Origin of the sequence: Zhongshania antarctica (assembly GCF_014202945.1) — a bacterium.
Lineage (GTDB): Bacteria > Pseudomonadota > Gammaproteobacteria > Pseudomonadales > Spongiibacteraceae > Spongiibacter > Spongiibacter antarcticus.
The window spans coordinates 1-57,671 of the sequence record NZ_JACHHW010000001.1; the positions used below are offsets into that span (position 1 = coordinate 1).

Genomic DNA, 57,671 nt, shown 5'->3' on the forward strand with positions numbered 1-57,671 from the left:
CGCGGTGGCGTTAATTTGCGATGTGTTCGGGGTTAATCGCAGCAGCTATAAGTATTGGGTTAAGCGACCCAATATGCCGAGCTTAAAGCGAATTACGCTGCTCAGCGAGGTTCGGTCTGCGCACAAGGATAGCAATGGCTCGGCCGGTGCGAGAACGATTGCAACCATCGTAACCGACAGGGGTATTCAGCTCAGCCGGTATCGCGCGACGCGCTTAATGAAAGAGCTGGAGCTAGTCAGCTGTCAATTACCGAGTCATCGCTACAGGAAAGCTAACCAGGAGCATATTGCAGTACCTAACAAGCTTGATCGAGAATTTTCAGTTAGCCAGCCGAATCAGGTTTGGTGCGGCGACGTAACCTATATCTGGGCGGGACAGCGCTGGGCTTATCTGGCGGTGGTGATAGATTTATATGCACGCAAGCCAATAGGCTGGGCGATGTCGTTATCACCCGATAGCGTGCTTACCGGCCAGGCATTGAGTATGGCTTTTGAAGCGAGGGGAAAACCCAAAGGAGTTATGTTTCACTCGGATCAAGGTAGTCATTATTCCAGCCGGAAATTTCGGCAACATTTGTGGCGCTATCAAATCGAGCAAAGCATGAGTCGTCGGGGTAACTGCTGGGATAATGCGCCGATGGAGCGATTCTTTCGGAGCTTAAAAACAGAGTGGGTTCCAACGCTGGGTTATCGAAATTTTACCGACGCCCAGCAATCGATTACGGAATACCTTGTTGGTTATTACAGCCAAACAAGACCACATCAACATAACCGTGGTTTAAGCCCAAATGCAGCCGAGGGGCAGTATTGGATTAGCCACTAAACCGTGGCCAGTTTTACTTGACCACTACATTTGAGTATATGCGCCTACAGTAATCGCATTCCATGCTTGGCCGGGGTCTTCAATACTACATTTCGCAGTTGCTTCACGATAATCTATACCGACATCATCACCGCGAACATTTCCTCCACTAATCACAAAAAGCCGCGTACCTTCCGCATCAAATGCGAGATAGTCAATCTCGCTAGACCACGACGTCGGCTGTCCAGTAATACCGTCATGGTCTGCTGTTATCGCAATAGAGACTACCCGATTTAACTTCGCATTTTTTTCTGCTTCTTTAACCGCATAATATGTAAGCGACCCATAAAGCTCTTTTTCATTTACACCGAGAGGAGGAAGTACACGACAAGACTCGAGCTGATACGTAACTGAAATAGCTTCATCTGAAAGTATCGCTTGAGCGATATCACCGTATATTGACAACCCAGCTTGCAAAGTACCGTGAACATTCCCCGAGTCATAATCCGGCCAATCAACATTCCACTTGTAGCAGTCACTTGCTTGCAGGGAGGGAGAAATCAAAGGATGGTTGTAGTCGACACCACTATCGAAAATCAGGATTGAAGCTGTCGGAGTTTCTATATAGCTTGTCTTCTCGAGCAATAAATCTGCCCATTCAGCTTGATCAATAGGCTGCTGGCTTAGTAAAAAGTTTGCAGTATCGACTATTCGACGGAGCTCAACGAGGCATGAAATTAACGCTACAGAACCCTTTAGCTGGTTCGCTGATGCATTAACACATAAAACCGACTGGAACTCGAACTCTAATAAGCCACCACTTACAGTTATATTTTGATTCTTGCAATATTCTTTAAATTCTTCTATCTCTTGACGCTTAAGGCTAATTCGACGCAACCATACTTCCCACCAAATAACCTCATCTTCGCTACCCGGGTAGCGACTAGGGCTGGACGTCCAAAAATCACTCAATTGTGCTAAACGAACCTCAGCAATATTGTCGAATAGAGTGTCATTGGTTTGCCCGCCAGCTTGGCCTATATATCGTTGGAGTTTATTCGTGAAGACCGTACGCTTATCGTCAAATATTAATACAGTTGCCCGCCACTGCTCACCTTCCACTCGAAGATTACAAAGCTTACACTCCCTTGTATCCAACGATTCAATTGCTAGTTCAAATCCCGGAACACTCAATATCTCAATATAAGTACCTGGCGCCTCACTTATATATTCGACTGGCCGTTCTTCAGGAAAAAAGCTATCGATAGAGTTAACTAAGGACGTTCCGTGACTTACTCTCTCGCTAATTGTTCGCTCAAATTTTTTGAAATTCCCGCGCCCGGAGCCCGAGTAACCTAGTTCTATCCGTTTGTTCTCGAGAAAGATGTGCTTGAAATCCATTTCATTCCTTAGCTCATATTACCCTTGACGCCAATGCACCTATGAGTAAATCAATTGTCATCTCGCCTTTTCGATAAAGCACTGCGTCCTTAGCTGCCTCATCACAAGCCTGCCCTAAATCGGCATAACTTAAATTTTCGACGTATTTGTAAGTGTCTCGAATCTTCGATTTACTTAATCGAAATTGTACTAATCTGTTAAGGATAAACCTTGCGGCTTCTTCTTTGCTTGGTTTTTGAAACTCGACAATGTCATCAAATCTACGGAAAAGCGCTTTATCTAAAAGCTCCGGATGATTAGTCGCGCACACTATTAAGCTTTCTGAGTCGTCATCCTCAAAAAACTTTAAAAATGAATTTAGAACCCGTCGAACCTCGCCGACATCATTGCTCGAATCACGGTGTGCGCCAATGGCATCAAACTCATCAAAGAGATAAACCGCACGAGACGTCGATATTTTATCAAAAACCGCTCGCAACTTTGCCGCAGTTTCTCCCAAGTAACGACTAATCAACCCATCAAACTGAAGTGTATACAGAGGCAGGCGTAATTCGGTAGCAAGTACCTTAGCACTTAGCGTTTTACCGGTACCTGGCGGACCAGTGAGTAATATTTTTCTTGTAGGAGAAAGACCATATTTTAACAACTCGGCATATTGACGATGCTCTAGAATAGTTTTCTCGATTTTACTTTGTATCAATGGATTAAGAACAATCTCGGATAACTTAGTATCCGCATGAGTCAAATGCAGAAGCGACCCAAGGTCCACCCTATTTGTATCGTGGCTAGTAGATCTCTTAATTGCGCTGAATTTAGCAAGCCTGGAAGTAGCTGGGGTGTCTTGCTCTTTCTTAGAACGCACTAATGACCGTAATTCTCCGGCAAACTTGGTATGCCCGAGGCGGTCCTCCCTGTCGGCCATTTGTAAGGCAACAGTTAAGAAGCGATTTTCATCACTATCTAAAAAGGACTTTACTAGTGCTTTTATTTGATCAGCGGAAGCCATAATAATCAGTTTAAGTGGATATAATCTCAGTATGTAATATTTCGGCTCACACCGCTATTACTAAGAATAACAGAATGTAGAGTCAGTCATGCACTCTGTCTACACAAGATTAATTATAATAGGATTAATAAATAAAATCATCGTAAGTCATTGATTTTACTGGTGCCCGGGGCCGGACTTGAACCGGCACGACATTGCTGTCGGGAGATTTTAAGTCTCCTGTGTCTACCGATTTCACCACCCGGGCTAAGGGGTTCTGGCGTAAGAGCCAGTAATGATACAAAAACCTAAGAACAACGGCTTTTGGGTAGCGCTAGTGCTTTAAAAGCGTTCGCAGTCTACTGATATGATTCAAAAAAATCAACGGCTTAGGGGCTTTAATTACTGCCTAATTGGTAATTACCGCCTCACGCGCCCGTTGCTGGGCACGATAGCGCAATGACAGCAGTAATGCGGCCAGTAGGCCCGCCATTGTCCATAGTGGGTATTTAAGCCCATAAACCAAAGGGCTAAGCCCCACTCGGGTAATTACCCGCAGTGTCGTTGAGCTGGCAATGGTCTCTGCTATCGGCGGTGAGTATTGATAATAGGTGGCCACCAAGCTACGCCCCCAGCTGTAGGGCAGTAATACGGTGTCGCGAAAATTGCGCAATACTTGTACATCTGGCGCCATATAACTGCCGTAGGCCGCAGTGGCAATAAAACATGCACCGCCGCCACCGCCACCGCCACTTCTGGCTGCCGGTGCCGGTGTTGCTGGGGGCGCTTGGCCCACTGATATGGCAAGGGCGCTTGCCGCTGCCTCCGCATTAATTAAGCCGTCACCACTTACATCGTCGTAGCCATTGGCTGCGCGACGACCATTTACGTCGATGGCAGTATTTTTAACTGCGGCAATCAACTGCGCTGGTGTCGCTGTTGGGTAGGCTTGTTTATAAAGCGCAAAAACGGCAGCGGCATTCGGTGCAGCAGCAGAGGTCCCATAAAAGTTGGGGAAGTTATCTGGCTCGCCATCTTCTGGCGCCACATTGGCAGACGACACCCCCAAAAAGGTGTTGTTGTTGCCGTCAACTGCAGCAAAGCTGGGTACTTCGCGATTTTCTACAAGATAATTGCCGTTTTGATCAAACTGTAAGCGATTGGTGCCGCCCCGCGAGGTAAAGGGTTCTGGGTCGATGCCAATGGTTTCGTAGCCTTCTGGACGAAATTCTGGCGACTCCCACCACGGCACGGCCGCGACTGACGCAACGTTGCGAGCCATTGAGTGCCCCCAAACAGCAACGCCATTATAGGGGTACTCAACATTGCTGGGCTTATCGCCTGTGATCAACATCCGAAACTCTAAGCGAATACCCGCCTTTTGCGGAATGTCGTCTTGGTTGCCATCAAAATGTTCAACTGCAATGTAAAAAACTTCGGTATTTGACCCACTCTCTAAGGTCACAAACTCAAAGGCGTCACCGCTTGGATTGCCGGTTGTTCCCTGCTCATTTTTACCGGCATCCACGTAGTCTGGGCTAGTTTCGTTGAACGCAAGCACGCTCGGGGCGCGCGTCGCGTATAAATCGAGGTCTATTTGTGCGCCGTTGGCGGCACTTACCGACGCATTGGGCTGGTTCCAATTCAGTACAACATAGGTTAATGAATTCGGCGCAAGGGTAAGCGCTAAAAACTGATCACTGCCATTTGGGCGCCAGTTATGCAGGTCATTGCCAGTAGGCGTCGCGCTAACACCGGGCTCATCTATACTGGTATTTGAGTCTTTAAACAGGTATCGGTAAGCCTGATCGGCGTCATTGCCCGCCGCGGTCAAGTAAGGTACCCCCGCCGCCACACAGCGACTGGCGGCCAGTGCGGGTAAATCATCTTGATACACGCTTTCGCTGAGGAACAAAATGTCATCAACGACAATATCTGCCTTGCCCGGACTGCACAGCTGATCTATGGCCTCAGCCAATTCAAAGCGGCTTCTGCCTGCCGTGTGAAATAAAAAGTTGGCGCCCGGCGCAACGTCATAGGCCAGTTCAGCCATGGCAGCGCCTTCGTCGGTACCGCCTTCAACGTCATCGCGAAGCAGGCCAATAGAAGCCGGGAGGTCACCACTACCTTGTGAGCGGCTGCCCTGCAGATTACCGGCAGCGTAGAGTGCAGGCGCGGTATTGTTATCGCGCATGGCGCTGGTCTGGGCAAAGCTGTCTGAAATTATACCAATGGTCTGACCGCTGCCATTTACGCCTAGGGTGTTACTAATAATATCGGAACGCATCGCCCGACCCGCCCGGCTTGTAACCGAGCCAACCCGCAGCACCGAGGGTGTCTCTAAATTAAGCGAGCGGATGTTACTGAGTTCAGCCAGGGCAAGCAGTGCAAGGGCTGAAGATGTTCTCACCGACGCATATTTGCCATTACCGCTTAAGAATAAAAGCTGTATGTCCTGCTCTGCTAAGAACTCCTGCAAACCGGTGTCATTATAAAGATGTAACTCAACAACCATGCTTTTCTGCACGCCGCTGCTGCCGCGCACCAAAGCCTGCTCTTGGCCAATATCGAGTAAAGGCAGACGATTGACGCCAACCGCCCGCTGCAGATGACTGTCCATTTTAGCGAGCGCTGGCGAGGTTTGTGCAAGCTTCTGCTTTATATTGGCTTCTGCAAAAACACCGGTGCTAAGCAGACTAATGCTAAACACCAGTATTGTTGGCCAGCTATTTTTTACGCTCATCGAATGCCTTCAGGGATAATTCCCGCTTAGGTTTGCCAGTGCTCGCTGACACGGCAGTAATTCCTTCAATCGCGACTAATTGTTGTAATTGCACTCGAGTTTTAACCCAAAGCCTAAGACGCTGATTAACCGGATTCATATAGTCTAATGTATAGCCCGTGTTTTTGATATTTGCGACCATAACGTCAACGTTTTTGGACCAATAGCGAATATCTACCAGTAAGCCCAAATCCGGGTCGATATGGATCGCTAGGCCTTCTCCGGTTATACGCCACAGAGACTCATCTAGATTCACCAATGTATCTAAGGGCGCGTGCAAAACCACATTCTGAAGAATGACGGCGTCGCGGCTCTCGCGCTGACGATCCGCCTCTTGATTGGTACAAGCGAACAACAAACCGCCCACTGCAACGAGCACTAAGCACAGGTCTATCGTAGCGGTAACATACTGTTTGAGCGTTAGCATTAGTCCTCTTCCAGTGCCGATAAGCAGCCTGATTTATCAATACCCGCTAGTTTAACGGTTGCGGCCACGGTAATAAGTAAGGGATTCACACAGGCCCAACCACCAAATTGCGCTCTTGACATCGACTATTAACATATATGAAAATTCGCATATGTTAGCCAAGGTCACGCCCGCCATGCCACTACCCCAATTTTTCAAATGCCTTGCGGAGGACACTCGGCTTAAAATATTGCTGCTACTCAAAAGCCATGCCGAACTGTGTGTTTGCGATCTGACACTTGCTCTTGCTAGCAGCCAACCGAAAGTGTCTCGTCATCTTGCCGAGCTTAAAAAGCACGGCTTAGTGAGCGATGAGCGGCGGGGAAAGTGGATTTACTACCGCCTAAACACGGCGCTAGCACCGTGGCAGGTGTCGGTAATCGCGCTGGCATTAAACAATGCACCCGATTTTATTCACCTTGAAAACACGCTATTGAACAGCCATCTTAATGAGCGCTGCTGCTAATTTGCGCACGCCTTCACTCCACCGAGTACGGACATGACCACGCCATTTAAAATTTTGTATATCTGCACCCACAATCGCTGCCGCAGTATTTTATGCGAGGCCATTAGTAACGCAGCGGGCGCAGGTGCAATTGAGGCGCGCAGCGCGGGCAGCCAACCTAGCGGCGAGGTTCACCCTTTGAGCCTGCGATATTTGGACGAGATAGGTATTACAACTACTGAGCTGCGCAGCCAGTCTTGGGACGAGCACCGCCATTTTGCCCCAGATTTAGTCATTACCGTGTGCGACAGCGCTGCCGGCGAAGCCTGCCCGCTGTGGTTGGGCAGCGCCCAAAAAGTGCACTGGGGATTAGCCGACCCATCAAAACTCACGGGCAGCGATAGCGAGATCGCCGCAGGGTTTCACGCTTGCATCGCAGAAATTCAGCGCCGCACCGCCGCGCTTCTCGCCTTAAACCTAGGCGCATTGCCAGCCGATGAGCGGCTCAACGCCCTGCGCACGCTCGGCGCACACTAAACTACTTTTTACCTTTCGGAGTTTTACATGGGATTATTTGAACGTTACCTGAGCGTTTGGGTGGCACTGAGCATTGTGGTCGGCGTTGTGTTGGGACAGGTATTCCCCACCCTCTTCAGCCTTGTTGCTAGCCTCGAAATAGCTCATGTTAATTTAGTGGTAGCAGTGCTTATTTGGGTCATGATTTACCCAATGATGATCCACATTGATTTTGCGGCTATAAAGGACGTTGGCAAAAAGCCAAAAGGCTTAGCCCTTACGCTGGTTGTGAACTGGTTGATAAAGCCCTTCACCATGGCGCTTATCGCCTGGCTATTTTTTGATGTGCTATTTGCCCGCTGGGTCGACCCCCAATCCGCCAGCGAATACATTGCTGGGATGATATTACTTGGGGTAGCACCCTGCACGGCAATGGTCTTTGTTTGGAGCCAACTCTGTAATGGCGACCCAAATTACACCCTGGTCCAAGTTTCAATAAACGATATTATTATGGTGTTTGCCTTTGCGCCGATTTGCGCCCTTTTACTTGGCGTTAACGCTATTACCGTGCCGTGGCAGACTCTGCTGCTGTCGGTGTTTTTATATGTGCTTATCCCGCTTGCGGCTGGTTACCTCACTCGCAAGCTCATTCGTGGCAACGGCATTACCAAGCTCGGCAAGACCCTCAAGCCGTGGTCTATTTGCGGCCTATTAACCACCATCGTGCTGCTCTTTGGTTTTCAGGCAGACGTTATTCTGAGCAAGCCCCATATTATTGTGCTTATCGCCATTCCGCTGCTCATTCAAACCTATGGCATTTTTGCCTTGAGTTTTTTTGCCGCGCAGCGCCTGCGACTGCCCTTTAATATTGCCGCGCCAGCCTGCATGATCGCCACGTCCAACTTCTTTGAGCTAGCCGTAGCCGTGGCTATTTCGCTGTTTGGTTTAAACTCGGGGGCAGCGCTAGCAACGGTGGTTGGCGTATTGGTTGAAGTGCCGGTGATGTTGTCGCTAGTGTATTTTGCAAATCGTAATCAGCATCGGTTTGGATGATACCGCTCGATGCTTGACGGGAGACGTAAAGGCGAGTTGTTTGGAGTGTCGGGCGTCTGAGGCCTGACGTTTAAGGGCCTTCGCTGCGCTCACATGGATCCCTGCCTGCGCAGGGATGACTTGATCTGCGCATGGATGACTTGATCTGCACAGGGATGACTTCATGTGCGACAGGGATGGCTTGATATGCGCAGGGACGACTTGATGTGCGCACGTATGACAAGGTTTAGGGAGACATGGCGAGCTGCACGCACGTATGGCGAGGTGTCGGCAGGTATGACTTAGTTGGCTCGGCGTGAGCGCAAATAAGTGAGAAAAGTTCGTCACACCTGCGGAGGCAGGTGTCTATTCTAGCTACGACGCTAAAGCTAAACGCTCTCAGCCAAACCCGAATGAATTCGCGATGTTCATTGGCTACTCGGGCTCACAATCGGGAACATTAGCACACGCTGCAATAATGCCGCCCATCTAGCGCTCTTAGAATTTTGCAGGCGCGTAACCAGTCACGTCACTAATACCCATTTCCTTACCGAGCGCAGTCAGCGGATGTACCACAACCAGGCCCCGCACCGTTTTTTTGAATTTACCCATATCGGCCTGCTCGGCTTTGGTCAATGCTCGGCTAAACCCAAGGGCCTTGAGTTCTTCGGCCTTGCCCGCATTTTGCGCGCCGCGCATACCTTTAATGCTGGCCACTTTGCGGTTTAGCGTACTGAGCTCTTTTTTAAACTGCAGCACTGACTTTTGATCGTCCCGCAGCTTAGCCGCCTCTAATTTACGGCGATACAGGTCAATCTTGTTATTCAGTAGCTGGATGTCTTGATTCAAATTCATAGTGTAAACCTCGCTCTAGGTACGTATACGCATACCTCTGCGCCAGCTCTCGTTAGCGCTGGCCTATTAATGGGCGGCAGTATAGCAAGAAGTCTCAAGCAGAATTGAGTCTACTAAGCCAGTTCACGAAAATTACCTTATAAAGCTCTGACGAGACCAGCCAAAACGGGGAATAGCGACAGTGGCCGCGCTTGGGCCACTGCTGAGCTTAAATACTAAGCTAAATCGCTCACCTGCTTACTCACAGTTGTTTGCGCAGCGAGTAGATCGTCTGACTGCTCGTTGTCGGATTTCGATTTAGGGAAATATTTTAAGAAATAGGGTCTACGCAGCACCAGAAACGCTGCAGGCACAAAAAATAGAGACAAAATCGTTGTCAGCACGGTGCCACCCGCTAGCACAATCGCAAATGGTGGCCAGAACCCGCCTCCAGATAAAATAAGGGGCAGTAAGCCCACCACCGTTGTTATTGTGGTGGAGCTGATATGTTTGGTACATATCGCTACCGTTTCAACAATTTCAACTCGATTCCCCGACATGGCCAACGGCGAGGCTTTGAGCTCAGTCAAAATAACAATTGCCGCGTTAACCGCTAAGCCCATTAACCCCATTAAGCCGATAATTGCTGTAAAACCGAAAGGGAATTGCGCTAACCAAAGGCTTAACATGCCCATGCCCGCCGACTGAATAGCCACAATAAAGACCAAGGCGGACAACCGAAATGAATCAAAGGCCATTACCACGGTCACGACCAGTAGCACCAGAATAATTCCGACGCTCCCCAACAGCTTACCCACCGTGTTATTGCGCTCTTCTGCTTCGCCGCCAACCTCCAGTTTATAGCCGTCGGGAACCACAAAGCCTTCATTTTCTATGTTCGCTTTTATGCGATTAAGCACCACCGCTGGTAGCACCCCATTTCCGATATACACCTCAACGGTATTCATTCGCATACCGTCCCTGCGCGATATTTTGGCTTGCGCGGGGCGTAAACTAACATCCGCCAAGGCCGACAAGGGACGCGGGCCCGTTGGCAGCGCCAAGGGAAACGACATCAACATATCAACGCTCAGTTGCTTTACTTGTGCGCCGGATACCCGAATTGGAATTTGCTCAGTGCGGTCGAGCAAGCTACTACTCACAACTCCGTCGACACTCGCCGCCAGTAACCGTGACAAATCTTTTAAGCCGACCTTGCTGCGCTGAGCCTCACTTTCATCAATATCTAACCAAACCTTGGGCACGACTTCAGCGAGCGAGTCACGAGTGTGAATAACGTCTTCGGTTTCTAGGGCGATGCGTCTCAGCTGATCACCGAGTCGTTTTAACTGGGCTATATCATTTCCATACAAGCGCAGCTCAACCGGTGCATTCGATGGCGGCCCCTGCGCCAAGCGCTGAACCACAATTTGATAGTCAGGAAACGCCGCGTCTAGCTCGGATTGCAACTCGCCTACCAAGCGATTGGCAGCCTTAAAATCGACCACCGTGATCATCGCTTGCGCGTAGTTGGATGAACCGTCGCGACTGTCTTTTAAATTGTAATAAAACGACGGCCCGTTTTGCCCAACAAACCAATTTAAAGCCCTTACCTCGGGATGCGCATTGATAAGCGTACTGACTTCCTCTGTTGCCTCTAAAGTGCGATGTATGCTGGTGCCCGCGGGAAGAAATAGCTCAAAATTAATCATGTCCCGGTCTGACGGCGGGAAAAACTGTTCTGGTAAAGTGCTTATCAAAAAGAAGCCACACAGCGGCAAGATTGACGCCAACAACATCACTCGGCGAGGTCTTAGCAAGACCCACCCAAGTATGGACCTAAAGTAATTATCTAATTTCGGATGACTCGTGCCACTGCGTTGCTTTTTGTCCAACCACCGACCGGCTATAGGGGCTATGATCAGCAAAGAAATGAGCCAGGAACCGGCTAGCGAAAATATAACTGCATACGCTAACGGACCGATAAATTCGCCAGCGGGGCCTGCCATTAAAACGATGGGCATAAACGTTAAAATAGTCGTTAGTGTTGAGCCCAGCAGCGGTATCCAAAGGTGGCGCAAGGCTTTGGCTGATGCAGCGACGGGCGAATAACCATTACGACGATTACGCATTACCGTATCTACAACCACAATCGCGTTGTCGACCATAATACCCAGCGCGACTATGAGCCCTGTGACCGACATCTGATGGATGGGCAAGTCAAAGAAACGCATACAGGCGAGTGAAAACATCATCGTTAACGGCAATGACACGGCAACAATGACCGCCGACCTCAAGCCCAAGGTGTAAAGTAAAATAATAAAAATGAAGATAAAACCAAGTAAAATATTACTTACCAATTCACTGAGCCGAACATCGTTGTAGCGCTCTTGTACGAATAGCTCTTGCACCCCGACTTCTTCGGGTAATGTTTTCTTAAACTCGGCAACTTCCTGCTGCAGCCTTTCTGTCCAATGATCACCCCGGCGGTCAGACAGCATCCGCGACCCCACTGCCACACCGCGCTGGCCGCCAATTATTGCAAATTCAGACGGTGAGTCTGGCTCGCCGCGATATATTTCTGCAATATCTTGCAGCTGCAATGAGCCACCATTCGCTAGGGTTAACAGCGGCGTGCGGCGAACCCGCTCAAGCTCATCAAAGCCTCCCTCTAGCTCGAGCGACAGACGCTGCGTGGCATTACTCAATTCACCGGCAGCCGTTTTAGCGTCACTATTGCTTAACAAGGCCGCTATTTGCGGTACATCCAGCCCGACCGCAGCCGCCTTGACGACATCAACTTTAACTTGAACCTCTTCCGCTGGGGCGCCATAGAGCTTCACTAAATCCGTTCCGGATAGGCCGCGCAGCCGGCTGGCCAATTCTTCGGCGTAGCGACCAAGGCGCAATTCGTCAACCTCACCTTCGCCCTGCCAAACAAGCGCGCCGATCCACGTAAAGGCGTGGCCGCGCTCAGTATCAACAACCGGTGCTGAGGCGCCCGCTGGCAGCAAGTGTCGCGACTGTTCAATTTTGTCGCGTATTTCTGCCCACAGCACCACATTCTCGTCGCCGTAAATCTCGTCTTTCAGCTGCACTACGACGATCGACACCCCAGAGCTAGAGTGAGATGTGACATGAATAACTTCAGGAATACGGCGAATCACGTCTTCTAATGGCTCAGATACCAGTGTTTCGATCCGCTCCGCACTTGCGCCGGGAAAAGCAGTAATCACCAGCGCATGCCGATTGGTCATCTGCGGGTCTTCCATACGCGGCAAACTGCCAATGGCAGCAAGCCCTGCCACCAAAATAAGGGCAAATGCCAGCGCGACCATCCGCGGGTTGTTAAGGAGATTTTGGCTCATTCGGGTTTACTCCTGGGCCAAAATAACATGCAATTCAGGCGCTAAGCGATGAATGCCACCACTGACAACGCGGTCGCCACTGCGCAGCCCGCCACTTAAATATACTTGGCCTTCATATTGATAAATAACTTGCACCGAGCGCTTTTTTAACTGGAATCGGCCCTCTTCGGTCGGCACTAACTGATAAACGGCCCAGGTCCCACGCACGTCCTCGAGCAATGCCTGCAGCGGCACCCAAAAGCCCGCGACCTGACGTGTCTCGGGCAAAATTAAGTAAGCGGTATTTCCATCGACAGCTGGGGCATCAACCGGCATGCTAACGCGCACGGTGCGTGTTTGCGTGCGCCAATCAAGATTCTGCGAAACCGAAATAAGGTTCGCTTGCCATTCGCCAAAATCACCCATTACGGGTAAGGGTTGACCAACAACGAGGTTGCGACCCAGCTGGTCAGAGATCCCAAAAACGGCTTCACTGCGACTGGATTGCACAATTTGCATCAGTGGCTGCCCGGCAGCAACGAGCACCCCCGCCTCTAATTGCATACCGGCAATTTCTCCAGCAAAGGGTGCAAGGAGCTTGGATTTTTGCAAGCGTAAGGCCACACCCTTAAGTTTGGATTCAACTTGCGCTAACTGCGCAGCCGTCGCTTGGCGATTTGATTCTAGGGCTTCCAGCTGACCTTCCGACACGTACGCTTTGTCGCGCAAAGCCTGCAAGCGAATGAGGTCTTTATCAATTTGCGCAAGACGGGTGCTGACTTCAACCCGCGCCGAATTAAGTTCAGTTTGCTCAATCTTCAAACTGCGGGTGTCTAAGCTTGCAAGCACCTGCCCCGTCTCGACACGCTCGCCGTCTTCAACGCTCACGCTCAATACTTGCCCAGCAAGTTCAAAGCCGATCTCTGCGCGCTGGCTGCCGATGACGCGCCCTGCAAATAGCCGCTGAGCGTCATAGGACGACTGTTCTTGAATAGTAAGGTAATTCACTGGATGCAGTCGTGTTTCAGCTTGCGCCCCCACCAGAAGAAAATTCGCTAAACATAGTAGCGTCGCTGCGATATAAAAGCGTTTCATTGCCAACATTCTCAAGTGGATCCAGATTGGCATGAATATAGATAAATCAAACTGGACTGTCTAGTCTATTTTGTTTAAATTAGCATTACAAAAAGGCAATCACGGATACTGTAACGTGCAAGAAAAACGTGGCCGCTCCAAAAGCGAAGAAAAACGCCAGCAAATCATCCTCTCTGCAGGAATGCTGTTTGTCGAGCACGGCTTTGAAAAAGTCAGTATGGAAGGCATTGCCAAGACAGCTGGGGTTTCCAAACAAACGGTATACAGCCACTTTGGCAACAAGCAGCAGTTATTTACTGCCGCAATCGAGTCCAAATGTGATGAATACGAACTCGTCCCCGAAAAGCAAAGCAGCGCGATGGGCTGCGAGGCTTATCTCAATTATTTCTGCAGCCACCTCGCCTCGCTGCTAAGCAGCCCCGAAGCAATTGATATTTTTCGCGTCTGCGTTCGCGAAGGCGGTAATACCGAAGTTGGCGAACTGTTTTGGGCCGCAGGGCCAGATAAAATCAGGCAGCGCTTGAGTAACTATTTAAGCGAGCAAAACCAGCTAGGTCATTTGCGCATCGACAATATCGACTTCGCCACAAGCCAGCTCATCGCGATGATCCACAGCGAGGCGCAATTTCGCAACTTACTGTGTATTGGCAATTCAAAGTCTGCCACTGAACTACAAAACTATGCGCAGCACTGCGTGCGCATGTTTTTAAAAGCCTACCAAACTTAATTTTGCCGCAGTCTTAGTCCTCGAGCTCTTTGTGGAGCGCTGGCGCCGCACCCGAATCTAACGGCGGCTTAGACCCGTCGGTTTGCGCGGCTAGCGACGAGTTTGCCGTCAATTTAATAACCGCCTTTTGCAACATCATGCTATTGGGGTATACCACTGTAGTGCCGTCATCTCGCCGAATAAGCACGTGAAACAAAGCAATTTCTAAAATTCGGCCGCTAATATCATCGTCTTTATCCACCACTCTAATGCGATCACCGATACCGTAAGGGAAGGCAAAAAAGATAATCACGCCGGCGGTTAAATGACTGAGCATTGACCACTGTGCAATCAAGGCAATGCCAAGCACCGCCAAAAATGACGATATGAAAATAAATACTTGGTGGTAGCCCAAACCCAAGAAAAAACACACGAGCACAAAGCCCAACAGCAAGGTTCCAAAATTCAAACTCTTGCGAACATAGCCCACGCGCAAGGCGGAACGCTGATTTTTCTCAGCAAAATTAATTAACATGGTATTGAGCACGCGGTTCAAATAAAACATGACACCGACGGCAAGTAACACAATCAAAAACTTATTCATTTACTGGTATATCCCGTTGCACTAGTACTGCGTTCTAACCACTTTTGCGGGCGACGCGCACGTTTTAAAGATGTTAAATTCTCTTGGTAGGAAACACTGTCTTGGGGTAAATAACTGCACAGGCTAAATAGCCGCGTTTGCTCTCGCAACCAAGCCGCCCAACAAGCGTGCCCAGCCTCTACCCGCCGAAGGTAATCGTCCGGTGTTTCTCCTGCGCGACGCGGCACTCCCTTTCTCGCCAGCGCGGCGCAGCTAGCAAGGTAATAGCGTGCAGCCAAGTCCTCGCCCGCGCGCTTAGGTAAACGCAAACTAAAGAAAGCCGCCAAGCACAGCGGTATGCCCCCAGCCAACATAATGACTAGCATCAAACGCTGGGGGTTAATATCACCGAGCACCCGCAGGAGAAAATCATTTTGAGTGCCGGAATCATAATTGAGTATCCAGCGCGCCCAAGCATAATTGATATTATCAACAAAATACCGCAAACGCTTAGCCCATTCGTAGTTGCGCAAGGACAATGGCGACTCGCCCAAGTATCCCTCTTGATCCCGCAACATCGCTTCTGCGCCTAAACGAATACGATTGGGGGCCACCGTTGCAGTTGGATCTACCCGCAACCACCCCTGCCCCTCAATATACACTTCTGCCCAGGCGTGGGCGTCGGACTGATTAACCAATAGGTAGCCATCGCGATCATTAAACTCACCACCTTGGTAGCCCACCACTATCCGCGCAGGTACCCCTGCCGCGCGCATTAAGTACACAAAACTGCCCGCAAAATGTTCACAAAAGCCCTGCCGACTATCAAACAAGAACTCATCGACATTACTCTCACCGAGTAAGGGCGGTGTGAGGGTGTAAATAAACGGTGTTTGCTCAAAATACCGAATTGCCGCAGCAACCCGATCTTGAGTGTCTGGCCACTGCGTCTGCCACTGTGCTGCCAGCGCCTCGGCTCGTGGGTTAGCCGCCCGGCCTAAGCTCAAATTTTTACGACTTAACGCCTTATTGTCGACCAAACCTTGGCCCAAGTTGCTGCTCACGGTGTACTGCATGCGGCCCGTTATTGGCCTGGCCGGTAGCCACAAATGCTGATCGCTGTAATAAACATCGTCGCGGCTTACCGCCGCCTGAGGTAGCGTGTATAACCATTTGTGGCTGCCCGGCTCCAAGGTTACGGTGTAATTCAGCTTCGGCTCGGCTAATACCGGCGGGTTCATTTTATTTGACCACAGCGACCAACTGCTGCGAGTCCAACGCCGACCATCAAAATCGTCGAGCACCAGCCCTCGCCAATATAAATCGTGGGAGGCTGGCATGACGCCATTAAACCGCACCCTGAAAGCCAGCGCGCCAGACTGACTTAATTTAGCGATATCGCCAAACTCCAGCGAGTCAGACATGCCCGTGGTCGCCTGCCCGCCCGGCAATGGCATGGTCCACAATGGCCCAATACGGGGGAATATCACAAACAACATCAACATCAATGGCAGGGATTGCAAGGCCATGACACCGACCACACGCAACATCGGCAGGGTCTTTGCCCGTCGGCGCTGCAGTGCTTGCTGGGCCAATAGTAATACTGCGATCTGCAATAGCGCCATAATGAGTGCGCCAATCTGCTGAGAAAACAGGAGACCGCAAGCGACAATGAAATAACTGAGCATTAAAATCAGCCAGTGGTCTCGCGCCGTTTTGAGCTCTAATAATTTAAGCACGACCGCTAACACCAAAATGGTGACCATGGCTTCTAGCGAAAACAATGATGGAAACGAGAAATAAACGCCGCCAAGGGTGCTCAGTGCAATACACGCCTTGATCCAGCGCGCGGGAAAAGACCACGCAGCGCTAACAATGCGCCAATACCAGAGGGCGACAAATGCCCATACAGCAAGTATCCACACGGGCAACACCCCGAGCAGCGGCGCCAAGGTCACCAGTTGCGCCAACAGCAGCCAAATAACTGATTGGCGTTGCGCGACAAAATTAATATTCGCGGCCGTCATTTAAAAGACCGCCAGTTCGCGCAGAACCTTGCTCAGCTGCCCGCTGCCAGAGCCTGACGGCACGCTCAGTTTCGGCAATTTTAAGCCGTAAGCCAGACCTTGTTTGTCGCAGTCTAGCGCCCAGGCACAAAGAGTACTCAAGCGTTCTTCCACACTGAGGCCCTCTAAGCTATCCCAATCTAAAATCAACTCATCGGCCTGAGACTGTTCATATTGCTTTACCAGCAAACCTTGGCCCTTGGCGTAAGCCTTCCAAAAAATTCGCCGGGGTGACTGCCCCGCCTGATAACGATTAAAGCCACTGAATTCATCGCTATCATTGCTGCGATCAGGAATATGTCCCTCGCCGCTGTCAGCGCTGTTGAGCAAGGGACGTAAACAACGCGGCCGCGGATAAACTAGGCAATGCCAATCTAAGGACGGTGCACTCCAGCAGCGCAAAATCCCTAAAGGGTAGCGAGACGTGACTTCCATCCGCCCCGGCCGCAAAGCGCCGCGCTTCTGTGTAGGGTATTTAATAATGACATTGGCTGCGCCCATCTCGGCGTCAATATCGCACACTTCCATTTGTTGATTGGGAAAGCCAACATTCAAGCGATGGCGATCTCGCCGCCCAGCCTCCAAGTGCAGATGAAAACTGGCTAATTCACCGGCAAATACCGGCTCAGCCGCACCGGCGCGCAGCAGCAGCCCAGATAAATTTGCGTAGGTGTGTAATATCGCCACCAGAAAAATACTGAACAACCAAAAGCATAAGGCAAAGATTAAATTATTCTGATAATTAATCGCCAGCAGTAGCAAGCCCAGTAACATGATGGCAAAACCCAAGCCAGCACTGGAGGGAATGATGAAAATACGGCGTTGATTGAGAGTGATTTCACTACAGCGCGGACTGCGTTTGTCTAACCAGCTATTAAAACGGCGACGAAATAACGCTCTAATCCGGTTTTTCATCGCTATACCACTACCGGTACCTGTGACAATAAGCGCTTGATTAAATCCGGACCATCACCTTGACCGTCGGCAGCTGCCTTGAGTCGATGGGCGGCAACGGGCTCTAGCACCAATTGGATGTCGTCGGGCAATACGTAGTCACGCCCTTGTAACATCGCCCACGCCTTCGCGCATTGAATAAGTGCCAATGCGGCGCGGGTAGACAGGCCAAAAGCGTAGTGCGAATCTTGACGGGTAAAACCGATTAGACGCTGAACATACGACAGCACGCTGTCGCGGACTTCAATTGCGTCTACCGCATTTTGCAGGGCAATAATCTTTTCGGCATTGAGCAAGGCTCGCAACTGGCTTAACACCGCGCGGGGATCACCGCCCGCCAGCAAGCGCCGCTCCGACCGCTCATCGGGGTAACCGAGTGAAATCCGCATCAAAAAGCGGTCGAGCTGGGATTCCGGCAACGGAAAGGTTCCAGATTGAAACCACGGATTTTGCGTCGCCATAACAAAATAAGGCTGGGGTAAAGGACGCGTTTCGCCTTCAATACTGACCTGCTGTTCAGCCATTGCTTCAAGTAGCGCACTTTGCGTCTTGGGACTGGCGCGATTAATTTCATCAACGAGTAGAAATTGGGTAAAAATTGGCCCCGGATGAAAATGAAAGGCGTTGCTATTACGGTCGAATACCGACACCCCTAAGATATCAGCCGGCAGCAAGTCGCTGGTAAATTGCATGCGCTGGTAGTCCAGCCCCGTGACTCTGGCAAAGGCCTGGGACAGGGTGGTTTTTCCAACGCCGGGCACGTCTTCAATAAGCAAATGGCCCCGCGCTAATAAGCAGCACAAGGCTTGCTGTACTTGACGGTCTTTACCTAAGACTACCCGCCCAATCTCGTCACTTACCGCCGCGAGCACAGCCAATTGATCAGACGGCATCGAGACCACGCTGTAAGTCGGCGCGCAAATCCGCTATATCTTCTAGGCCCACCGCGACGCGAATCAAATTGTCTTTAATGCCCGCCTCCGCGCGCTGTTCCGGACTTAAGCGACCGTGCGTGGTCGTCGCTGGGTGCACGATCGTGGTTTTCGCGTCGCCGAGATTAGCCGTTATTGACACCAACCGCGTGGCATCAATAAATCGCCACGCCGCCGCCTGATCGCCACGCACTTCAAACGACATCACCCCACCAAAGGCCTTTTGTTGAGCTGCAGCCAACGCGTGTTGAGGGTGATCTTCTAAACCTGAATAATGAACTTTGTCGATATTCGACTGTGTTTGCAGCCACTGCGCCAGGGCTAGGGCACTGGCCGAGTGCGCCATCATCCGCAGGCGCAAGGTTTCTAGCCCCTTTAGAAAAACCCAGGCGTTAAAGGGGCTCATACTCGGGCCCGCAGTGCGAATAAAGGCTAAGACTTCGTCCATATGTTCGCGACGGCCAACGACCGCGCCACCCACACAGCGACCTTGACCATCTAGATATTTAGTGGCCGAGTGCACCACGATATCTGCGCCCAAAGCCAAAGGCAGCTGCAAGGCTGGCGTGCAAAAACAGTTATCTACCACCAACAAGCAATTGTGCTTATGGGCAATATCGGCCAGGGCGCGAATATCCGCCACTTCCGACAGTGGGTTAGATGGCGTCTCAAGAAACAGCAGACGAGTATCTTCACCTATCGCTGCCTGCCACGCTTCTGGGTCAACCAAGTCGACAAACGTGGTGCGTATACCGACTTTGCCTAAGAATTTAGTGAGTAATACCGTGGTAGTGCCAAACACACTGCGAGAGCAGACGATATGGTCTCCGGTCTTGAGCAAGGCCATACACGTACTGAGAATAGCCGCCATACCCGAGGCCGTCGCCACCCCCATTTCGGCGCCTTCTAGGGCCGCGATGCGCTCTTCAAACGTGCGCACGGTAGGGTTGGTATAACGCGAGTAAACATTGCCGGGCTGCTCACCAGAAAACCGCGCTGCGGCTTCGGACGCTGAAGCAAACACATAACTTGAGGTCGTAAATATTGGCTCAGAGTGCTCGCCTTCCGCGGTGCGTCGCTGACCACTGCGCACCGCACGAGTATCAAGTGCAGCGGCGTCGAGTACCGCCACGCGCTGGGCTAAATATTCCTGTTCAGTCATGTCTTCTACCTAGACCAATCCGCTTTTATGATACGTCATTATGCAAACCAATCAGCGCGCCGTCACCACTGCTGGAATTACGCTCCTTTTGACTATTGTCATTGCGGTCTGCTGCCAATTTATCGAGGTATGCTTGATCGACATCGCCGGTAATATAGTCACCGTTAAACACCGAACACTCAAAATCATTGATCTTAGGGTTACCTTCCGAGGAGCAATGCACTAAGTCATCAAGATCTTGGTATATAAGCCAATCAGCGCCTATTTCAGTGCGAATCTCTTCAACCGTGCGGCCGTGGGCAATGAGCTCATCGACTGACGGCATATCGATACCGTAGACATTGGGGTAGCGAACTGGGGGCGCTGCCGAGGCAAAATACACCTTGCGAGCACCGGCATCCCGCGCCATTTCAATGATCTGCTGGCAGGTGGTGCCCCGAACGATGGAATCGTCCACTAGCATGACGTTCTTGTCTTTAAATTCAAGACCAATGGCATTCAGTTTTTGTTTTACCGATTTTTTCCGGGCGCTCTGCCCTGGCATAATAAAAGTACGGCCGATATAGCGGTTTTTTACCAAGCCTTCGCGGAATTTAACGCCTAATTTTGCCGCCATTGACTGTGCAGCAATACGGCTAGAATCCGGAATTGGCACAATAACGTCGATATCGTGACCTGGGTGATCTCGCAGAATCTTTTCTGCCAAACGCTCGCCCTGACGCAGCCGAGATTTATAAACCGAAATGCCGTCCATAATAGAATCGGGCCGCGCAAAATACACATGTTCGAAAATACAGGGTCGGTAATCCGCCGCGTCGGCGCATTTGCGTACGTGAATTTCGCCAGAGGTTTGGATATAGACCGCTTCACCCGGAGCAACATCGGCGACTAATTTATAACCCAGTGCGTCTAAGGCCACGCTTTCCGAGGCCAACATATATTCTTTGCCGCTAGCTGATTCGCGCACGCCGTACACTAAAGGACGGATACCGTTTGGGTCGCGAAAACCAATAACACCGTAATTGGCGATCATCGCCACCACGGCATAGCCGCCCTTACAGCGATTATGAACACCGCTAACCGCAGAAAAAACGTCATCGGCTTCAGGCACTAATTTACCGAGTTTCTGTAATTCGTGTGCAAAAACGTTAAGAAGAACCTCAGAATCTGAGTCTGTATTGAGGTGGCGCAGATCAGACTGGAATAGCTCTTGGGATAATTCAGCGGCATTGGTTAAATTACCATTGTGCGCAAGGCTAATACCGTAAGGTGAATTAACGTAAAAAGGCTGCGCCAAAGCAGGACTTGAGCTACCCGCCGTTGGGTAGCGAACGTGACCAATGCCAATATTGCCGGTTAAGCGCTGCATGTGTCTGGTGTGAAACACATCCTTTACTAGACCATTGCCTTTGCGCTGATTTAATTTACCATCAGCAAAGGTCACAATACCGGCGGCGTCCTGGCCGCGGTGTTGCAATACCGTTAAGGCATCATATAAATCTTGATTTACGTTGGACTTGGCGACTATGCCTGCAATGCCACACATGCAGTACTACCTCAATTAAGGTGAAGATCAATGCGTTTATACGGAGTTGTTCGACATTAATGTCGACACCCAGTTAACCACATCGTTGAAGCTCTGCTCTGACCAGTCCTTCATCAACAGAAACTCGGGTATCAGCTGCGATTCCTTCCACCACTGATCATTTTCAATGCCCGTCAATAACGACGGGAGTAAAACTAAAGCGGCCAACACCACAATCAAACCGCGGGTGGTGCCAAATATCATACCCAATAAGCGGTCTGTGCCGCTAAGACCGGTGCGCTTAACGACCATGGCAATAAAGTGGGTCAGTAAACTGCCCAGTACCAAGGTGCCACCAAACAGCAGCACATACGCCAAAATTTCTCGCAGGTAAATTTTATCAACTAGATTTTCAAGTAGGCCTACGGCTTGGCTATGGAAAGCAACACTGACAAAAAATGCCACCGCCCAAGAGGCCAGCGACAGTGCTTCTTTGACAAAACCACGAATTAAACTAATAAGTGCAGACATGGTGACAACGCCAATAATGGCCCAATCTACCCAAACTAACGTGCTCAGCACTCTAAACAGCTCCCGTGGAATTTCGAGACGCGAATTCTAACAAGCTCGCGTCCCCAGCCCAAGTAAGATTTCACTCTGGCCATTAAATTGATGCCGCTCTATGGCTCAAAGCGATTAACGATAGACTTAACATTGAATCGCGTATTAATTGCGCCTTGCTGGGCAACAGCCTTGTCTTCGCTCAATACCGGCCCTACCAAGACTCGGTGAAAACGCTTGCCGTCACGCTGTATTTGATCTGTAAACGCTTTGTAGCCCGCGCCTTGCAGTGATTTTTTAAGGGCGGCCGCATTATCGGCATTGCCAAACACCCCTACTTGCACCACCCAGGCTAATGGTAAGCCGTGCTTATCCAGTCCGGGCTTCGTCGTCGGTGCCTCCCTGCTTGGCTGTTGCACAGGGGGTTTTGCCACTGGAGCACTGCTTGGCTTTGCTAGCGCCGCAACAGCCGGAGGACGCGATTTGGCTTGCACTGGCACCGAGGACACCTCGTCGTCTATGCGCGGAACAGGCTGCGGCGGCACAAGCTCAGTGTCAGCTGGTGTAATACCTTCAGGTCGCTCGGGCTCCGCCTCAAGCAAAGGTTCAAATTGTGGCGCCGCCGGAATTTGACTATGGCGATCAAGCTTAGAGGCCGCCGGACCGGTAAACAGTAAGGACCACAAAATAACGCCGCCGCAGAGTAACACCAAGGCACCGATTAAGCGCTGTTTCATCACAATGTATTCCCCTTGGCGGTTATGACCGAACTCACATCGACTCCGCCACGCTTGGACAAAAACAACATGGCTTCTGCCACGGTGAAAAAAGAGCCAAAAACCACAACACGGTCACCGCTCGCTGATTGCGCTATAGCCTGCTGAATACTTTCTGCCACGGTGCCACCATACTCGACTCCGCTGATTTGCTGAGCCATTAACATACCCGCCACATCACTCGCCCCAGCGGCGCGGCTATTTCCACCTAAATCTGCCAGCCACCAATTCTCGAAGCATGGCTGTAAAATGCCGACCATTTCCGCAATCGCTTTATCAGCCATAACCGCAAAAACGCAACGACTGCGGCCGCTAGCAGGATGTTGCTGTAAATGTTCGCGCAGTGTAACAACTGCAGCGGGGTTATGCGCGACATCTAAAACAATATCAACGCCATCTAACGCTATATGTTGGCAGCGACCAGGCAGTTCAACAAGCGACAAGCCGCTTCTCACCGCGGCGTCAGAAACACTCAAATCTAGATACTGCAAGGCTTGCAGAACGGTTGCGGCATTGCCGAGCAAAACGCTGGGCAGCGGTAAGCCATGGTATTCGAGCTTATCGCCCTGCGCATCCAAGCCCTGCCACTGCCATTGGTTTGCTGATTCGCGATACGAATAGTCCCGATCTCGGCATAGAACACTCGCGCCAATATCGCGCCCATAGTTCAACACCGACTGCGGCGGATCCACATCCCCCACCACCGCAATTCGACCTTGGCGAAAAACCCCAGCCTTCTCGCGCCCAATGACCTCACGGTCACGCCCCAACCAGGCCTCATGGTCAATCGCAATAGAGCTAACAATGGCAATATCGGCATCAACAATATTCACCGCGTCCAAACGACCGCCAAGCCCCACTTCAAGGATGACGACATCGAGCTCAGCACGCTGAAACAGCCATAACGCGGCCAGCGTGCCAAACTCAAAATACGTCAATGACGTGGCGCCGCGAGCCTCATCGATTGCGCTGAACGCGAGGAGCAACTCCTCGTCGTGCACACACCGACCGGCAATGACGATACGTTCATTGTAATGAACAAGATGGGGTGAGGTGTACGTGCCAACCCGATAGCCTTCAGCACGAAGAATGGCGCTACTTAGCGCCACACAACTGCCTTTGCCGTTTGTACCCGCCACCGTGATAACGGGCATAGCTAGGGCAATATTAAGGGCCTTGGCAACAACGGAAACCCGCTCAAGACCCAAATCTATCGCACGGGGGTGCTGACATTCCAGCCATTGCAACCACTCATCAAGCGTCGTAAAGCGCATCGCCTTTATCGTGCTTAATGGGTGTAATGCGTAAGGCTAGACAGTATTCGACTTAGGGTGTCACGCATATCAGCTCGACGCACAATCATATCGATTGCGCCGTGGGCCAGCAAAAACTCACTGAGCTGAAAGCCTGGCGGTAATTTTTGACGAATGGTTTGCTCAATAATATTGGGACCTGCAAAACCGGCCCGCGCGCCCGGCTCAGCAACATTAATATCACCAAGCAAAGCCAAACTCGCCGACACGCCACCGTAGATAGGGTCGGTCATTACCGAAACATAGGGCACGCTGTTTTGCTTCATGCGCTCAAGTACAGCACTGGTCTTGGCCATTTGCATTAAGGAAATAAGCGCTTCTTGCATCCGCGCGCCGCCAGAGGCAGAGAAACAAATCAGTGGCCAGCCTTCTTTCATGGCGACATTGGCAGCTTGGGTGAATTTTTCGCCCACAGCAGAGCCCATTGAACCGCCATGGAAGTTAAATTCAAAGGCCACAACGACAACCGGCAGGCCTTTGACCTTACCGGTATAGGCGATAAGTGCATCTTTTTCACCCGTCGACTTTTGCGCTGAGGTCAAGCGGTCGCGGTATTTCTTTTTGTCTTTGAATTTGAGACGATCAACAGGTTCGATATGGGCAAGAATTTCCTCACGGCCAGTCTCATCGAGAAACAAAGCAATGCGCCGACGCGCACCAATGCGCATGTGGTGGCCACATTTAGGACAAACGTCCATATTGCTTTCCAACTCGGGGCGATACAAAACCGCCTCGCACTTCACGCACTTTTTCCACAGACCTTCCGGCACTACACCTTTAGCGCTGCGCTTTTCCGACTCTACCCGACGCACTCCCGAAGGAAGAATTTTGTCTACCCAACTCATAATCCGTTCCTGTTAGTTATCCAGCCTTTGGCTGAATGTACAAAACTACTACACAATTATTCTAAAAACCGTTTAGTCCGGGCGCCACTTTAGCGTATTCACACAAAAAATGGCAGTATCGCGCAGGCCTTTAAATCACGCACTACGACACAACTATGCGTCTATTGCGACACGCATCTCACCAATCAACGAAAGCACGGAGGGAATCCAAACACTATCTCCCTGACTCCGGTCGGCACTGGCCAAGCGCTCAATCAGCGCGCTACCAACAACAACACCAGCGCACAAGGGCGCCAAGGCAGCAGCAGAGGCGCCGTCTTTAATGCCAAACCCGACAGTGATCGGCAGGTCAGTATGCGTCTTGATGTTATTCAATAACTGAGTAACCGCCGAAATATCTAGGTTGCCGGCGCCGGTCACCCCTTTTAAGGCGACGCAATAAAGGTAGCCGCTTGCCAATGCGGCAATTTTGGCGATGCGGGTATTGTCCGTGGTCGGCGCTAACAAGAAGATATTATCAATACCGGCCGCTTTAAGTACGCGGCTCGGCTCTTCAGCCTCCTCTGGCGGCATATCCACGGTCAACAAACCGTCTACCCCGGCCGCAGCTGCACGCTCAGCGAACACCCCATAGCCCATACGCTCGATGGGGTTAGCGTAACCCATTAATACCACTGCGGTTTTGCTGTCAGTCTCACGAAACTCGGCAACCATCGCCAAGGCCATCGTCAACGATACCTTGTGAGCCAAGGCGCGCTCGTGAGCCAACTGAATGACTGGGCCTTCCGCCATTGGGTCGGAAAACGGCACCCCCAGCTCAATAATATCGGCGCCTTGGCGAACCAGCTCATGCATTATGCTCACAGTTACCGACGGCTCAGGGTCGCCAGCAACAATATACGGTACCAAAGCCTTGCGGCCCTGGGTCTTTAAACTTGCAAATAAAGCAGCTAAACGACTCAAAATACTTCCCCGTTATTCAATCCCAATACCGTCGAGTGTTGCGACGGTATGAATGTCTTTATCACCACGACCAGACAGATTCACCACGATATGCTGTTCCGGGCTCATGGTTTTGGCCAATTTTTCGGCATAAGCGACGGCGTGAGCAGACTCTAGCGCGGGCATAATACCTTCAACCAATGTCAGTTTGCGGAATGCTGCCAGGGCCTCGTCATCATCAATCGCAACATAGTTCACCCGGCCCATGTCTTTCAACCACGAATGTTCAGGACCAACACCGGGGTAATCAAGCCCCGCTGAGACCGAGTGGGTTTCAATAATTTGTCCCGCTTCGTCCTGCATTAGGTAGGTGCGGTTACCGTGCAATATTCCCGGAATACCGTCATTTAAGGGCGCGGCGTGCTCGCCGCTCGCCACGCCGTGACCGCCGGCCTCGACACCGTACATGGCCACGCCTTCGTCGTTAAGAAAGGGGTGAAACAAACCGATAGCGTTAGAACCACCACCAACACAGGCAACCAAGGCGTCTGGCAGGCGGCCATTCTGAGCCAAACACTGCTCCCGTGCTTCGCGGCCAATAACCGACTGAAAGTCTCGAACTAACATCGGGTATGGGTGCGGGCCCGCGGCAGTGCCAATAATGTAAAACGTGTCGTCTACATTGGTTACCCAGTTGCGCATGGCTTCGTTCATGGCATCTTTCAGGGTGCGCGAACCGGATTTAACCGAAATCACCTCAGCGCCGAGTAATTTCATGCGATAGACATTTAAGGCCTGCCGCTGAATATCCTCTTCGCCCATAAACACCTGGCAAGTCATGCCCAAACGCGCAGCAACGGTTGCGGTCGCAACGCCGTGCTGGCCCGCGCCGGTTTCCGCGATCACATGTTTTTTACCCATGTATTTCGCCAGCAAAGCTTGGCCAACCGTGTTATTTACTTTGTGCGCACCGGTATGATTAAGATCTTCACGCTTGAGGAAAATCCGCGCACCACCCACTTCTTCTGACCAACGTTTGGCGTAATAGAGTGGCGATGGACGACCCACATAGTGGGCCAGGTCATGGTCAAATTCAGCCTGAAACGCAGGGTCTTTCCGCAGGCGCTGGTAGGCCGCAGCCAACTCGTCTAGCGCAAAAATTAAGGTCTCGGAGACAAAGCGACCGCCATAGGGGCCAAAATGGCCACTGGCGTCTGGAAACTGGCTAAAATCAGGTGTTACTACCTTACTACTCACTCAATCCTCCCGTCGGTCAGCTTGGCTGACCGCTTCAATAAAACGTGTCATGGCGTGGGCACATTTAATACCCGGCGCAGATTCAACGCCGCCACTGACATCCAAGGCATAGGGTTTACAGCTCGCAATTGCAGCCCCGGCATTATCTGGTCGCAAACCGCCGGCAAGAACCAAGGGCCGTTCACTATTGGTGGGAAATCGCACCCAGTCGAAAGATTCCCCTGTACCGCCCGGCACACCCGGCTTATAGCTGTCGAGCAATATTGCCGAGGCACTGGCGTAGGCTTGCATCGCCTCTGCCACATCGACGCCATCACGCATACGTATCGCTTTCATATAGGGTTTAGCAAAAGACGCACAATACGCTGGGGTTTCATCGCCGTGAAACTGCAACAAATCCAGTTCACACACGGCCAATACCTGCCGGACTTCTTCGGCGTCGGCATTAACAAATAGCCCCACCTTGCTAACAAAGACCGGCAGCCCCGCCATAATGTCGGCTGCGTGCGCAGCACTTACACTGCGTGGGCTTTTTGCGTAAAAAACAAAGCCCAAGGCATCCGCACCGGCACGTATCGCTGCCGCAGCGTCTTCAGCTCGGGTAATACCACAGATTTTTACGCGGGTACGGGACACTTAGATGTACAGCCAAGCAATTAATTGGAGCGAATATTAACAAATAAGCTAGGGACGTGTCTGTAAAAGCCCACATCAGGACACAAGAAAATCAGGACCCAAGTGGGTTTTGGGCAAATTAAAGTATTCGGGGTAGATGACATCGACCAAATACAAACCGTCGGGCTTAGCGGTAACCCCGCCCTTGCTGCGATCGCGCCCCTCTAAAACTTGACGTGTCCAGCCCACTGGCATTTCACCACTGCCAACAGCAATAAGCACACCGGCGATATTCCTCACCATATGATGCAAAAACGCGTTGCCAGCGATATCAATGACCACATAGCGACCTCGACGACTCACATTGGCAAAGTGGATATTGCGCATTGCGGTATTTGACTGACAAGACGCCGCCCGAAATCCGCTAAAATCTTGTTCACCCAACAGTACCTGCGCTTCTTCATGCATCAGTTTTTCATCTAATTCGGCGTCGACCAAGGTCACGCCATGAACAAGATGCGCTGAGCGCCGGGGTTGATTGAGAATAACGTAGCGATAACGCCGGGCTGTTGCCGAAAAACGCGCGTGAAAATCATCCGGCACCTGTTGCGCCCATAGCACGGCGATATCTTTTGGTAGCTTGGCATTCACCCCTGCAACCCAAGACCGCAAAGAGCGACTCACCGGCGCGTCAAAATGAACAATTTGATGAGTGGCATGCACGCCTGCGTCTGTTCGACCGGCGCACATCACGGTTACCGGCGCAGCAGCGATTGCAGAAATGGCTTTTTCGAGCCGCTCCTGAATGGTCGCCACCTGCGGTTTTAATTGACTCTGCCAGCCGCGATAAGCACTCCCTTGGTATTCAAAGGCAAGTGCTATGCGACTTCCTAAGGGTAATAGCTCATCGGCAAAGCGATCGAAGCTCGTCATGCCAACTGCCACATCTGATTATTAACCAATAATATCCAATAATGCCTGCGCATCATTTTGCTGCTGAATATCGCCTTCTACGAGTACTTCTTCAAGCATTTCACGGGCGCCTTCACTATCGCCCATGTCCACGTAAGCACGAGCGAGATCAAGCTTAGTGGCCACAGATTCAGTATCAAGTAAATTATCAAATTCACCCTCACCGTCATCGGCATCAAACTCGTCGAAACTTAAATCTTCTACCGCGATGCCCTCGCCGTCATTTGCTTTACTCGTCGTTTCCGCGCTCGCTGATTCAGCGTTTTCAAGCTCTGCTTCACCCTCGCTGGCATCGACAAAAAACTCATCGTCGGCCGCTAGCGCAGCCCCCAAATCTGCCGGCTCGGCCAGATCCGCCACCGGGCTTAACGGAGTGTCGAAATCTGCCAAATCAAGATCTAAATCGGCATCATTTTCCGCGTCGAATGCAGTGAGGTCCAAATCGAGATCTAAGTCACTATCAGTAAGCGACGAAGACAAGGCTTCTGTACTCGCGCTGCCTCTTGGTGGCAGGGTATCTGGCTCCGACCCGTTGGCGGCACTTGCATCAGCTTCTTCCGCCTCGTCAAACGCAGCAAAATCAAATTCAAAATCATCGTCGTCAGAAAACGCGCTTTCATCCTTACTAACTAAAGGCACGTCTTCGGCAGTATTAGGTGCGTCAACATCAGCGACAGCGCCCTTACCGAGATCCGCGTCGTCGAAATCGGCTAAATCAAAAGACGCTTTCTCGCTCTCTGCCGCCGAGCCACTCACCGCTGAACTAGGTTCAAAATCAAAATCGAGATCGGCTAAATCGACATCGAGGGACGCCAGCGCATCGGCTTCGGCATTCCGAATTGAATCATCAAGAGGTTCGCTCTCCGAGGCCACGTCATCAACCAGCCCCCTTTCACTGCCCTGCTCGACGCCTGCAGTTCCAGTTGCGAGAACATCCGCAAAATCCACATCGAGATCGTCAGCGTCATCGTTTTCTAGCGGCGCAACGTTATCACCGACTGGCGCAGCGTTATCCGCATCCACATCACTGAGTTCAAAATCCAGATCTTCATCAAGTTCAAAATCCAGCCCTGATTCGGCAAGCTCAGCTGTCGAGGTTCCGGCTACCGCTAAGCCATCAAACTCGTCTTCGGCATCGAGCCAGTCACTTACGCCATCAATCGCCGACATTGATTCTTTAACGCGGGCAATCGCAGCAGCATCACCCAAGCTTTGCAGTCCAGCAAATGCCTCGGTAAAGTTTTCACGATCGCGAGTATCCAAATAGATATCCGCTAGCTTAACGTGTAAATCTGCGTTGTCAGGGTCCTGAGCAATCGCTGTTTTTAATAAGCTGGCAGCCTGATCGTACCGCCCATAGGCAACGTAAATATCTGCCTCGGCAACAATATCGCCAGTTTGGGGCTGAACTGACTCCGCTTCGACAGCGCTGACGGTAATTTCGCCCTCATCCATGCCAATGTCATCAGTCGCACCAACAGCAGTATCAAGCTTGTCAAAATCGAAATCATCGGCATTAAAAGACGGTTCACGATCTTCGTCGGCGACATCACTCAACTCGGTTGCTTCAGTATTGCCAATATCAAAATCAAAGTTATCGCGCTTAGCCGTAAACACATCGGCATCGGCCACATCACTTGACGCCAAGCTAGCCTCAAAGGCGGCGAGATCGGCTTCGCTATCAGTCTCACTGCCCCGGCGACGTAGAACTAAGATAAGCAAGGCTAAGATTGCCACGCCTAAACCGATAAATTTCACAAAACCATTGCTAAGCCACGCCTGCGCAGTGGCCATCAAACTGGTATCGGATGACGCAGCGCTAGCCTCGGCGGGAGACTCAGTTTCGGACGCGCTTGGCGTATTTGCCCCCGCCGGACCAACGTCCGGTTCGGAGCTTGTGACTAATGACCCATCGTCACTTTCCGCTAATGGGGCCATTGCCTCTTGTTCGGTGTCTTGACTAATTTCTTCACTGTCAGCGAGTGCAACAGCTGCAGCGCTTGTGTCACCTTTCGCCAAGCCGGTTTGCAAAGCTGCTAACTGGGTATTTTTTAGCGTAATCAAATTTTGCAGCGTGCGAATCTGCTTTTCCATTTCCATGACGCGGGCTTGCATCGCGCCGTTTTCTAACACTGATTTTTCGAGATTTTCCTGCTCTTCTCTCATTTTTTGGCGAAGCGCTTCCACCTCATTACCCGCAGCGGTATCACTACCAGCACTGCCCACCGAAAACTTAACGGCTTGCTCCTCAACTGCAGGCGCCTCCCGACCGGTCTTATCTGTGGCATCTAGTTGGGGCGCGCGCGCAGGAGCAGCGCTCGATGACGCAGAGCTTACCGTGGCTTTTTTATCGGCACTAACGCGACTGACTTTTTCACCACGCCACTCTCTGGCTTGATTACGAATTTCGTCAACGGCTTGGTCGTGGTTAATTTCGTGAACTTCAGCCTCGCTAGGAATCCGCAAGATATAACCGGATTTAATCCGATTCACATTGCCATCAACAAAGGCCTTAGGATTCTTTTTAAGCAGGGCCAGCATGGTTTGCTGAGTGGTTACATAAGAGCTAGGGCGCAGATTTTCCGCAATTTTCCACATCGTGTCATGATGTTGAACGCGGTATTCAGTCGGATCTGCCGCTGCGGGCAAACGCTGCTGTTGGTCGACGTCACGCACCAGCGGTGCAGTGCGATTAGCCACACCAATACTGCCACCCGGCTCGCGAATAGGAGCTGCATCCTGAACGACAGCAGCCTTAACCGTTGGCGCACTCGACGCGACACTACGCGCCACATTGACTGTCGGCGCCGGTGATGCCTTAGCGAATACCGGTAGATCTAATAAAACCGTGTATTCTCGGTTCATTTTACCGTTGGGCCAACGCACTTCCACAATAAAATCTAAATAAGGTTCTTGAACGGTATTCGTGGTGGTAACAATAATTCGGCCATTGCCGCCGCCCTGCAATTCCACTTGAAACTCAAGCGAACTCAGAAATTGACTACGCTCTACGCCAGCATTTTCAAACGCGGTATCGTCGGCAAGGGCAATTCTAATTTGCTCAACATCAAGCTCGCCAATATCTCGCAAGGGAATTTCTGCACGAAAAGGCTGATTTAGCGCAGAGCTAAGCGTCAGCTCACCTAAGCCGAGCGCACTCGCAAATCCGCTATGCAGGGCACCCGTTACTAGTACCGCTGTCGCAAGCCTCTTCCTAACCATATTATCACCGTCTGTGTCTTAGCACTCAGCTCTCAGCGGCTACACTGAAATACTGTTCTTATATTAAGTAAATCTACCTTGCGGAATCCACGCAGTGTGAAGAGCTTTGCATCTCCAAATCACATGCGTAGATATTAGCTAGATGTTGATTTTAATCAAGATTTTAAGCAGCTCAATAATGTTAAACACCGCACCTTTACGGAGATTATCACCGACAACAGTACAACGAAAGGCCGTTTCGTCACGTCTGTCATAATAAAGTTGGTCTATATCGATACAATCGCTACCTTGCAAGCACACTGGCGAAGCTTGTTCTGCGTCTTCATTTGGGAATAAACGGAAGCGTGAATCCTCGCTTAAACAGCCGCGCAGTGCCGACAAATCAGGACGCGCTTCACAAGCCACCCGCAGCATAATTGTGTGGCCGTAAAACACCGGCACCATCATGACATTGGCAACGACGGCAACATTGTCACCCAGCAAGCGACTTAAATTATGCTCTAACTCGGCCGCTGCCCGATCGGCAGACTGTGGCAGCACATTAAAGGCGATCTGCTGACCTAGCGCCGTTGTGTCAGGCGTTTGCCCGCCAAGCAAGCGCGCAGTCTCAGCAGCGAGGGCTTCGATACCATCGCGGCCCGCCACCGACACCGCTTGGGCAACGCTAATATCAACTCGCTTAATAGTCGCCGACGCCAACTGCTGCAGCAGCGCTGCCACATGACTGCTGGCAGCATCGGCAATGGCGAATAACTTGCCAGCCACAACCTCGGCACCCTCGCAGAACATAGCCACGTCGTCACGCTGTGCCAAGGTATCAGTGGCGTCTAGCACCACAATACCGGCGTCGCAGGCGGCGTCCACCAAGGCGGCATCGCTGCCGACCTCGGGGAGAAAAATAGCGAGATCTAGGGCGCTAAAATCAGCCGTGTCCGGCGCTTTTACCGCAACAGGACGACCGCGAAACATGGCTGTTTCGCCCTCGGCATCCGCCGCAAACACGCTCGCAGTTTCAATGCCAAGCTCCATTCCAGACAAGGCTTCCAGCAGTGACTCGCCTTCAAGTCCGGTGGCACCAAAAATCGCAACGCGTTTAAAGACCATTACTTGATATCTCCAAGCAGAATTCGCAGCATGCGGCGCAGCGGCTCTGCAGCGCCCCACAATAACTGGTCACCGACGGTAAAGGCCGACAGATACTGCTCGCCCATATTCAATTTACGCAAACGGCCAACGGGCACATGAAGCTTGCCGGTAACTGCAGTCGGCGTGAGTTTGGCGAGGGTTTCAGCGCGGTCATTGGGCACAACTTGCACCCAGTCATTGGCACTGGCCAAGATGCTTTCCACTTCGCTAATCGCAACGTTTTTATTGAGCTTAATCGTCAGGGCCTGGCTGTGGCAGCGCATAGCGCCGATGCGCACGCAGTTGCCGTCAATGGCGATAGGCGACTGCTCGCGACCAAGAATTTTATTGGTTTCGGCTTGGCCCTTCCACTCTTCGCGGCTCTGGCCATTTTCCAACTGAGTATCAATCCACGGCAGTAAGCTACCCGCTAAGGCATGACCAAACTGCTCTTTCGGGAAGGCGTCGCTGCGCATCATCTCGGCGACTTTACGGTCGATATCGAGAATATTTGAGCGTGGATCGGCCAACTCATCGGCAACGCAGTCCCGCACGCTGCCCATCTGGTTAATCAATTCACGCATATTTTGTGCGCCGGCGCCGCTAGCCGCTTGGTAAGTTTGAGCGCTAACCCATTCAACCAAGCCTTCGCGGAATAAGCCGCCCACGGCCATCAGCATTAAGCTCACGGTGCAGTTGCCGCCAATGAAGTTTTTAACACCGCGAGTTAAACCGTCTTTGATCACGTCGAGGTTAACGGGGTCAAGGGTGATAATCGCCGAGTCATCCATGCGCAGTGACGATGCGGCGTCAATCCAATATCCGTCCCAACCGCCCTCGCGCAACGCGGGAAACACCGACTTGGTGTAGTCGCCACCCTGACAGGAAATAATAATATCCATTTGACGCAGTTCAGCCACGTCATTGGCGTCTTTTAAAGCCTCGATGTCACGGCCAATCGCAGGGCCCTGACCACCGACATTGGAAGTGGTGAAAAACACCGGTTCAATGCTGTCAAAATCTTTCTCTTCCAGCATCCGACCCATCAATACTGAGCCAACCATACCGCGCCAACCTACAAACCCTACTTTTTTCATAATGACTCCTAAACCTGTTTTGCGACCGACGACACCGCCGGCGCTAATCTCTACCGTAAAATACGCTATATGACTTAGAGCGCGGCGATAACGGCATCGCCCATTTCTACGGTGTTCACGAGAGTACTGCCCGGCGAGAATATATCGCCAGTGCGCAGCCCCTTGTCCAGTACTTTGCTCACCGCGTCTTCAATCGCTTGCGCCGCGTCCGGCTCAGCAAGCGAATAACGCAGCATCATCGCCACCGACAAAATAGTCGCCAGTGGATTTGCCTTGTTTTGCCCTGCGATATCTGGCGCTGAACCGTGACAAGGCTCGTACATGCCCCGGCCATTCACATCTAACGAGGCAGAAGGCAGCATGCCAATCGAACCGGTGAGCATGGCGGCAGCATCAGACAAAATATCACCAAACATATTACCAGTAACCACCACATCAAACTGTTTGGGTTCGCGAATCAGCTGCATGGCAGCATTGTCGACATACATATGACTCAGCTCAACATCAGGGTAGTCTTTGGCCATGTCGTCCATCACTTCCCGCCACAGCATAGTCACTTCCAAGACATTGGCTTTATCGACAGAACACAGCCGCCCGCCGCGCTTTTGCGCCGCCTCGAAAGCGACTTTACCAATGCGTCGAATCTGCGACTCGTTGTACACATAAGTGTTATAGCCTTCGCGCTCGCCATTTTCTAAAACCCGAATGCCACGAGGCTGACCAAAATAAATACCGCCAGTCAGCTCCCGTACGATCAGAATATCCAATCCCGCTACCAGCTCGGGCTTCAGCGACGAGGCGCCAGCCAACTGAGGATACAAAATCGCTGGGCGCAAATTGCCAAACAAATCCAAACGGCGACGAATTTCCAGTAGCCCGCCCTTCTCGGGACGATCAGCTGGCGGCAATTTATCCCACTTAGGTCCACCCACAGCGCCAAGTAAAATTGCATCGGCGCGGGCACAAAGCTCAAAGGTCGCATCGGGCAGCGCACTGCCATGAGCATCAATAGCAGAACCGCCCACTAAGGCGTGTTCTAAGTTTAAACCCAGCTTAAAACGGGCATTGACGTTTTCTAAGACCTTAACCGCTTCGGCCATGATCTCATGACCAATGCCGTCGCCAGGCAATACTGCAATTGTTCTTTGTGTAGACACCGTAATATTCCTTTTAAAATAGCGTTAACTTTTGCGAAACAAATGACTTAAGCGATGTGCTCGCGGAATAGCCACGGCGACTTCGTCATCAATTTACTCTCATAGGCGCGAATATCATCGGCGTCCTGCAGCGTTAAACCAATATCATCCAAGCCGTTAACGAGGCAGTGCTTGCGAAACTCATCTACCTCAAAGGGGATAGACTCGCCCGCTGGGGTAATTACCGTCTGCGCAGGCAGGTCAATTTTCAGCTTATAGCCTTCATCGGCATACATTGCGGTAAACAGCTCAGCCACTTTAGCGGCTGGCAAAATAATCGGCAAAATGCCGTTTTTAAAGCAGTTATTAAAGAAAATATCGGCAAAGCTCGGCGCAATCACACAGCTAAAACCGTAATCTTCTAATGCCCAGGGCGCGTGCTCACGGCTAGAGCCACAACCAAAATTCTCCCTTGCCAACAGTATCTCGGCTCCTTGGTAACGGGGAAAATTCAGCGGAAAATCCTTATTCAGGGGGCGCTTACTGCAGTCTTTACCAGGCTGCCCTTCGTCGAGATAACGCAGCTCATCAAATAGATTGGGACCAAAGCCACTGCGCTTGATCGACTTCAAAAACTGCTTGGGAATAATCATATCGGTATCTACGTTGGCGCGATCCATTGGCGCCACAATACCGTCTAACACTGTAAATGCTTTCATAGCCAATTCCTTAAATCCAGTCCCGAACATCAACAAAATGACCTGCTATCGCCGCTGCCGCTGCCATTGCGGGGCTCACCAAATGAGTGCGACCGCCAAAGCCCTGACGGCCTTCAAAATTACGGTTAGAGGTCGACGCACAGTGCTCCCCAGCACCGAGCTTATCGGCATTCATGGCCAAGCACATCGAGCAACCTGGCTCGCGCCACAACAAACCCGCTTCGATAAAGATTTTATCTAAACCTTCGGCCTCGGCTTGTTTTTTAACCAAGCCAGAACCCGGTACGACTAAAGCCTCTTTCACGTTCGCAGCCACTTTTTTGCCACGCACAACAGCAGCCGCTTCACGCAGATCTTCTATACGCGAATTGGTGCACGAGCCAATAAAGACCCGATCGAGCTTAATATCGGTAATCGCCTGCCCCGCACTTAAGCCCATATACTCCAGCGCCCGCTCGCAGCCACTGCGCTTAGCGGGGTCAGTGTAGTCAGTGGGGCTAGGTACGATGCCATTAATCGGCAACACCATCTCAGGACTAGTACCCCAGGTAACTTGGGGCAGAATATCGGCGCCATTAAGCACGACAGTCGCATCAAATACCGCATCGCTGTCGCTGTGCAGGGTACGCCAGTACTTAACCGCTTCATCCCACTCCGCGGCGCTAGGCGCAAAGGGGCGACCGTTTACGTAGTCGAGGGTAATATCATCCACCGCGACCATGCCCACGCGGGCGCCGCCTTCAATCGCCATATTACAGATGGTCATACGACCCTCCATAGACAGCTTGCGAATCACGTCACCACCAAATTCAATCGCGTAGCCGGTACCGCCCGCCGTACCAATTTTGCCAATAATAGCCAGCACTACGTCTTTCGCGGTCACGCCGGGGCCGAGCTCACCGTCGACCCGCACCAGCATGTTTTTGCTTTTCTTTTGAATCAAGCACTGAGTGGCGAGAACGTGCTCAACCTCAGAGGTGCCAATACCGTGGGCCAATGCCCCTAGCGCGCCGTGGGTGGCAGTATGAGAATCGCCACACACCACAGTCATGCCTGGCAGGGTCGCGCCCTGCTCTGGGCCAACCACGTGGACAATACCCTGGCGCACATCATTAATTGAGAATTCGGTAATGCCAAATTCATTGCAATTTTCGTCTAAGGTACGCACCTGGATACGCGACACTTCGTCGGCAATGGCTTCGACACCACCACTGCGCTCCACTGCTTCTGTGGGCACATTGTGGTCTGGCGTTGCCAAGTTCGCTGTCACCCGCCATGGGCTACGACCCGCCAAACGCAGACCTTCAAAAGCCTGTGGCGAGGTGACTTCGTGCACTAAATGACGGTCGATATACAGCAGCGCCGTGCCATCGTCGCGCTCTTTGACCAAATGAGCCGCCCACAGTTTGTCGTAAAGTGTTTGTCCAGCCATATCCCGCTCCGCCATCCTGACTAAAAGAGTAATTTTCAGAGCTGCAATATTACGCAGCCACATCAAATAACACAAATTCATATTTTTCATTATTTGCATTCCATATAAGAATACAAATACAATTCAGCATGGATACCGAATCTCTAAAAGCCTTTCTTGCCGTCGCTGAACAGCAGTCATTCTCGCTGGCCGCTGAACAACTTCATATCACCCAACCTGCCGTAAGCAAGCGTATCGCCGCCTTAGAGCGACAATTAAGCTGCAAATTATTCGACCGTATTGGCCGCAACATCCATTTAACCGAGGCGGGCCGGGCGCTCATGCCCCAGAGTCGGCGAATACTGCAAGACATTAAAGAGGCCGTGCGTAGTATTCACGATCTGCGCGGTTCAGTCAGTGGCCGCCTGTCGATGGGCATCAGCCATCATATTGGCCTGCACCGCCTCCCCCCGGTATTGCGCGAGTTCAGCCAGCGCTACCCTGACGTAAAACTCGATATCGACTTTATGGATTCGGAACTCGCTCACCAGCGCATTTTGCACGGCGAGATGGATTTAGCGGTGATCACCTTATCACCAAGCGACGACCAACAATTACAGTCGATTCCGATCTGGGAAGACCCACTGTCCGTCACCGTGGCCAAAGATCATCCACTGGCCCAATTCAGCACCGTCAGCGCCGAAATGCTCAGCCAACACACCGCGCTACCACCAGGCTTAAACACTTACACAGGGCAAATTATTAAAGATTTATTCGACCGGCAGGGCCTGAGCATGAACATTGGCATGTCGACCAATTACCTGGAAACCATCAAGGTGATGGTCAGCATTGGCCTGGGTTGGAGTATTTTGCCACTTACCCTACTCGACGACACCGTAGTGGCGCTGCAATGGCAGGGACAAGCTTTATCGCGCACCTTGGGGTGCGTACATCACCGCAGCCGCAGCTTGTCGAATGCCGCCGACGCCTTCATTGAGTTACTGCTGGCTGAGCGCGCACCAAAATAAACGCGCTATTCCGGACGCAGACGCGGTTTCAGGCTGAGTAACAATTCCGCCATTTGCGCCGGAGTATCCGCGTCTTGGTAAATCCCTTTGTCGCCCACAGCGACTTCTTCAACAAATTTAGCCTGACTTGTTAATACCGACTTCGCGCCAACATCGCCACGCAACTCGCACAATTGCGGCCAAAAACGGCGACCAAAGCCCACTGGGTGACCGCGCCGCCCTGCATAAACCGGCATGACGATATTGTCGGATCTCAGGTTTTTTGCGACCGCCAACAGCGACTCTATTCGCAACAGCGGCAAATCCACCGGCAGGATTAAAACACCCAGCGCGGAGGAGCTTACGCGCAAATGTGCAAGCCCATCGGCAATGCTATGGCCCATACCCAAACTGGCGTTGGCCGATAAAATGCACGGCGCATCGATGCGAGCAGAAACATCGTCGCCTGCGTCAATGACCACCGAAACATCAAGACCCGCTTTGCGCGACCGCCGCACCAAGGCATTCACCAATACACCGCCGTGAGGCAGTGCGGCAAAGCGTTTATCTGCGCTGCCAAAGCGCCGGCTTTTTCCCGCCGCCAAAATCAGTATGGGCAAACTCATTAGTTTGCAGGCACCTCATTATCTGCTCGCCGCTTCCCTGCCCGTAATTGCGTTAACTGAGCCATAATCGCAACGGCGATTTCCATGGCAGATTTACTGCCAATCGGCAGCCCTACCGGGGCGTGCAATTGCTGTAACTGTTGGTCGCTAATATCTAATTCCTTTAAACGTACACGGCGCTTATCGGACGTTCGCTGAGAACCCAGCGCCCCCACATAAAACAGACTTTGGGTTAAGGCCTGCATTAATGCCATATCATCGATTCGTGGGTCGTGGGTCAAGGTCACCACAGCCGTAAACGAATCGCCGTGTTCACTCACCGCGTCATCGGGCATGCCCGCCAATAACTCAGCACCATTAACCGACCACTGATTACGGCGGTCTTCTCTTGGATCACAAACCAAAACCCGATAATCCATAGCGAGAGCAATTTCGGCAATACAACGCGCCAATTCATTCGCGCCGATTAACAATAACTGAAAACGCGGACCAAAATCTTGCTGCAGTCTAATGTCGTCAATTTGTAAGGCCTGACAACTACCCACGGCGCCAAGCTGCCAATCACCTGTTGCCAAGTCGACCACGCGACGAATGGGCTGGCGCGCCGCCAATGCACCACTTAATTCTTCAAGCAAATCGCAGCGAATTTCATTGGGCGACAAGGGCTCAAGCAAAATATGCATGCGCCCACCACAGGGCAGACCAAAGCGCTCATTCTCTTCTGGGCTCACTCCGTACTCCAACAACACCGCCCCCGCCACAGCAAGCTCTCCGCGCTGCAATTTGGCGAGCAGCTCATCTTCTATGCAGCCGCCAGACAGCGAGCCATGCACATTGCCCTTCTCATCTAACGCCATCATGGAACCCAATGGTCGCGGCGAGGCGCCAAAGGTTTTAACTACGGTGCACAACCAACCGGACTCACCTCGCTTTAAAAACGCCAAGGCGGCGGCCAGCACTAACTGATCTATTGTTTTCACTCGATATGACCTTGCACTTAAATTTCAGCCAAAAAAAACGCCGCTGACGCGGCGTTATATTCGTTTATCCCTTAGGACAAAATCAATACCAGCGGTAAGTCGCCTGCAGCGCGATGGTACGTGGCGCCTCTACGAAACCGTAGTGACCTGCCGCGCCAAAGATGCTATTGGCCAATGGCGTATCGTTCGAGTAAGAGATTGTCGTTTCATCAGTCGCATTCTTAACCAACAGAGCGGCTTCCCAACCAGCAGTCACATCAGCCAAAGAGAAGCGCAAGTTAGTCTTAATATACGCATCTTGCTCCTGACTAGGATCAAGGTTCTGCGAAGAGTTGTAAGCACCAGTGAAGACAAAGTCAGCACCACCGCGGAACTCTAAATCCTTGCTCACCATGGTGGTATAAACAAAGGTCATATTACCTGAGTAGTCTGCCACATACTGGTTTGTCTTGCCCTTGTAATCACAGAAAGGATTGCCTTCAACTATATAGTCTGGCGTCTGCCCTTGATAACACTGGCCATTTTCAAAGTCAGTAAACTCAAAGTCTAAGAATGCCAAGGCACCGGTCATCATCAAGTTTTCTGTCAGCGCCATACGACCGTCCAGCTCGATACCCATGGTCGTTGCCGCGCCAGCGTTACCGACGTTAAAACCCAAGGTACCATCAAAAATACTGACCTGAAGATCATCGTACTGCGTGTAGAACGCTGCAATATTCAATTCAGCCGCGCCATCTAGCAAAGTAGTTTTGGCACCGGCCTCCAAGCTAGTGGCCTGCTCTTCATCATATTCAAAGCTACCAACTAAAACGATTGGATCAGAATCAGGGTTTTGCAATGGACGTATCACATTAGCCTCAGGAGAGGCGTTTGAGCGTGCATCGTAACCACCAGACTTATAACCAATGCTCGCGGTAGCATACATCATCACATCATCACTCCAGTCATGCTGGATATTCAATGACGGCGCTAAATTTCCGCCCTTACGCGAGCCGCTGAGGTTATGTCTTTCAGCAGAAAAGTTCTTCGCAACAACGGTATCAATTTCACCTTCAGCGCGAATTTCACCAGTAGTGATATCGCTGAAGCTTAGGCTGCGGCTACCTTCTTTTTCTTCATAAGAATAGCGTAAACCTAGGGTTGCGCGAGTCAAATCGGTTACATTCCACGTGGCTTGCACGAAACCCGAGATAAGGTCCGTGGTGGAGCTAAAGTCACGAGGCGTACCAAGATTTACTATTTCATCACCAGCATCACCTATGCCACCAAGCTCCAATACACCGGCATCAAATAGCGGCTGGAATAGCGCCGCCAAAGGCGTACCGGCGACCTGGGCCTGCGTGACGTTATCGAATGGACCACCGGTTGCGTCGAACGGAGGACGTTCACCACGAGCACCCCCTTCTTGAATATCTGCTGCGTTCAACAACTGAGGAAGAATATCGCTTTCGACACGAATACTGTCGAAGAAATCTAACTCACTGTGCTGAAAGAACGCACCGGCAATAAACTCAAAGGTTTCGCCAACCGGCGACACCCAGCGAAACTCCTGGCTAAACTGATTGTATTCTTCTTCTGCCGCAACACTGAATACTGAAGCGCCAGTAAAATCACAGTCACACAATTCCGAAGTTTTATAACCAAGAACACCGGTAATAAAGGTAAAGGTATGATCGCCCCAAACGTAATCAACATTCAGCGTTACGTTATGAGTATCGTTATAGCTATAGTCACCATTAGATGAACGCTTATAGTCTTGAAAGTTGTTCAAAACCGATGAGTCAGCATCTACGGTTACGAGATTTACTGGGCCAACATTAATCTCAGTAAAATCCAATATTTGCCCATAAGTACGACCATTAAATGCAGCTGTATCAGAGGTTGACGCTTGGTCATTAATAATTTCTATTTGACGGCCATTTACATCGAATTGACCGACCTCAAATTTCAACGCAGCAGTTAAATCTGCGGTCGCATCCCACACAAACATGGCGCGAATCGTCTGCTCGTCGCGCTGGGGCTCATCACGGTTAAGCGTTAAGTTCTCCATGTGGCCATCGATTTCACGCTTGCGAATCGCCAAACGACCACCGATATTATCTGTCAGCGGACCAGAAACAACAAAGTCCAAGACTCGCTCATTGGTTTCCGCTTCAAAAGTGCCAGACACCAAGCCTTCAAATTCTTGACCAGGCCGCGCTGAGATCAGACTCAAGGCCCCGGCAATACTGTTTTTACCAAAAAGAATATTTTGCGGACCGCGCAAAACCTCGACCCGCGCCAAATCCAAAAACGGTGCACGCGTTAATTGCGCTCGACCGTAGCTAACGCCGTCGAAATACATACCAACGGACTGCTCGAAGCCAGGGTTAATACCTGAGCCAATACCGCGAATGTAAATATTAGTACCGATACCGGTTTCTGACATAGTCAGGTTAGGGACGTAAGCTTGCAGGTCTTCGACCTTGCTAATGCCCGCCTCCATCATTTTCTCACCAGATACCGCGTTGACTGATACTGGAACGTCTTGAAGACTTTCGGCACGTAAAGTGGCCGTAACGATAACTTCCTCGAGCACGGCAGCCGCTTGACTGTGTGCGGAACACAACAGAAGACCAGCAGCTAAAGCAGATAAGCGAAAGTCGGAAATGGTTCTTTTCAAGGTCATATGACCTCCAGATGCAGTTAATTTTTATATGCTGCCACCTGACTGAGTCAGCTGGACTAGCGGCCTATATAGAGTCGTAATTATTATACGTTGCTAGCAAAATGTTTGCATCGAAAACATATAGCATTTTGACTTTTGGTTCAATGAATTAGCATTTTTTATCAGTATAGCGATTATAGCAACCAGAAATAACCACCTAAGTACTTAAACAAAAAAGAGTAAATACCGCAGAAGCGGCATTTACCCTAACATTTTCGACCATCCTTCATTGAGCGCTGATCGTCATTTTTTACCAGCGATAACTCGCCTGCACCGCTACGCTGCGGGGACGTTCAACGAACGCGTAGTGACCGATACTACCGAAACTACTGTTCGCTAATGGCACGTCATTTGAGTAGGAAATCACATCTTCATCAGTCAAGTTCTTACCGATTAAAGCTACTTCCCAGCCCGACTTCACATCTGCGATCGCTAAGCGTGCATTTACCTTCACATAGCCGTCTTGCTCTTGGCTAGGATCTAAGTTTTGCGAAGAGTTGTAGTCATCAGTAAAGACAAAGTCTGTACCTGCTCGTAATTCTAAGGCATCGCCGAATTCACGAGTGTACGTGAAGGTAACATTGCCAGAGTAATCGGCTACGTACTGGTTGGTCTTACCCTTATAGTCACAATAATTCGCAGTTGGTGTAATCTGATCTGGTGTCTGCCCTTGGTAGCACTGACCCTTTTCAAAGTCAGTGAACTCAAAGTCCAAAAAGGCCAGAGCAGCGCCCATCATCAGATGATCAGTCAGTGCAAAACGACCATCTAATTCAATGCCTTTGGTCTCTGCTGCACCGGCATTGCCCACATTAAAACCAAGGGTTCCGTCAAAAATGCTCACCTGAAGATCATCGTACTTGGTGAAGAAAGCCGCTATATTTAGCTCGCCGCGACCATCCATAAAGTTGGTCTTAGCACCAATTTCAAAGCTAGTAGCCTTCTCTTTATCGTATTCGAACGAACCCGCAATAGACGCACCAACAGCGTTAGGCGCTGCGCTAGGCGAGGCATTTGAGCGTGCGTCAAAACCACCGGATTTATTTCCGATACTCGCTGTAGCATAGGCCATGACATCATCATTAACGTCATACTGAACATTTAATGACGGCGCCAAATTACCGCCTTTTTGAGTGCCTTCTAAATCATGACGCTCTACCTTAAAGACGCCGGCAAGTACGCCATCAACTGTCCCGATGGGGCGCTCATTGCCGTCAAGATCCGCTACAGTAAGATCGCGAGTCCCCTCTTTCTCCTCATAGGAATATCTTAAGCCCAAGGTCGCGCGGGCGCGGTCTGAGGCGTTCCAAGTAGTTTGCCAAAATACTGACCACAACTCCGCATCACTGGTAAAGTTTCGCGGTGTAGTGGTATTGGAAATTGCGCTTCTTGCCGCTGACCCTTTAGCATCTGCAACCGCGGGGGAGTCTCCAGCCTTCACCGCATCCCCAGCAACCCTAGAATATACAGCTGTCGGAAGAATGGCACTATCAATCCGGATCTCATCATAAAAAGCCAGCTTACTTTTTTGGTAGTACGCGCCGCCAATATGTTCAAAGGTTCCGCCAGCCGCCGACACCCAACGCGCTTCCTGGCTGTATTGATCGTAGTCTTCTTCGAAGGGAACACTAAACACCGGCGCCCCAGTAAAATCGCAATCACAAAGCTCCGCAAATTCATAATGCATCAAGCCGGTGATAAACGTTAAGGTGCTTTCACCCAAGGCGTAGTCCACGTTTAAGGTCAGGTTCTTGGTGCGGTTATTACTGTAATCACCGTTTGATGAACGCTTGTAGTCTTGAGTTGTGTTCAAAACTGATGGCCCCGCGCCCAGGGCAGTTAACATTTGCGAATACTTTAAGCCGGCAAATGGGAAAGGAGCCGGAAAAGTGGTGATTTGGTCATTAACAATCTCCACCTGGCGCCCCAATACATCAAACTTACCGAGTTCAAACTTGAGCATCGCGGTTAAGTTCTCTGTGGCGTCCCAATCAAGAATCGCGCGCACAGTACCTTCGTCACGCTGAGGTTCATCGCGATTCAAGGTCAAATTTTCAATATAGCCATCAAACTCCCGCTTACGAATAGCAAGCCGTCCACCAAGGGTTTCGGTGATCGGGCCTGACACCATAAAATCTACAACTTTCTCACCGTGATCTGGCTCATAAAGGCCTGAGATCATGCCCTCATTTTCTTGCCCTGGGCGGGCAGATATCAAACTCAGCGCACCGGCAATGCTGTTCTTACCATAAAGAATATTTTGCGGGCCGCGCAATACCTCAACACGGGCAAGATCGAGAAACGGCGCACGGGTGAGCTGACCACGACCATAGGATATACCGTCAAAATACATCCCCACCGACTGCTCAAAACCGGGGTTAATACCGGAGCCGATACCGCGAATATAAATATTGGTGCCTATACCGGTCTCAGACATTGATAAGTTGGGAACATAGGCTTGAAGATCTTCTATTTTATCAATGCCCGCCTCGGCCATTTTTTCACCAGACACTGCATTTACAGACACCGGCACGTCTTGCAAACTTTCGGTACGCAAGGTGGCCGTAACCAGCACTTCTTCGAGTGCTGGTGCCGCTAATACTGCAGTATTTGTGCAAAGCCCCACAGCCATGGCCAAAGGCACTAAATGGCGGTTTGATTTTGAGTGCTTTTTCATCAATGTCTCTCCCAAAGAGATTTATTGTAATTATTTCCGCTCCATTAGCGGTGCGCCAAAAACGCACGTATAGGGGCTAATACACAGTCTAGTCGGGAATCCAGCAATGTAAAATGTGAATAACCCCTATACGCGCAGATGAATGGCACAAGACATGCTACGAATAGTAGTGGGGCTTAGATCAAGGATAGCGGCAGGAAATTGACTAAAACATGCCAAGCTCGAGACCGGCAGCAAAGCCCGCCCCCAACTCTTCAGCTTGTTGAAAAGCCTCTGCATTAGGCTCGCCATAGCAAATAATCGCTTCGGTGACACTTCGCCAAGCATAACCTTTGGCAATGCGCTGCCACTGGCGCAAGGCATTGCTGCCGTCGTTGCCGGTGCAAATAAATACGCCGTAAGGCTTGATAAGCTCCCGAGCCAGTACTGGGTAAAATGTTCGGTCGAAAAAATCCTTCATTCCGCCCGCTAGGGCACCAAAGTTTTCCGGCATAAATAATAAGAGACCGTCGCACCACATGATGTCGCGAGTGCCCGCCTCGGCAGCGCGGAGTAGCCGAATTTCAAGCCCCGGCTCTGCAGTCACAGCGGCGCCATGCGCCGCATAGGCCAAGCGCTCATTCCTACCCGACTGGCTGTGATATACAATTAACAGATGTTTGGATTTGGCATCAGCCACAATCAAGCCCTTAAGTACCAATTAAGCATTAACGAAAACAGCACGACAAACGCCGATGCAAAACCAAGGAAATAACACCATGAAATTTTTACACACAATGATTCGGGTGAAAAATCTCGACGCATCATTGCATTTTTATTGTGAGCTACTCGGCCTCAAAGAAGTTCGTCGCTACGACAATGAAAAAGGCCGCTTCAGCCTGATATTTCTCGCCGCAGCTGAGGATTTTGAAATGGCACAGAAAACGCAAGCGCCGACCATTGAGCTTACTTATAACTGGGACCCAGAGGATTATCAAGGTGGCCGCAATTTCGGCCACCTCGCTTTTCTAGTCGACAATATCTACGAAAGTTGTAAGACCCTGCAGGACGGCGGCGTCACCATTAACCGCCCGCCAAGAGATGGACACATGGCTTTTGTGCGCTCGCCGGACAATATCTCCATTGAATTACTGCAGCGCGGCGACGCACTACCACCTCAGGAGCCGTGGCTGTCGCTAGCCAACTCCGGTGAATGGTGATCGCTTAAAAGATCCCAAAAAACCAGCCACCGCTCTTGAGATCTTTTTCACAGCGAGCCAATTGCGCTGTGTAGGTCTGGGAGCGGGAAGTGACTTTGCTCGCAACCCGCTTCAGCCAGGGTTTGCTATTATAGCTGCGGCGCTTAAAACCGCCGTGTCCCTCGTGATAGGCCATATAGAGACTGTAGGTATCGGTGGGACTGATACCCACCATGCGATTACTGACATTATTATACCAGCCGATAAAATCGATAGCGTCGGCAAAATCGTCGCGATCTGCACCCCAATTCCCGGATTTATCAACATACCACGCCCAAGTTGAGTCTTTAGCCTGCGCGTAGCCATAGGCATCAGACATGCGACCCGCGGGAATAAAACCCAACCAGTACTTTTTGGGTGGCTTGGCCTTGGCCACAAAGGCCGACTCTTGATACATAATCGACATCATAATAGGAATGGGGGAATTCCACTTTTTAGACGCCGATTTCGCATCGCCGTACCAATCGTCTTTCTCTCGAAAAATCGAGCAAATATCACCGGGATTTCGCGGCGGCGACGTGGTGCAACCACCCACAGTCAGTAACAGTATTACTAGCCAAAAACCCCTCATACACTACTGCCATGTTCAGTAAAAAACTGCAGTAATTCCTGTTCGTTAATCACTTTTACCCCTAGCGCTTCGGCTTTTGCTAACTTTGAACCGGCGCTAGCACCTGCGGCAACACAATCGGTTTTTGCTGACACACTGCCCGCGACTTTCGCGCCCAATGCCTGTAATTTTTCTTTTGCGTCACCACGTGTCATCGACTCTAGATTACCAGTGAGCACCCAAGTCTGACCCGCCAAGGGCTGTGCACCACCCACCTGCCGCGGCGCTGGCCAATTAACACCCCGCTCCAGCAATAAATTGATGACCTCTCGATTATAGTCGCTGCTGAGAAAAGCGTGGATATGGCTCGCCACTATTGGGCCGACATCGGCAACGCTAAGTAACTCTTCTTCGCTCGCAGCAATTAACGCCGGTAATTCACCAAAGTGATTTGCCAAGTTCAGCGCGGTAGCCTCACCCACTTCACGAATGCCGAGCGAGTACAAAAACCGCGGCAAGGTAGTAGCACGGGATTTTTCTAGGGCAGCCAGTACATTTTCCGCAGACTTTTGCCCCATACGGTCAAGCCCCGCGAGCGCATCAAGCTTGAGCACAAATAAATCCGCCACCGTTTCGATCAAGCCAGCGTCAACTAATTGCTCGACGAGCTTATCGCCCAAACCCTCAATATCCATAGCCTTGCGGCTGGCGAAATGTTTAATTGCCTCCTTGCGCTGTGCGCCGCACACCAAGCCCCCAGTGCAGCGTAAGACCGCCTCACCGGGTGCCCGCTCTAGCGCGCTGGCGCAGACTGGACAATGCACTGGCGCGACAATAACGCGCGCCTCAGTGGGGCGGCGCTCCGTTACCACCTGCACAATTTGGGGAATTACATCACCGGCGCGGCGCACCACCACATAGTCGCCGATCATGACATTGAGGCGCGCGACCTCATCGAAATTATGCAAAGACGCATTGCTGACAGTGACCCCGCCCACAAACACCGGCTCTAATTTTGCAACCGGCGTTACTGCACCAGTGCGCCCAACTTGAAACTCAACATCCCGAAGTTGGGTGATTTCTTCTTGAGCTGGAAATTTATGCGCAATAGCCCAGCGTGGCGCCCGCGACACAAAGCCCAGTTTGTCTTGAAGCGCCAAGGAATCAACTTTAAAAACAATGCCATCAATGTCATAGGCCAAGCTATCTCGACGTGCGAGAAGATCTTGGTAATATTCAAGACAGCCTTCGATAGAGTCCACAACCCGCAACTCTGGGCTTACCAAAAACCCCCAATCGCGAAGTCGCGTCAGCCCCTCACTGTGACTGTGAAACCAGGCCCCGTCGTCGCCTTGAGCAATGCCATAGCAACTCATTTCCAGGGGCCTAGTTGCCGTAATCCTACTGTCTAATTGCCGCAAACTCCCAGCAGCCGCGTTGCGCGGATTAACAAATACTTTACCATCGCTATTGCGGGCCAGGTCATTTATCCGCGCAAAGCCAGACCGGGGCATATAAATTTCACCCCGCACCTCCAATTCATCTGGCCAACCGCTGCCCCTTAACTTCAAGGGGATAGAGGCGATTGTTTTGACGTTTTGGGTAATATCTTCCCCCACTCGGCCATCGCCACGGGTAGCGCCCCTGACTAAAACACCGTCAACATACAACAAACTCGCGGCGATACCATCTAGCTTTGGTTCACAGGCATAGCTGAGTTCAGCGCTGTCGTTTAAGCGAGACTTAATCCGCTGATCAAAATCTAAAAGCTCTTGCTCAGAGAAAACATTATCAAGGGAGAGCATGGGCGTTTCGTGACGCACCTGACTAAACGCTGCTAACGGCGCCGCGCCAACTCGCTGACTTGGGGAGTCTGGGCTATGCCACTCTGGATGCACGGCTTCTATTTCTTGCAGCTCTAAAAATAAGCGGTCGTACTCCGCATCTGGAATACTCGACTCATTGAGAACGTAATAGTGGTAGCTATAGCTATGAAGTTGTTCACGAAGCGTTTCTAGCCGCTCGCGTAGGGAAGGTTCAGCCATTCATGACGCCGTTGTTATAGTAGACTGCGCATCAGCCACCCTTACATAAGGGTAAGCTGACGGCGCTCAAAATCGCGAATTCGCTGTTTATAATGTTCGAGAGTCTGCTTGGTCGCGACACTGTGGGTCTGATCGCGCAGCTCCCCTTCTAGATTTTTTACCAGACAGCGGGCAGTTTCCACCATCGCCTCATAGGCTTTCATGCTATCTGCTGGGCCGGGAAGATGCATGAAAAAGACCACACCTGGGGTGCTGAATTCGTCAATTTCGTCTAGATCAAAATTGCCAGGCTCAACCAAATTTGCCACGCTAAATTGAATTTGACCGCTGCCGTCGGCATTTTCATAGCGGTGAAAAATATTCATTTTGCCGTAGCGAACATCGCAGGCCATCAAAATCTGCAATAGATCATTGCCCTTAAAGGGCTTGCCCGTCGGTGACATGACATTGAGCACGATCAGCTCTTGATGCGCCGACGGCGTTGCCTGCGCCGACTTTAATGAGCTGCCCTCTTTCTCTGGGCGACGCTCAGCAGTCGCCGCCAGCGGCTTAGTTTCGCTGCGCTCGGGCTGGACTAATTCTTCGTCGTCACCTAACTCGCCACTCCAACCCGCATCAACATCGTGAAGATCGTCGCTGTCGTCGACAACTTTCCTCGCGTATTCCTCGGCAGGATCGCGAAATAAAATATCATCGTCGTCATCTGCAGCAACATTTAAAGGCGGCTCTTTACGCGGTGCCGCTGCGCTAGTCGGCGCCCGTTTTACATGCAAGCTTGGCTGTTCACGAACGGCGATAACGCGTGCTGAGCCGCCGGGCAGTTCCGGGTTGACCAAACCGTCATCCACTTCACTGCGCGCTTTTGGCGTTAAGCGTATGGTATCACTGCGGTCTTTGTGCATCCGCCGATAGCCATCTAGCAGCACTGCCAGCGCGAGCAGTGAGCCAATTATAATTAACCAATCTCTGACACTGAGGTCCATTATCTAGCCCTTTTTGGCCATTACGACCGCATCCCCAATAATTCACTGTGGCCTTGGATAAAATTCTGTCGCTATTGTTCCACGCGTTTTGCTAAATTTCCATGTTTTCGCAATTTGCGCGGCAATAACGCATCCAAGCTTATCTTACATTGCTGCCATTTCCGCTGCTTTTTCCAAATCAACTGAAACCAAGCGCGAAACGCCCGGCTCATGCATGGTCACGCCCATGAGTTGATGCGCCATTTCCATGGCAATTTTATTGTGGCTAATATAAATAAACTGCACTTCCGAGGACATCTCTTTCACCATCCGCGAATAGCGGCCGACGTTGGCGTCATCTAATGGCGCATCAACTTCGTCTAGCATACAAAACGGTGCAGGATTTAAGCGGAAAATCGAAAATACGAGCGCGATTGCCGTCAGTGCTTTTTCACCACCTGAAAGCAAATGAATGGTGCTATTACGCTTCCCCGGTGGCCGCGCCATGATCGAAATACCGGTATTGAGCAGATCATCTCCCGTCATTTCCAGCGAGGCACTACCGCCGCCAAAAACCTTGGGAAATAGATCTTGCAAGCCGGCATTAACGCGGTCGAAGGTTTCTTTAAAACGATTGCGGGTTTCTTTGTCGATACGGCGAATAGCCGCCTCCAAGGTTTCCAACGCCTGCTCCAAATCCGCGTTTTGCGCATCGAGGTAGTTTTTACGCTCCGACTGCTGCTTATACTCTTCTATCGCCGCGAGGTTGATTGGCCCCAAGCGGGCAATACGCCTACCGACCTGTTCCAGCGACTCCAACCACTCAGCCTCGTTAGCGTTCTCTGGCAAGCTGTCGAGTACCGACTGCAAATCAAATTGCGCTTCCTGCAACTGATCTTGCAAGCCTTTGCGGCGCACTTGCAGACCTTGATTATCGACCCGCGCCTGCTCTAAGCGACTGCGCACAGTTTGCAAACGCTGCTCAATACCATGGCGCTTTTGCTCATTTTCACGCAGCTGATGATCGACAACTTCTAAGGCTCTGCGCGCTTGCGCCAATTCTTCTTCGACAGCAAGACGCTGCTCTAAGCGGGATTCCAACTCAATTTTTAAATCATCTATGGGCGCATCGTTGTCTTCTAAGATCAACGCTAATTGCTCGCGGCGCTCCTGCAATTGCGCCAGCTGTTCTTCGGTGCGGCCAATGTTCTGCAACACTGAGTCACGTTGAGTACGCAGGGATTGGTGACGCATCGCCAACTGATGGGAATGATCCTTGGATTGCCGCGCCGTTTGACGAGCAGCATCCAATACGGTGCGGTTATTATCGCGTTCTCCCAATAGGGCTTCACGCTTACCAGAGTCTTGCTCCATCGCCTCAATCGCTTCTTGAAGCGTCATCCGCGCCTCGGCAACCGACTCCTGCTCCATCGCGAATTGATTACGCAGTTCCTTGCCGTCATTTTCTAACTGCAAGCGCCGAGCACTCAGCTGCTCTACTTTAGCCTGCTGGGCACTTAACTTAGCTCTGAGTTCACTTAATTTGCGATTAAACTGCTGTACATCGCGGTTGAAGTTCTCGCGGTCTTGCTCCTGCGTTTTTAATAATTCACGATCCGTATCCAGCGCCGCAACAATGGCCTCGATACGGGCTTCGCTGCTGGCTATACCTTCGCGCAAGTCTTGGAGATCTTGCTGGCGCTGCAGAACCCCGCCTTGAGCAGTGTTGCCGCGACTAACCCGCAACCAATTAGCCCCCAGCCACAAGCCCTCGGGGGTGATCACCGACTCGTGAGCCGCTAAATTACCCCGCATCGCCAGCGCCGAACCAAGGTCGTCGGCGAGTTTAACCGTAGCCAAAATACCTGACAGCGCCGCATTGCCACTGACTTTATCGGCGAGTGAGGCACCAGAGCTAGCCTGCGCGGCTTTTTGCGGTTCAACAAAGGCCATACTGCCTTCGGCGAATCCCGCCAATAAATCGGCAACGCCATCAAGAGAATCAACACACAATGCCTGCAACTGGTCGGCCAATACGGTTTCGACCGCCTGCTGCCACCGCTCGTCAACGTGTAACTGTTCGGCGAGCCGAGCTTGCTTATCGAGCCCGTGACTGGCCAACCATTGACTGGTCGCCTTGTCGCCCTGCCCCAATGCCGCCTGCTGCAGAGCTTCCAGCGAGGCCATACGACCGCGCATTCCCTGCAAATCGCTACGGCAGCGATCTAACTCATCATTCGCCTGTTTTATGCGCTCACGGCATTCACTGATTTGCGGCAACAGCGCGGCGTGGTGCTCCTGGGCCGCCATTTCTTCCAGCTCACCCTCGGCAACTTCCTGCCGCAATAGCTCGATGTCCTCGTCAACATCGGCAAGACTCAACCCTTTGCGCTCGTGGTCAAGTTTTTCAACCCGCTCCTGTATGCGCTGCAGACTCAATTCAAGGTGCTGAATACGCGACTGTTCAACCTCCGCGCGCTGACGTGGCCCGGCCGCTGCGTGGTTAAACTCATCCCAACGCTGCTGCCAAGACTGCATGGCCTCCTCTGCGGCTGCCAGCGCCTCGCTAGCGCCTTCTTCGCTCGCTTCGGTAAGCTCTAGCTCAGGCTCTATTTCAGCTATTTCCTCTTCCCAAAGCGCAATTTTTTCTTTGTCGCTGTTGAGATGTCGAGTGGTTTCGGCAACGTTGCCAGCGACCTGCTGCAAATCTGTATCGAGCTGGCGACGGCGTTCTTGCTGATGCTGAATCGCTTGCTCGGCCCGAGCGATTTCAGCGCCGATGCTGTAAAACCGGCCCTGAACCTCGTTAAAGGTGTCGTTTAACTGACTGTGCTGATCCCGCGCCTGCTCAATACCGGTATTTAAGCCAACTTGCTCAGTTACAATCGCTTCGCGGTCGAGCTCGAGTTGATTTATGTCTTTTTCTTTGAGGCTGGCTTGTTCATCAAGGGCCTTCCACTGCAAAACCTGAACCTGGGCCTTAAGTAGACGCTCCTCTTTTTTGAACTCGGTGTATTTTTCTGCTGAGGCCGCCTGACGCTGTAAATGCTGCAGCTGGCGCTCTAGTTCATCGCGCAGGTCAGTAAGACGTTCGAGGTTTTCTTGGGTGCGGCGCATGCGGCTTTCGGTTTCACGGCGGCGCTCTTTGTATTTGGAAATACCCGCGGCTTCTTCAATAAACACCCGCAACTCTTCCGGCTTAGACTCAATAAGCCGCGAAATCATACCCTGTTCAATAATGGCGTAGCTGCGCGGGCCCAAACCCGTCCCTAAGAAGATATCGGTAATATCACGGCGACGGCATTTACTGCCGTTCAAATAATACTCAGACAGCCCTTCGCGGGTGACTTTACGGCGAATGGCAATTTCATTGTACGCCGCGTACTCGCCGCCCAACTTTTTATCGGTATTATCAAAAACCAACTCGATAGTAGCTTGACCTACCGGTTTGCGATTGACTGAGCCATTAAAGATAACGTCCGTCATGGACTCGCCACGGAGGTTTTTAGCCGAACTTTCGCCCATCACCCAGCGCACCGCGTCGATGATATTTGATTTGCCACAGCCATTCGGGCCGACAACTGCCGACAAATTAGTCGGAAAATGAACAGTTGTGGGATCTACAAAGGATTTAAACCCAGCCAACTTAATACTTTTTAGACGCATAAACCAATAACCAAAATATGAAGCCCTTGTCTGCCGCTGAGTTTTTTATCGTTTTCGGGGCAAACGCGGAATAAATTTGCGCAAAGCGCGATTATAGCGGTGATAGCGAGGACTAACAGTAGAAATTCCGACTTTGCGGGAATTTCTACTTAGCGGCCTGTATTGCGTTGATGGTCAGGGCGATCGAGCTCGCCTCCGTGTCGGCACCAAGGTTTACCGGTTCAGCAAGCCAGTCGCCAGCGCGCCGAATGGCGGTGCCCGCCAAACTGATGTGGGCGGACACCACTAACTCAGGAAAATCGGCCAATACCTTACCTTGGCGAATAACATCACTGTCGGTCAAATACACCGTTACCGGCCATTTTTGGTCTGATGCAGCGGAAAGCGGCAAGCGCATTGCCGCCACCGGCATTGGCGAGCCATCTGCACTCTTAGCGACCACAAACAACACCCCAGCAGGTGTCGGCCCCAAGTCTGCGTTCACCGCAACCGTCACCGCCAGCCCCTGTAAATCACCAGCGGCCATCGCGAGACGTTTGGACTCGGCAATGCCACCGGCGATCACCCCCGCTTCAGCAGAGTTTGGCGGCAATACCTGCAACAAGCTCTGCCAATACGTTAATGCCTCGCTATAGCGCCCAGCCGCGAATGCGTCAATACCCAAGACCCCCAATGCCGTTGCCTGCTGAGGATTAATGGCGAATGCTCGATTGAGCAAGGCTTGGGTTTGCTCGTCTACTTGACGACCATTAAGCAAATAACGCGCCTGCGCCAACTGCGCCAATACATCGGCATCATTCGGATACAAGGCCTCAAGCCGCTGATAGTAAGGCAGTGCTCCGGCAAAATCGCCTTGCTGACGAAACAAGGTCGCCATCATCACCAAATGTTCGCCACTCTCTGGGCGACGCGCCAATATATCGGCAACAAGGTCTTGATAGCGCTGCCACCGCACTTCATCGATACCATGCTCAACAATCTCACGCTGCAAGCTCCGCAACTGCAAATCTAAGTGATAACCTAACTGACCATAAAGCAGTACCGCCAGCAGCGGCAGTGCCATGGCCAATATTACGATCAATGAACGCTGCCCCACGCGCTGTTTGCTGGGTTCCTCGGTAGCGGACTCCGCCACTAACTGCCGATCCAGTTCACGAACAAGTTCTTGGTACTGATTGTCTTCGATCAAACCGGCATCGCGGTCAGCGGCTAATTCCGTTTGGCGCTGGCGATAAAAGCCACGCTGGGCACTGCGATGCAATTGATTATCGGCATCTGCAGGCGCATGGCGACGAACCGCCAGCAGCACAAAAAAAACGGCAATAGCCAGTAGTAATGCAATTCCTAAATACAGCGCGATCACTTATTGCCCCCATCTTTGCTCGCCGAGTTTTCCTCGTCGAGCAAATCCTTTAACTGCTGCTGCTCCGTTACCGACAGCGCTTGATCACTTAATAATTTAGGCTTAGCCCGTGTGGCCGCCATACGCCACCACACAAGCAAGCCAAGCAACAACAAAGCGAGTGGCGTCAACCATAAAACTGCCGTAGCGGCATTAAACTGAGGCCGGTAAAGAATAAAATCACCGTAACGTGCCACCATATACTGGGTGATTTCAATGTCAGATTTATCGTCCATAATCATCTGGTGAATCTGACGACGTAAGTCTTTTGAAATTGCCGAGTCTGAGCCCGATAAATTTTGGTTCTGGCATTTTGGACAGCGCAATTCTTCAATGAAGTGGTGGTAACGAGCGCGCTGCACATCGGTGTCAAATTGATAAGTTTCAATGACCCCATGCGCACTAAAGCTCAGCAAAATGAGCCAGCCTGCCAGGAGTAAGCGCCTCATTGACTAAGCTCCGCCGACGGCGCGGCCAAGCCCGCAATAAGCGGGGCAAATTCGCGACCCCATATAGCTTGATCTAGCGCCCCCTGATAGCGAAAGCGAACGATGCCCGCAGCGTCTACCAAATAAGTTTCTGGCGCGCCCGTAACACCGAGATCCAAACCAAAGTCACCGGCCTCATCAAAGAGCGTCGCCACATAAGGGTTACCCTTCTCTGCCAGCCAACGCTGCGCCGCCTTGGCATTATCTTTGTAATCGACACTGACAATTTTGACGCCCTGATCGGCGAGCGCAACGAGGAATGGGTGCTCATAGTGACAAGTAGGGCACCACGTCGCCCACACATTCAGTAAAAACCACTCACCTTGAATATCGCTGTTGGTGAGTGTTCGGCCGTCGTCCAACGCAGGTAGGGAAAACGCGGGAAGCGGTCGATTTACGAGTGCCGACGGCAAATCGGTCGGTGCGTATTCACCGCGTTGCACGCGGCGCTCAACGCCAAAAAACATTGCTGCTAGCGCAACAAATACCAGCAGGGGAATAAAGAGTTTAAGCCTTTGCATGATTTACCCCTTTTTGAACGCGCGGTGAAGCGCTTCGGTAGCGCTTATCACAAATTGCCAACAAGGCCCCTAGCGCCATCAAGATCGCGCCCAGCCAAATAAAACGGATAAAAGGTTTTACGTGAATACGCACCGCCCAAGCATTTTCACCCACCGGCTCGCCCAGCGCGATATAAACATCACGCAGTAAACTGGCGTCGATAGCAGCCTCAGTCATCACCTGGCCGCTGCGCGCATGGTAGCGACGCTTCTCTGGATGTAGATCGGCAACAAAGTCGCCCGCCTCCCACAGCGTAAAGCTACCGCGCTGGCCTTGGTAATTTGGGCCGGTGATCGATTGCACGCCGTCAAAACGAACCTCGTAGCCAGACACGTCATTCATGCGATCGCCGACTTCCATCCGAATATCGCGTTCATCATTAAAACTTGTCACCATCGCCACGCCAAGCACGCTGGCAGCAAAACCGAGATGCGCGAGCAACATGCCATAATACGACGGCGTCAACCGGCGCAGCCCCGAGAGCAGCGATGCTGCATTGCGGGTTTTACTGCGTAAATTTACCGCACTGCTGAGCACTATCCATGCTGCTAGTAACACACCGACGGTTGCGCCAAACTGGAATTCATCAGCGAAGGCATTCGGGAGGATTAACCCAATAGCGACACTGGCAATAAACGCACCGAGTAGTGCGCGCCACCAGCGCTGAGCGCCCGTGCGCTTCCACTGCGAAGAAGGCCCAATACCAACAAGCAGGGCCAATAAACACATTAGCGGAACAAAAATCGCATTAAAATACGGCGGCCCCACGGAGTACTTGCCCAAGCCGGCAAAATCCATAATAAGCGGAAACAAGGTGCCAAGAAGCACCGTCATGGCGGCAACTACCAGCACAATATTATTGGCCAGCAACAGCGCTTCTCGCGACAGCCAGCCAAAGCTCGGCGCAGTCTTTGCTGCCGGTGCTTTAAAGGCGTACAAGGTCAAGGAGCCACCTACTACCAAAAACAAAAATGCCAATATAAACATGCCGCGGGTTGGGTCCGCTGCAAAGGCGTGCACCGAGGTGAGAACCCCGGAGCGCACCAAAAATGTACCCAGCAAGCTCAGCGAGAACGCAAATATCGCCAGTAATAAAGTCCAGCTTTTAAAAACACCACGCTTCTCCGTTACCGCTAAG

General features: G+C 51.4%; 48 protein-coding genes and 1 tRNA gene (1 of these 49 running past the window's edge). 7 read left to right on the plus strand and 42 right to left on the minus strand.

The features are described 5' to 3' along the window. On the plus strand, positions 1 to 823 hold an 823-nt coding region (locus HNQ57_RS00005; protein ID WP_184460591.1), incomplete at its 5' end, for an IS3 family transposase. A 24-nt stretch (positions 824 to 847) separates the two neighbouring features. On the opposite strand, the gene HNQ57_RS00010 is transcribed toward HNQ57_RS00005, so the two are convergent. The 6 genes from HNQ57_RS00010 to HNQ57_RS17970 all read right to left on the minus strand — a co-directional run bounded on the left by HNQ57_RS00010 (position 848) and on the right by HNQ57_RS17970 (position 6,519). Next, on the minus strand, positions 848 to 2,203 hold the full coding sequence (locus tag HNQ57_RS00010; protein ID WP_184460592.1) for a S8 family peptidase: 1,356 nt from the start codon (positions 2,201 to 2,203) through the stop codon (positions 848 to 850). A gap of 13 nt (positions 2,204 to 2,216) precedes the next feature. After that, on the minus strand, positions 2,217 to 3,209 hold the full coding sequence (locus HNQ57_RS00015) for an AAA family ATPase (RefSeq protein WP_184460593.1): 993 nt from the start codon (positions 3,207 to 3,209) through the stop codon (positions 2,217 to 2,219). Between the two features lie 160 nt (positions 3,210 to 3,369). Next, positions 3,370 to 3,456 (minus strand) — tRNA-Leu (locus HNQ57_RS00020). Positions 3,457 to 3,597: 141 nt separating this feature from the next. Further along, positions 3,598 to 5,931, minus strand: coding sequence for a CFI-box-CTERM domain-containing protein (locus tag HNQ57_RS00025; RefSeq protein WP_184460594.1), 2,334 nt, complete (start codon positions 5,929 to 5,931; stop codon positions 3,598 to 3,600). After that, positions 5,915 to 6,397 (minus strand): hypothetical protein, encoded by a 483-nt coding sequence (locus tag HNQ57_RS00030; protein ID WP_184460595.1) that lies wholly within the window; start codon positions 6,395 to 6,397, stop codon positions 5,915 to 5,917. The genes HNQ57_RS00025 and HNQ57_RS00030 overlap by 17 nt, the downstream gene beginning before the upstream one ends. After that, entirely contained in the window at positions 6,397 to 6,519 is a 123-nt protein-coding gene (locus tag HNQ57_RS17970) for a hypothetical protein (RefSeq protein ID WP_264299227.1), read from the minus strand. Before HNQ57_RS17970 ends, HNQ57_RS00030 begins: the two co-directional genes overlap by 1 nt. Before the next feature lie 29 nt (positions 6,520 to 6,548). On the opposite strand from HNQ57_RS17970, the gene HNQ57_RS00035 reads away from it, so the two are divergent. Genes HNQ57_RS00035 through arsB form a run of 3 tightly spaced genes read left to right on the plus strand, consistent with a single transcriptional unit; the run spans position 6,549 to position 8,450 of the window. Beyond that, positions 6,549 to 6,902: a metalloregulator ArsR/SmtB family transcription factor gene (locus HNQ57_RS00035; protein ID WP_226968269.1), complete on the plus strand. Its 354-nt coding sequence runs from the start codon at positions 6,549 to 6,551 to the stop codon at positions 6,900 to 6,902. Positions 6,903 to 6,935: 33 nt separating this feature from the next. Beyond that, entirely contained in the window at positions 6,936 to 7,418 is a 483-nt protein-coding gene (locus HNQ57_RS00040; RefSeq protein ID WP_184460596.1) for an arsenate reductase ArsC, read from the plus strand. A gap of 27 nt (positions 7,419 to 7,445) precedes the next feature. After that, entirely contained in the window at positions 7,446 to 8,450 is a 1,005-nt protein-coding gene (arsB, locus tag HNQ57_RS00045) for an ACR3 family arsenite efflux transporter (protein ID WP_184460597.1), read from the plus strand. Positions 8,451 to 8,927: 477 nt separating this feature from the next. Here the strand turns inward: arsB and HNQ57_RS00050 are convergent, their stop codons facing one another. The 3 genes from HNQ57_RS00050 to HNQ57_RS00060 all read right to left on the minus strand — a co-directional run bounded on the left by HNQ57_RS00050 (position 8,928) and on the right by HNQ57_RS00060 (position 13,705). Then, positions 8,928 to 9,284 carry a YibL family ribosome-associated protein gene (locus HNQ57_RS00050; RefSeq protein ID WP_184460598.1) on the minus strand — a complete coding sequence of 119 codons (357 nt, stop codon included), beginning with the start codon at positions 9,282 to 9,284 and terminating at the stop codon, positions 8,928 to 8,930. 215 nt (positions 9,285 to 9,499) lie between these two features. Continuing rightward, positions 9,500 to 12,631, minus strand: coding sequence for an efflux RND transporter permease subunit (locus HNQ57_RS00055; RefSeq protein ID WP_184460599.1), 3,132 nt, complete (start codon positions 12,629 to 12,631; stop codon positions 9,500 to 9,502). A gap of 6 nt (positions 12,632 to 12,637) precedes the next feature. Next, a complete protein-coding gene (locus HNQ57_RS00060) occupies positions 12,638 to 13,705 on the minus strand; it encodes an efflux RND transporter periplasmic adaptor subunit (protein ID WP_184460600.1) in 1,068 nt (355 codons plus the stop codon). A gap of 115 nt (positions 13,706 to 13,820) precedes the next feature. Between HNQ57_RS00060 and HNQ57_RS00065 the strand changes: the two genes are divergently transcribed. Next, complete coding sequence (locus HNQ57_RS00065) at positions 13,821 to 14,432, plus strand: TetR/AcrR family transcriptional regulator (protein ID WP_184460601.1); 612 nt, start codon at positions 13,821 to 13,823, stop codon at positions 14,430 to 14,432. 13 nt (positions 14,433 to 14,445) lie between these two features. Here the strand turns inward: HNQ57_RS00065 and HNQ57_RS00070 are convergent, their stop codons facing one another. From HNQ57_RS00070 to leuC, 20 genes are all read right to left on the minus strand, one after another. Beyond that, the gene (locus HNQ57_RS00070; RefSeq protein ID WP_184460602.1) at positions 14,446 to 15,015 is read right to left on the minus strand and encodes a mechanosensitive ion channel family protein; all 570 of its coding nucleotides are present in this window, start codon (positions 15,013 to 15,015) and stop codon (positions 14,446 to 14,448) included. After that, complete coding sequence (locus tag HNQ57_RS00075) at positions 15,012 to 17,021, minus strand: transglutaminase TgpA family protein (RefSeq protein ID WP_184460603.1); 2,010 nt, start codon at positions 17,019 to 17,021, stop codon at positions 15,012 to 15,014. Before HNQ57_RS00075 ends, HNQ57_RS00070 begins: the two co-directional genes overlap by 4 nt. Beyond that, positions 17,022 to 17,975 (minus strand): DUF58 domain-containing protein, encoded by a 954-nt coding sequence (locus tag HNQ57_RS00080; RefSeq protein ID WP_184460604.1) that lies wholly within the window; start codon positions 17,973 to 17,975, stop codon positions 17,022 to 17,024. It lies immediately after the preceding gene. Between the two features lie 2 nt (positions 17,976 to 17,977). Next, positions 17,978 to 18,907 (minus strand): AAA family ATPase, encoded by a 930-nt coding sequence (locus tag HNQ57_RS00085; protein WP_184460605.1) that lies wholly within the window; start codon positions 18,905 to 18,907, stop codon positions 17,978 to 17,980. Further along, complete coding sequence (locus tag HNQ57_RS00090) at positions 18,897 to 20,108, minus strand: O-succinylhomoserine sulfhydrylase (RefSeq protein ID WP_184460606.1); 1,212 nt, start codon at positions 20,106 to 20,108, stop codon at positions 18,897 to 18,899. Before HNQ57_RS00090 ends, HNQ57_RS00085 begins: the two co-directional genes overlap by 11 nt. Positions 20,109 to 20,133: 25 nt before the next feature. Then, complete coding sequence (purF, locus tag HNQ57_RS00095; RefSeq protein ID WP_184460607.1) at positions 20,134 to 21,654, minus strand: amidophosphoribosyltransferase; 1,521 nt, start codon at positions 21,652 to 21,654, stop codon at positions 20,134 to 20,136. 36 nt (positions 21,655 to 21,690) lie between these two features. Next, on the minus strand, positions 21,691 to 22,215 hold the full coding sequence (locus HNQ57_RS00100; protein ID WP_184460608.1) for a CvpA family protein: 525 nt from the start codon (positions 22,213 to 22,215) through the stop codon (positions 21,691 to 21,693). A 98-nt stretch (positions 22,216 to 22,313) separates the two neighbouring features. Then, a complete protein-coding gene (locus tag HNQ57_RS00105; protein ID WP_184460609.1) occupies positions 22,314 to 22,931 on the minus strand; it encodes an SPOR domain-containing protein in 618 nt (205 codons plus the stop codon). After that, positions 22,931 to 24,244, minus strand: coding sequence for a bifunctional tetrahydrofolate synthase/dihydrofolate synthase (gene folC, locus HNQ57_RS00110; protein WP_184460610.1), 1,314 nt, complete (start codon positions 24,242 to 24,244; stop codon positions 22,931 to 22,933). The genes HNQ57_RS00105 and folC overlap by 1 nt, the downstream gene beginning before the upstream one ends. 14 nt (positions 24,245 to 24,258) lie before the next feature. Next, positions 24,259 to 25,128 carry an acetyl-CoA carboxylase, carboxyltransferase subunit beta gene (accD, locus tag HNQ57_RS00115; protein WP_184460611.1) on the minus strand — a complete coding sequence of 290 codons (870 nt, stop codon included), beginning with the start codon at positions 25,126 to 25,128 and terminating at the stop codon, positions 24,259 to 24,261. 153 nt (positions 25,129 to 25,281) lie between these two features. Further along, on the minus strand, positions 25,282 to 26,091 hold the full coding sequence (gene trpA / locus HNQ57_RS00120; RefSeq protein ID WP_184460612.1) for a tryptophan synthase subunit alpha: 810 nt from the start codon (positions 26,089 to 26,091) through the stop codon (positions 25,282 to 25,284). Positions 26,092 to 26,103: 12 nt separating this feature from the next. Beyond that, entirely contained in the window at positions 26,104 to 27,327 is a 1,224-nt protein-coding gene (trpB, locus tag HNQ57_RS00125; RefSeq protein WP_184460613.1) for a tryptophan synthase subunit beta, read from the minus strand. After that, entirely contained in the window at positions 27,328 to 27,963 is a 636-nt protein-coding gene (locus tag HNQ57_RS00130) for a phosphoribosylanthranilate isomerase (RefSeq protein WP_184460614.1), read from the minus strand. Between the two features lie 75 nt (positions 27,964 to 28,038). Beyond that, positions 28,039 to 28,875, minus strand: a complete 837-nt coding sequence (gene truA / locus HNQ57_RS00135; protein ID WP_184460615.1) for a tRNA pseudouridine(38-40) synthase TruA — start codon at positions 28,873 to 28,875, stop codon at positions 28,039 to 28,041. 21 nt (positions 28,876 to 28,896) lie between these two features. Continuing rightward, entirely contained in the window at positions 28,897 to 32,136 is a 3,240-nt protein-coding gene (locus HNQ57_RS00140; protein ID WP_184460616.1) for a FimV/HubP family polar landmark protein, read from the minus strand. A 138-nt stretch (positions 32,137 to 32,274) separates the two neighbouring features. Then, complete coding sequence (locus tag HNQ57_RS00145; protein ID WP_184460617.1) at positions 32,275 to 33,240, minus strand: Asd/ArgC dimerization domain-containing protein; 966 nt, start codon at positions 33,238 to 33,240, stop codon at positions 32,275 to 32,277. Further along, entirely contained in the window at positions 33,240 to 34,358 is a 1,119-nt protein-coding gene (gene asd, locus HNQ57_RS00150; RefSeq protein WP_184460618.1) for an aspartate-semialdehyde dehydrogenase, read from the minus strand. The genes HNQ57_RS00145 and asd overlap by 1 nt, the downstream gene beginning before the upstream one ends. A gap of 74 nt (positions 34,359 to 34,432) precedes the next feature. Beyond that, positions 34,433 to 35,515 (minus strand): 3-isopropylmalate dehydrogenase, encoded by a 1,083-nt coding sequence (gene leuB / locus HNQ57_RS00155; protein ID WP_184460619.1) that lies wholly within the window; start codon positions 35,513 to 35,515, stop codon positions 34,433 to 34,435. Positions 35,516 to 35,562: 47 nt separating this feature from the next. After that, entirely contained in the window at positions 35,563 to 36,213 is a 651-nt protein-coding gene (leuD, locus tag HNQ57_RS00160; protein WP_184460620.1) for a 3-isopropylmalate dehydratase small subunit, read from the minus strand. A 10-nt stretch (positions 36,214 to 36,223) separates the two neighbouring features. Continuing rightward, positions 36,224 to 37,645 (minus strand): 3-isopropylmalate dehydratase large subunit, encoded by a 1,422-nt coding sequence (gene leuC, locus HNQ57_RS00165; protein ID WP_184460621.1) that lies wholly within the window; start codon positions 37,643 to 37,645, stop codon positions 36,224 to 36,226. A 128-nt stretch (positions 37,646 to 37,773) separates the two neighbouring features. On the opposite strand from leuC, the gene HNQ57_RS00170 reads away from it, so the two are divergent. Then, positions 37,774 to 38,652, plus strand: coding sequence for a LysR family transcriptional regulator (locus HNQ57_RS00170; RefSeq protein ID WP_184460622.1), 879 nt, complete (start codon positions 37,774 to 37,776; stop codon positions 38,650 to 38,652). A gap of 5 nt (positions 38,653 to 38,657) precedes the next feature. On the opposite strand, the gene HNQ57_RS00175 is transcribed toward HNQ57_RS00170, so the two are convergent. The 5 genes from HNQ57_RS00175 to HNQ57_RS00195 form a co-directional block, all read right to left on the minus strand. Continuing rightward, positions 38,658 to 39,257, minus strand: coding sequence for a nucleotidyltransferase family protein (locus HNQ57_RS00175; protein WP_184460623.1), 600 nt, complete (start codon positions 39,255 to 39,257; stop codon positions 38,658 to 38,660). Further along, positions 39,257 to 40,237, minus strand: coding sequence for an XdhC family protein (locus HNQ57_RS00180; protein ID WP_226968268.1), 981 nt, complete (start codon positions 40,235 to 40,237; stop codon positions 39,257 to 39,259). Before HNQ57_RS00180 ends, HNQ57_RS00175 begins: the two co-directional genes overlap by 1 nt. Positions 40,238 to 40,319: 82 nt before the next feature. Next, a complete protein-coding gene (locus HNQ57_RS00185; protein ID WP_184460624.1) occupies positions 40,320 to 42,905 on the minus strand; it encodes a TonB-dependent receptor in 2,586 nt (861 codons plus the stop codon). Positions 42,906 to 43,194: 289 nt separating this feature from the next. Then, positions 43,195 to 45,621 (minus strand): TonB-dependent receptor, encoded by a 2,427-nt coding sequence (locus HNQ57_RS00190; protein ID WP_184460625.1) that lies wholly within the window; start codon positions 45,619 to 45,621, stop codon positions 43,195 to 43,197. A 205-nt stretch (positions 45,622 to 45,826) separates the two neighbouring features. Further along, the gene (locus tag HNQ57_RS00195; protein ID WP_184460626.1) at positions 45,827 to 46,300 is read right to left on the minus strand and encodes a flavodoxin family protein; all 474 of its coding nucleotides are present in this window, start codon (positions 46,298 to 46,300) and stop codon (positions 45,827 to 45,829) included. A gap of 79 nt (positions 46,301 to 46,379) precedes the next feature. Between HNQ57_RS00195 and gloA the strand changes: the two genes are divergently transcribed. After that, positions 46,380 to 46,820, plus strand: coding sequence for a lactoylglutathione lyase (gene gloA / locus HNQ57_RS00200; RefSeq protein ID WP_184460627.1), 441 nt, complete (start codon positions 46,380 to 46,382; stop codon positions 46,818 to 46,820). Positions 46,821 to 46,824: 4 nt separating this feature from the next. Here gloA and HNQ57_RS00205 read toward each other — a convergent pair whose 3' ends face one another. The 8 genes from HNQ57_RS00205 to HNQ57_RS00240 form a co-directional block, all read right to left on the minus strand. Beyond that, positions 46,825 to 47,430 carry a transglycosylase SLT domain-containing protein gene (locus tag HNQ57_RS00205; RefSeq protein WP_184460628.1) on the minus strand — a complete coding sequence of 202 codons (606 nt, stop codon included), beginning with the start codon at positions 47,428 to 47,430 and terminating at the stop codon, positions 46,825 to 46,827. Continuing rightward, a complete protein-coding gene (gene ligA / locus HNQ57_RS00210) occupies positions 47,427 to 49,454 on the minus strand; it encodes an NAD-dependent DNA ligase LigA (protein ID WP_184460629.1) in 2,028 nt (675 codons plus the stop codon). The genes HNQ57_RS00205 and ligA overlap by 4 nt, the downstream gene beginning before the upstream one ends. Before the next feature lie 41 nt (positions 49,455 to 49,495). Further along, positions 49,496 to 50,437, minus strand: coding sequence for a cell division protein ZipA (gene zipA / locus HNQ57_RS00215; RefSeq protein ID WP_184460630.1), 942 nt, complete (start codon positions 50,435 to 50,437; stop codon positions 49,496 to 49,498). A 144-nt stretch (positions 50,438 to 50,581) separates the two neighbouring features. Beyond that, entirely contained in the window at positions 50,582 to 54,082 is a 3,501-nt protein-coding gene (gene smc, locus HNQ57_RS00220; protein ID WP_184460631.1) for a chromosome segregation protein SMC, read from the minus strand. Positions 54,083 to 54,227: 145 nt separating this feature from the next. Then, a complete protein-coding gene (gene ccmI, locus HNQ57_RS00225) occupies positions 54,228 to 55,445 on the minus strand; it encodes a c-type cytochrome biogenesis protein CcmI (protein WP_184460632.1) in 1,218 nt (405 codons plus the stop codon). Beyond that, the gene (locus HNQ57_RS00230) at positions 55,442 to 55,933 is read right to left on the minus strand and encodes a cytochrome c-type biogenesis protein (protein ID WP_184460633.1); all 492 of its coding nucleotides are present in this window, start codon (positions 55,931 to 55,933) and stop codon (positions 55,442 to 55,444) included. The genes ccmI and HNQ57_RS00230 overlap by 4 nt, the downstream gene beginning before the upstream one ends. Continuing rightward, the gene (locus tag HNQ57_RS00235; RefSeq protein WP_184460634.1) at positions 55,930 to 56,493 is read right to left on the minus strand and encodes a DsbE family thiol:disulfide interchange protein; all 564 of its coding nucleotides are present in this window, start codon (positions 56,491 to 56,493) and stop codon (positions 55,930 to 55,932) included. Before HNQ57_RS00235 ends, HNQ57_RS00230 begins: the two co-directional genes overlap by 4 nt. Further along, positions 56,480 to 57,671: the 3' portion of a heme lyase CcmF/NrfE family subunit gene (locus HNQ57_RS00240; RefSeq protein ID WP_184460635.1), read on the minus strand. The gene runs 785 nt beyond the window's last position; the window shows 1,192 of its 1,977 coding nt (coding positions 786–1,977); its start codon lies beyond the right edge, outside the window; its stop codon occupies positions 56,480 to 56,482. Before HNQ57_RS00240 ends, HNQ57_RS00235 begins: the two co-directional genes overlap by 14 nt.

What these genes read in the sequence shown, in the direction of transcription:
- HNQ57_RS00010 (WP_184460592.1), bottom strand. Translation starts at nt 2,203, where the DNA reads ATGGATTTCAAGCACATCTTTCTCGAGAACAAACGGATAGAACTAGGT.
- HNQ57_RS00015 (WP_184460593.1), bottom strand. Translation starts at nt 3,209, where the DNA reads ATGGCTTCCGCTGATCAAATAAAAGCACTAGTAAAGTCCTTTTTAGAT.
- HNQ57_RS00025 (WP_184460594.1), bottom strand. Translation starts at nt 5,931, where the DNA reads ATGAGCGTAAAAAATAGCTGGCCAACAATACTGGTGTTTAGCATTAGT.
- HNQ57_RS00030 (WP_184460595.1), bottom strand. Translation starts at nt 6,397, where the DNA reads ATGCTAACGCTCAAACAGTATGTTACCGCTACGATAGACCTGTGCTTA.
- HNQ57_RS17970 (WP_264299227.1), bottom strand. Translation starts at nt 6,519, where the DNA reads ATGTCAAGAGCGCAATTTGGTGGTTGGGCCTGTGTGAATCCCTTACTT.
- HNQ57_RS00035 (WP_226968269.1), top strand. Translation starts at nt 6,549, where the DNA reads ATGTTAGCCAAGGTCACGCCCGCCATGCCACTACCCCAATTTTTCAAA.
- HNQ57_RS00040 (WP_184460596.1), top strand. Translation starts at nt 6,936, where the DNA reads ATGACCACGCCATTTAAAATTTTGTATATCTGCACCCACAATCGCTGC.
- arsB (WP_184460597.1), top strand. Translation starts at nt 7,446, where the DNA reads ATGGGATTATTTGAACGTTACCTGAGCGTTTGGGTGGCACTGAGCATT.
- HNQ57_RS00050 (WP_184460598.1), bottom strand. Translation starts at nt 9,284, where the DNA reads ATGAATTTGAATCAAGACATCCAGCTACTGAATAACAAGATTGACCTG.
- HNQ57_RS00055 (WP_184460599.1), bottom strand. Translation starts at nt 12,631, where the DNA reads ATGAGCCAAAATCTCCTTAACAACCCGCGGATGGTCGCGCTGGCATTT.
- HNQ57_RS00060 (WP_184460600.1), bottom strand. Translation starts at nt 13,705, where the DNA reads ATGAAACGCTTTTATATCGCAGCGACGCTACTATGTTTAGCGAATTTT.
- HNQ57_RS00070 (WP_184460602.1), bottom strand. Translation starts at nt 15,015, where the DNA reads ATGAATAAGTTTTTGATTGTGTTACTTGCCGTCGGTGTCATGTTTTAT.
- HNQ57_RS00075 (WP_184460603.1), bottom strand. Translation starts at nt 17,021, where the DNA reads ATGACGGCCGCGAATATTAATTTTGTCGCGCAACGCCAATCAGTTATT.
- HNQ57_RS00080 (WP_184460604.1), bottom strand. Translation starts at nt 17,975, where the DNA reads ATGAAAAACCGGATTAGAGCGTTATTTCGTCGCCGTTTTAATAGCTGG.
- HNQ57_RS00085 (WP_184460605.1), bottom strand. Translation starts at nt 18,907, where the DNA reads ATGCCGTCTGATCAATTGGCTGTGCTCGCGGCGGTAAGTGACGAGATT.
- HNQ57_RS00090 (WP_184460606.1), bottom strand. Translation starts at nt 20,108, where the DNA reads ATGACTGAACAGGAATATTTAGCCCAGCGCGTGGCGGTACTCGACGCC.
- purF (WP_184460607.1), bottom strand. Translation starts at nt 21,654, where the DNA reads ATGTGTGGCATTGCAGGCATAGTCGCCAAGTCCAACGTAAATCAAGAT.
- HNQ57_RS00105 (WP_184460609.1), bottom strand. Translation starts at nt 22,931, where the DNA reads ATGAAACAGCGCTTAATCGGTGCCTTGGTGTTACTCTGCGGCGGCGTT.
- folC (WP_184460610.1), bottom strand. Translation starts at nt 24,244, where the DNA reads ATGCGCTTTACGACGCTTGATGAGTGGTTGCAATGGCTGGAATGTCAG.
- accD (WP_184460611.1), bottom strand. Translation starts at nt 25,128, where the DNA reads ATGAGTTGGGTAGACAAAATTCTTCCTTCGGGAGTGCGTCGGGTAGAG.
- truA (WP_184460615.1), bottom strand. Translation starts at nt 28,875, where the DNA reads ATGACGAGCTTCGATCGCTTTGCCGATGAGCTATTACCCTTAGGAAGT.
- HNQ57_RS00140 (WP_184460616.1), bottom strand. Translation starts at nt 32,136, where the DNA reads ATGGTTAGGAAGAGGCTTGCGACAGCGGTACTAGTAACGGGTGCCCTG.
- HNQ57_RS00145 (WP_184460617.1), bottom strand. Translation starts at nt 33,240, where the DNA reads ATGGTCTTTAAACGCGTTGCGATTTTTGGTGCCACCGGACTTGAAGGC.
- asd (WP_184460618.1), bottom strand. Translation starts at nt 34,358, where the DNA reads ATGAAAAAAGTAGGGTTTGTAGGTTGGCGCGGTATGGTTGGCTCAGTA.
- leuD (WP_184460620.1), bottom strand. Translation starts at nt 36,213, where the DNA reads ATGAAAGCATTTACAGTGTTAGACGGTATTGTGGCGCCAATGGATCGC.
- leuC (WP_184460621.1), bottom strand. Translation starts at nt 37,645, where the DNA reads ATGGCTGGACAAACACTTTACGACAAACTGTGGGCGGCTCATTTGGTC.
- HNQ57_RS00170 (WP_184460622.1), top strand. Translation starts at nt 37,774, where the DNA reads ATGGATACCGAATCTCTAAAAGCCTTTCTTGCCGTCGCTGAACAGCAG.
- HNQ57_RS00175 (WP_184460623.1), bottom strand. Translation starts at nt 39,257, where the DNA reads ATGAGTTTGCCCATACTGATTTTGGCGGCGGGAAAAAGCCGGCGCTTT.
- HNQ57_RS00185 (WP_184460624.1), bottom strand. Translation starts at nt 42,905, where the DNA reads ATGACCTTGAAAAGAACCATTTCCGACTTTCGCTTATCTGCTTTAGCT.
- HNQ57_RS00190 (WP_184460625.1), bottom strand. Translation starts at nt 45,621, where the DNA reads ATGAAAAAGCACTCAAAATCAAACCGCCATTTAGTGCCTTTGGCCATG.
- gloA (WP_184460627.1), top strand. Translation starts at nt 46,380, where the DNA reads ATGAAATTTTTACACACAATGATTCGGGTGAAAAATCTCGACGCATCA.
- HNQ57_RS00205 (WP_184460628.1), bottom strand. Translation starts at nt 47,430, where the DNA reads ATGAGGGGTTTTTGGCTAGTAATACTGTTACTGACTGTGGGTGGTTGC.
- ligA (WP_184460629.1), bottom strand. Translation starts at nt 49,454, where the DNA reads ATGGCTGAACCTTCCCTACGCGAGCGGCTAGAAACGCTTCGTGAACAA.
- zipA (WP_184460630.1), bottom strand. Translation starts at nt 50,437, where the DNA reads ATGGACCTCAGTGTCAGAGATTGGTTAATTATAATTGGCTCACTGCTC.
- smc (WP_184460631.1), bottom strand. Translation starts at nt 54,082, where the DNA reads ATGCGTCTAAAAAGTATTAAGTTGGCTGGGTTTAAATCCTTTGTAGAT.
- HNQ57_RS00230 (WP_184460633.1), bottom strand. Translation starts at nt 55,933, where the DNA reads ATGAGGCGCTTACTCCTGGCAGGCTGGCTCATTTTGCTGAGCTTTAGT.
- HNQ57_RS00235 (WP_184460634.1), bottom strand. Translation starts at nt 56,493, where the DNA reads ATGCAAAGGCTTAAACTCTTTATTCCCCTGCTGGTATTTGTTGCGCTA.